Consider the following 53,790-nt stretch of genomic DNA (forward strand, 5'->3'; position numbering starts at 1 on the left):
TACTTCTAAAGCGGATATGGGGAAAGTAATGGGAGCACTCATGCCCAAAGTTAAAGGTAAAGCAGACGGAAGTCTTGTAAATAAGCTTGTGCTAAAGCAGCTATCATAAATAAATAAGACACCTTGCAGAATATGCAAGGTGTCTTTTTATATGATCTTGACACCTTATGAAATTTTCTTACTAAACATTTCTAAAGAATATTTACCTGTAGTATGTGAAAAAAAAAATAAAAAAAGAAAGATAATGCTATTGCTCGGAAGTTTTAAATACATGAAATACACAGGATCTATTTTTAATGTTATCTAATATTAGAGCTTTTTCTATGTTTATACAAAATAGGGAGGGAAGTAAACTATATAATTGACAATAATGAAATTCAGCTTTTGGAAAAAGATTATTTACATAGAAAGACTTGGATTTTAAAACAATATAAATAATAAGAATGTCCTTTAATATATATGAAAATTAATATTAATAAAAAGTATGAAACTAAATAGGGAACATATACGTATTAAGATTATGTAGATTGGGAAGGAGGGAAAAGATGAGAAAACATATATTTCAACTTATGCTAATTGTAGGGCTTATATTAAGTATATTTAGTGGATTTAATAATGAACTTAAAGCAGATTCAAATCAAAAAGTGTATATCATTCCTCTTGAAGACACAGTCGAAAAAGGGCTTTCGCAATATATTGAGCGAAACATCACTGAAGCTAAAGAACAAGATGTTGACCATATTATAATTGAAATTAATACACTTGGCGGTGCAGTAGATGGGGCAATGGAAATAGCTGATACATTGAGACAAAGTGATATACCAATTACAGCCTTTATAAACAGAAGAGCCATTTCTGCTGGGGCGTACATTGCTTTAAATGCCGATGAAATTTATATGGTACCAGGTAGCCAAATGGGTTCTGCAGCAGTTATTACCGGAGATGGAAACGCAGCAGATGATAAAGCACAATCTTTATGGTTATCTGAAATGAAGGAATCAGCAGAACGTAATGGTCGTGATCCTAAGTATGCATTGGCAATGGCTGATAAAGAAGTAGACATTCCAGAGTTTGGTGCTGGAAAAGGTGATTTATTAACTTTAGAAACTAAACAAGCGGTACAAGTAGGCTATGCAGAAGGAACAGCAGAAAACAGAGTAGATTTGTTAAATCAGCTTAAGTTACAAGATGCAGCAATTATAGAGGCAGAAGAAAGCTTTGCTGAGAAAGTAGCTAGATTTATTACAAACCCAGTTGTTGTACCAATTTTACTTTCCATTGGAAGTATAGGGCTGGTTGTAGAACTTTATTCTCCAGGGTTTGGAATTCCAGGTTTTATGGGCTTAACATCGTTATTATTGTTTTTCTATGGACATCTAGTAGCTGGCCTTGCAGGTCTAGAGTCGATTTTACTATTTATTTTAGGAATAATCTTAATTATTGCAGAATTGTTCGTTCCTGGTGGTATAATGGGCATATTAGGTTTCGCGAGCGTAATCGGAAGTCTATATATTGCATCAGGTAATTTCATTCAGATGACAATTTCACTGTTAATTGCGTTTGCTGTATCTATTGTTGTTTCTATCTTATTAGTAAAGGTGTTTGGAAAACGTATGAATATTTTTAAACGATTAATTTTGCGTGACTCCACAAATACTGAAAGTGGCTATGTCTCAAGTAAAACGAGAAATGAATTAATTAATCTCGAAGGTGTTGCTCTAACAACTCTTAGACCGGCAGGTACAGCAATAATTGGTGAAGAACGTTTGGATGTTGTGACTGAAGGTAGTTATATTAATAAAGGACAAAAAGTAAAAGTAGTGAAGGTTGAAGGCTCACGAATTGTTGTGAGAGAATTATAGAGGTTTATCTAACTTTATGTAAGAGTTCACTTCTTCTTACAAATCAGGCTTATCATTTCTTATTAGGAGGAAAACGATGGATGCTTCAGCAATTTTAGTAATAGGTCTTGTCATATTAGGTTTAATCTTTTTAGGTGTTTTCTTTACATTTGTACCAATTGCACTCTGGATTTCTGCACTAGCTGCAGGAGTTAAGGTTAGTATCTTCACATTAATTGGTATGAGGTTACGACGAGTGATACCGAGTCGTGTGGTTAACCCATTAATTAAAGCTCATAAAGCAGGATTAGATGTAACAACTAATCAACTTGAAAGTCATTATCTAGCTGGTGGTAATGTTGACCGTGTAGTAAATGCATTGATTGCTGCTGAGAGAGCAAATATAGAATTAACATTTGAGCGCTGTGCGGCTATTGATTTAGCAGGACGTGATGTTTTAGAAGCAGTTCAAATGAGTGTTAACCCTAAAGTAATTGAAACACCATTCATTGCCGGTGTAGCAATGGACGGGATCGAAGTAAAAGCTAAAGCTAGAATCACAGTTAGAGCGAACATTGAACGTCTAGTTGGTGGTGCTGGTGAAGATACAATTATCGCACGTGTAGGCGAAGGGATTGTAAGTACAATTGGTTCGTCTGATAATCATAAAAAGGTATTAGAAAATCCTGATTTAATTTCTCAAACTGTTTTAGGAAAAGGTCTGGATTCTGGTACAGCATTTGAAATTCTGTCGATAGATATTGCGGATGTTGATATTGGTAAAAATATTGGAGCTGAACTACAAACAGAGCAAGCTGAAGCAGACAAGAAGATTGCTCAAGCGAAAGCGGAAGAAAGAAGAGCAATGGCAGTTGCACAAGAACAAGAGATGTTAGCACGTGTTCAAGAAATGAAAGCGAAAGTTGTTGAAGCGGAAGCGAAAGTTCCACTTGCAATGGCTGAAGCACTTCGTTCTGGTAACATTGGAGTAATGGATTATATGAACATAAAAAATATCTCAGCTGACACTGATATGAGAGATTCTATCGGTAAAACAAACCAAGATAGTAATGATCATGAGGAATATTAATGATTGAGCTGTTCAAAAAGTATGTAGGTTTGATGACAAACATCAAACCTATCTTTTCCTCACGATAAGGAGGGAGAATAAATGGATATATCGGATATATTTGGAAATCCAATTGTTTGGGCATTTCTTGCTTGGCTATTTTCAAGGATTTTTACTACTGGAAAAGAAGATGAAAGTAAGAAAAAGAAGCCTGAAAATCAAGCAGAACGCCCAACACATATAGAACCAAGGCAGAATGAACATTCAAGGCCAAGCCCAAGACGAAATCCAAGTCCAAGACCAAATCCGCGCCCAACAACAAGGTCAAATCCTAAGCCGATTATGACAACAGTCGAAACAAAGAAGAGTGAACAAAAACCTTCTCTTCAAACTGTTCAAGAGGCATACGAGAAATTGAAAGTAAAAACATTCGATCAGGTCGAGGATGTTGATATCATTAAAGAAGAACCAAAAAAGGTTCGAAGTGTTCTAAAAGAAAATATCCCTAAAACGAATCGAAATGTCAAACGAAATCCACTTCTTATTGATCAACAAAAAGCAGTACAAGGTGTTATTTGGAGTGAAATCTTAGGGCCTTCAAGAGCAAAAAACCCACATTACACAAGAAATAGAAGACATTTTTAACTTCTCGAATAATGATGTTATAAGACTCACTTTTCTCTCATACATATGAGATGAAAGGGGGTCTTTTTTTATGGCAAAAAAATGGCGCCAGCAGCTAACAAGATGGATTACCAATACAGTCGAACTACCGCCCGATGTCATGATGGATCTTCCTAGAATAACGATGGTTGGACAGCTTCACATATACATAGAAAATCATCGAGGACTTCTTACGTTTACTGATACTGAACTCCGTCTTCTGTTAAAACAAGGTCAACTATTAATTAAAGGTGAAGCCTTTGTCATAAAGACGATCCTACCGGAAGAAATTTTATTAGAAGGAAAAATAGATCAAGTTACTTATCTAGATGCAACGTAAGACTCCATTCATTTCTAGACGACTCTTTTCTAAAGGCTCTTTTCTGAACCATTGTTGCTATTTAACCCAAATTTGGAGTAAAAATAGTGTTTTTTCACTATAAAGGTACTATTTTATGAAGAAAAGTTGCCACTAGACTTAATACAGAGCTGATTGCTTCGGGTATTTAAAAGCAACAAAGTTTGCGAAAACAGCCTTTCTAAAAAATTGTTGTTCTTATTTATTGGTTCTATCCTTTTTGTTAAGAAATCTTAAAATGCTTATAAAAGTTCATTTTAGCATTGCTTGTGGATGAATATTGTAAAAAAACTTTTTATTAAGATGTAGAAATAAACAAATTAGATGAAAATCAAATGTCTGCTGTATTTTCACAGCAGACACATTAATTCCAGTATAACCATTTGTTTTTTTAGGGGGATGAATATGAAGAATCAGTGGACGAGTTACTTATTTGGTATTCTAAAAGTTAGTATTAAGGGACGAGGTACAGAGAGATTTCTAAATGATTGTATAAGATCTGACATTGCTGTTTGGAATGTCCAAAGAAGTGGATTAGATGGTTTAAGTTTTTTTATTCGCCTTCAAGATGTACATGCCTTAAGAGGTGTTGTAAGACGAAATGAGTGCAAATGTAAATTTGAAAAAAGACTAGGCTTCCCCTTTCTAATGAAACGATCTTGGCGTAATAATGGCTTTGTTATGGGATTGCTTACCTTTTTTATGTTAATTTTTGTATTATCAAACATGATCTGGGGAATTGAGGTGGATGGTGCATCACCTGAAACTGAGCATTTAATTAAAAAGGAACTTTCTAGAATTGGTGTAACTTCAGGTAAGTTTCAATTTTTCGTAGAAAATCCAGATGATATTCAAAAAACATTAACAGATAATATTCAGCAAATCACATGGGTTGGGGTTGAGCTTACAGGAACAACATATCACCTAAAAGTGGTTGAAAAAAATCAACCTGAAGAAGAAAAACTCGTGAGTCCTAGACATATTGTTGCAAAAAAGGAAGCAGTAATTAAAAAGATGTTTGTTGAGCAGGGTCAACCAGTAACTACTTTAAATGAACATGTGAATAAAGGGCAAGTTTTAGTTTCTGGATTAATTGGAAAAGAAGAAGATCAAAAGAAAGTAGCAGCTAAAGCTGAGATATTCGGAGAAACTTGGTACAAAAGTACAATAACAATTCCTATAAAGACGACTTTTCAGGTGTTAACTGGGAATGCTAAAGATAAGTTTTATCTTAAATTTGGTTCCTTTAAGCTACAGATATGGGGTTTTGGTGATACAGGCTTTACTGCCTTTGAGTTGGAAGATGATATTTATGATCTGAAGTTTTTAGGCTTCACATTACCTCTTGGTTTTGTAAAAGAAACATATCAAGAAAAAGAAGAGGTAGAAAGAGAATATACAGTGAAACAAGCGAAAGAAGCGGCGTTAGACCGAGGTCGCAAAGATATAGAAGATAAATTAGTCGAAGAAGAAAAAGTAATAGGAGAAAAAGTTTTGCACGAGACGAAGGAGAATGGTAAAGTTAAATTAACCGTTCTTTACCAAGTGTTAGAGAATATTGTTAAAACTACACCAATTGTTCAGGGAGACTAAAGAATGCCAGAAGAATTAGTGACAATGAATCAGCAAATAGAAAACCCAAATGAAGCCATTGCCCTTTTTGGGAATAACGATGTGCATCTAAAAAGAATTGAAGAAGAATTAAACGTATCAATCGTTACTAGAGGTGAAGGAGTTTTTGTTTCTGGTGATTCAGAACATGTAAAACTTGTTGACGACCTTCTAAAATCACTACTTGTTATTATCCGAAAAGGAATTAACATAAGTGAACGAGATGTTATCTATGCAATAAGCATGGCAAAGGAACATAGCTTGGATCAACTAGAACAGTTATATGTAAAAGAAATAGCTAAGACAGCTAAAGGTAAGTCAATCCGTGTTAAAACATTAGGACAACGTCATTATGTTTCTGCTATCCAAAACAAAGACTTGGTTTTTGGAATAGGACCAGCTGGAACAGGAAAGACGTATTTAGCAGTTGTTATGGCTGTTAATGCAATGAAGCTAGGATCAATAAAAAGAATTATTTTAACACGTCCAGCTGTAGAAGCTGGAGAGAGTCTAGGGTTTCTACCTGGAGATCTGAAGGAAAAAGTTGATCCATACTTAAGACCTCTATATGATGCACTTCATGATGTATTAGGTATGGAGCATACCCAAAGGCTTATTGAACGAGGAACAATTGAAATTGCCCCTTTAGCCTATATGAGGGGGAGAACATTAGACGATGCTTTTGTTATTTTGGACGAGGCTCAAAATACAACACCAGCTCAAATGAAAATGTTCTTAACTCGACTAGGTTTTGGCTCTAAAATGGTCATTACAGGTGATATAACTCAAGTGGATTTACCGAAGGGAGTTAAGTCAGGCTTATCAGTAGCGAAAAGTACACTTAACGAAGTAAATGGTTTGTCATTTATCACACTTGAACAATCAGACGTTGTAAGACATCCACTTGTAGCCAAAATTATTTCAGCTTATGAAAACTCAAATGAAGGATCGTGACCCGAGTATCCGAATTCGGGTCACTTTTCTGTTCTTCAATATTTGAAAGTATAGCTTTTAAGTCTGATGTTTTCTATGGTTAAAATAATAGGCTATGTTAAAGCTTATGGTTGATTTTTAGCGCTTTGTTGATTGGAGTGAAAGGCATGAGACTCCTGCGGGAGAAGCGTGTCGAAGGGAGACCCCACAGGCGCTTGCGCCGAGGAGGCTTCCGGACCTCCCGCGGAAAGCGAATGCCTGTAACGGAAATCAACCACAAAGTTTAACAGAGCCAAATAATAAAAAGTCACTACTTTGACATGCGTTTCTTGTTTAAAGTCGCAATTGTAGAAATGTCAGCACAATTTCGGATTGAACAAGAGTCTTGTCGCATACCGTCAATTAATAAGTTTTCGTTAGTGAGACAATTCTTTATAAAGTTTTTATTCTTCTATATTTGTACAAAATGGATAGCTTCTGCATCAATAATTGATGAAAAGCTCATTTTTTTCTACTTTTTTTGTCATAATTTGTCTTAAAGGTTGAACATTTATCGATAAAAGGAAATAATGAGAGGATAGTATTCAAATAGATACTGTTTGTCATTTGATGAGGATGTGTAAGGTGGTGTATTACTGTGAAGAAGAATCTTAAAAAGGAAAAAACAAAGAAGAATAAATTAAATTTGAAATTCAACGACTATAAGTTTCATCATCTATTTTTATATGGGATTTTAGCAGTTATCCTTTTTGTGGCTCTATATAGCAATGTTAAACCTGAAACCTTGGATATCGAGCTTTTTACAGTATCAGAACAAACAATATATGCCCCAACAACTGTTGAGGACAAAATTGAAACAGAGAGAAAGCAACAAGAAGCAAATGATGCTGTTGAAGATCAATATGTATTAAAAAAGGAAATTACAGATAAGCAGGTAGATCTTATCTCTTCTATTTTTGACACCGTTATTGAAGTGAAAAAAGAAAATAGTAACACGGAAGAAAGTGCTGACTCGGGAACTGTCAAACCTGAAGATCAAGTAAAGGCGATCGAAGGAAAATTAACGAAGTCTATCATTGAAAAAATCCCAAGTGAAACCTTCTTACCACTTTTAGAAGCAAGTGATGCTGACTTAGAGATGGCTAAAGATGCAGTAGTAACCGCAGTGAATAATATTATGAGTAAGGAAATCCCTATTGTTCAGTTATCAGAAGCAAAAAAGCAAGTTGATGAGGAATTACAATATACTCCTCTCCGTTCAGAGGTATTACAATCATCAACTGTTTTGGCTAAATTTGCGATTACTCCAAACTATGTGTTTGATTTAAAAGCTACTGAAGAAAAAAGACAACAAGCAGTTGATGCGGTTAAGATAGCTCAAATTAAACAAGGACAAATATTAGTTGAAGAAGATGAACTCATTAATAGGGAGATTTACCGTAAACTAGGATTAGTAGGACTGCTTGATGACCAGCAATCATATAAACCTTTTCTAGGTTTAGCATTATTAGTATTACTAATTTTAGCAGGGATTATCTATTATTTTGAGAAAAAGGATAGTCCTATATCTAAAAAGAATAATTCACTTTTGTTATATTGTTTAATTTTTGCAATTACCATTTTATTGATGAAAATCTTAAGTTTATTTCAGAAAATTGATTATACACATATCGGTTATATTGTACCTATTGCTATGGGTGTGATGCTGATTAAGTTATTAATAAATGAGCGATTAGCCATTTTAACAAGTATGATTTTTGCAGTGTGTGGGAGTGTAATCTTCAATGAGGGTATAACAGGTAGTTTTAATTTTGCTATAGGTGTATACTACTTGTTCGGATGTCTTGCTGGTGTATTATTTTTAGGAGAACATAATCTTCGTTCAAAAATATTACAAGCTGGATTATTTGTTGGTGGAATCAATGTCATTGTGCTAACAGCGATTATGCTTATTAGAAATGGCTCTTATTCAAATGTTGAAATTAGCTCCTATTTTGTTATGGCATGTGTTTCAGGTTTGGTCTCATCCGTTTTAACAATCGGTTTTATGCCTTTTTTTGAAACGGGTTTTGGAATCTTGTCCACTATGAAGTTGATTGAGCTTTCAAATCCAAATCATCCACTCCTGCGAAAAATTTTAACCGAGACACCAGGAACATATCATCATAGTGTTATGGTTGCGAATTTATCAGAATCAGCATGTGAAGCGATTGGGGCAAATGGCTTATTAGCAAGAGTTGGTGCTTATTATCATGATATTGGTAAAACAAAGCGCCCACAATATTTTATTGAAAATCAAATGAATATTGAGAATCCACATAATAAGCTTTCAGCACAATTAAGTAAAAATATTATTATATCTCATGTAACAGATGGTGTTGAAATGTTAAGAAAGCATAAAATGCCCAAAGAATTCGTTGATATTGCTGAACAACATCATGGATCTACTTTACTAAAGTATTTCTATCATCAAGCAAAACAATCCAATGATTCGATTTACGAAGATGAATTTCGTTATCCAGGACCTAAGCCACAAACAAAGGAAATCGCGATAATCTCAATTGCTGATAGTGTGGAAGCAGCAGTTCGTTCAATGTCAAACCCTACACTTGAAAAAATTGAGAAGCTAATTAAATCGATCATTGCCGACAGATTACAAGATAATCAATTAGACGAATGTGATTTGACTTTAAAAGAGTTAGATATTATAGCTAAATCATTTTGTGAATCACTAAAAGGTATCTTCCATTCCAGAATTGAGTATCCGGAACTAACAAAAAAACAGAAGGTGAAATAAAAGATGAAATTGATCATCGATAGCATAGATGAAACAAACGAGTTAACAGAAGAACAATTGAAAACAGTTGAAGAACTACTTCAGTTTGCAGCTGAATTGGAAAAAGTCCAACAAGATGCAGAGGTATCTGTCACATTCGTTACGAACGAACGTATACAAGAAGTAAACCGTGATTATCGAGATAAAGATCAACCGACTGATGTTATTTCTTTTGCTCTTGAAGAAATGGGTGAGGGAGAGATGGAGATCTTTGGGTTAGATCAACCGCCAATGCTAGGAGATATTATCATTTCCATTGAACGCGCAAAAGAGCAAGCAGAAGAGTATGGTCATTCATTTATGAGAGAGCTTGGTTTTTTAGCTTGCCATGGTTTTCTGCATTTATTAGGATATGACCATATGAATGAAGTAGATGAAAAAGAGATGTTTACTAAACAAAAGGATATCTTAGATAATTATGGACTTAAAAGATCCGAAGACCTCTGAATGGAAGCGTTTCTATAAGAGCTTTAAGTTTGCGTGGAATGGAATTTTTCAATCTTTCAAAACAGAGCGGAACTTTCAAATACATGTATACATTTCCATTTTTATGATTATTTTCGGTCTTTATCTTCAATTCACATTTTTTGAATGGATTGTTATCTTATTTTTAATCGGTGGAATGTTGGCATTAGAGCTAATGAACACGGCAATCGAACATGTTGTTGATTTAATTACTGAAGATTATAATCCAATTGCAAAAGCAGCTAAGGATGCAGCAGCAGGAGCTGTTTTGGTTTATGCAATTCTTTCGTTTATAATTGGTGTAATTCTTTTATTAAGACATATATGAACTTTTAAACGCTAGAGCTTTTCTAAATGAATGTTTTCTTGCTTTTAAATTTTGTTGATTAAGCGTAAGGTTCGTGACCTCCCTTTCACTCCCATCAAAAGAGTGCTAATACAGAGGTGAAAAAGCAGGGTAGAATTCAAAAAGAGTTTAATTTTATATTTCTGATCCACTAAAAGATACTATCTATTGTATTTTGGACTAATTCAGAAGATTCTTACAATTGAATGACAAATTCTAAAATTACGTGAAAATAATGATGATATTAGGTAAAATAATAAGTAAGATCGTCATTCGCGAAAGAGAAAGGAAGATTATTTAGTGAACATTGAACAACTCATCGAAGAAGCGAAAGCAGCAAGGGAAATGGCTTATACTCCATACTCCAAATTCAAAGTTGGAGCAGCTTTATTAACGAATGATGGAAAAATATATAAAGGCTGTAATATTGAAAATGCAGCTTACAGTATGTGTAATTGCGCAGAAAGAACAGCTATATTTAAAGCTTTTTCAGAGGGAGATAAGAAGTATACAGCTTTAGCTGTTGTTGCTGATACAAAAAGACCTGTTCCACCATGTGGAGCTTGTCGTCAAGTGATCTCAGAGCTCTGCCCAAAAGAAATGAGAGTTATATTAACGAACCTTCAAGGTGATATAGAAGAATTAACAGTTTTAGAATTACTACCAGGAGCTTTTTCAGCGGAGGATTTACATGAATAATAATGGGTATAAATCAGGATTTGTTTCAATTATTGGGAGACCAAATGTAGGAAAATCAACGTTTATCAATCGAGTCATAGGACAAAAAATTGCGATTATGAGTGATAAACCACAAACAACAAGAAACAAAATACAAGGTGTATATACAACAAACAATTCGCAAACTATTTTTATTGATACTCCGGGTATACACAAGCCAAAGCATAAGCTTGGTGACTTTATGATGAAGGTAGCACAAAATACGTTAAAAGAAGTTGATTTGATTCTTTTTATGATTAATGCTGAAGAAGGCTTTGGTCGTGGAGATGAATTTATTATTGAGAGACTTAAAGAAACAAAAACTCCAGTATTCTTGATAATAAATAAAATTGATCAAATTCATCCAGATCAATTATTACCCTTAATAAGCCAATATAAAGAAATGTACCCGTTTAGGGAAGTTGTACCAATTTCTGCCCTTGAAGGGAATAATGTTGATACTTTGTTAAAGCAAATTGACATGATCCTACCAGAAGGACCACAATATTATCCAGCAGATCAAGTGACAGATCATCCTGAACGATTTATTATTACAGAGCTAATTAGAGAAAAAGTTTTACATTTAACAAGAGAAGAAATACCTCATTCTGTTGCAGTAGTAATGGATACACTGGAACGCAGAGACAACAATCAAGCAATTTATGTAGGTGCCACAATTATTGTTGAGCGAGATTCTCAAAAAGGCATTGTAATAGGTAAACAAGGTAGTATGTTAAAAGAAGTTGGGAAAAGGGCGCGAGTTGATATAGAAGCATTGCTTGGATCAAAGGTGTTTTTAGAACTGTGGGTTAAGGTTCAAAAAGATTGGCGTAATAAAGCATCTCAACTTCGTGATTATGGCTTTAGAGATGATGAATATTAAAAGATAAGTTGCTCATTTTGAGATTGACATGTTTTCAGAACCTAATTGTAAAACTGATAAATACGTAAACCTTCTTAAAATAGCCAAGGTTTAAATATTCATTAAATTGATTAACAAATATTGTTTAACATGAAATGATGAAGAAAAGGTCAAGATATATATATGAAATTGGATATTGCTTGCTAGTCTTAACAACTGAAAGGTGGGGTTTTTATGTTGGATTTTACCTGGAAGGTTTTTTCGCAAACAGGTAGCATTGATACGTATCTTCTTTTTAAAGAGTTGGAAAAGGAGAATGATGACGGACCCGATTATCAAGATGATGAACTAGCTGAAATAGATTTTCCAGTTTCCTGATCTTGCCTGTAACCTTTGGAAGGTGAGGGAAATTTGCTTCAAAAATGTGAAGGAATCGTGATTCGTTCGACTGATTACGGTGAAACAAATAAAATTATCACAATATATACGAGAGAATTAGGAAAAGTTGGGGTTATGGCGAGAGGTGCAAAAAAACCAAATAGTCGCCTAACGTCAATCACCCAACTTTTTACTTATGGAATATTTATGTTCCAAAAATCCAATGGACTTGGTAGCCTTCAACAAGGTGAGATCATTCATTCACTTAGAGGGATAAGAGAAGATATCTTTCTCACTGCATATGCTTCTTACATATCAGAGTTATTAGATAAAAGCACTGAAAACATGGAAAGAAATCCGTTCCTATTTGAGTTATTAAAACAAACTCTTATTTATTTGGATGATGAAGTTGATCCTGATATTTTGATGAATATTTTTGAAATGAAAATGTTATCTGTACTTGGGCTAAATCCTCAATTGGATGGTTGTTGCATTTGTGGTAATAAAGATGGAAGCTTTCATTTTTCTATAAGAGAAGGTGGATTTATTTGTCATCTTTGTTATGATAAAGATCCTTATCGATTGCCAATTTCTCCAATGACAGTCAAATTACTACGCTTATTTTATTATTTTGATTTAAACCGCTTAGGAAATATTTCGGTTAAGCCAGAAACTAAAAAAGAATTAAAAGATGTCATCCAAGCATATTATAACGAATTTTCTGGACTAACAATAAAATCGAAGCGCTTTTTAGATCAACTAGACTTTTTAAAGGGTAAACTATAGGAATTGACAATTAAAATAATTTCGTTTAAGATGCAAATAGAATTAAACATCTAATCTGCGTTGAAGGAAAGAAGTATTTACGATTACCCAATGATAGCGACCTTAGGATAGTGTAAGCTAAGGATTGGCTCGTAAGGAAAGGCATTCCTGAGCAATTTTTTTAAAGTGGCTTATTTATTAAGCAATTAGGGTGGAACCGCGGGTATGCTCTCGTCCCTATGTCAACTAATTTGGCATAGGGACGAGAGCTTTTTGTTGTTTTAAGAAGTGTGAAATTTGCCGTTATTGCTTTCGGGATAAGAATCAGCAGCTAACAATCATAAGACTATCACGAATAACCAGCAAGATGCTTGCGCTTATCTTATCAAGGTAAATTGAGCACTTATGTTTTTAAAAATTATTGGAGGTGTTTTTGAATGAATATTCAAGAAATGATTTTAACATTGCAGAAGCATTGGTCAGATCAAGGTTGTGTACTAATGCAAGCATATGATACAGAAAAAGGTGCAGGAACGATGAGTCCATATACTTTTTTAAAAAGTATTGGACCAGAACCGTGGAAAGTAGCATATGTTGAACCGTCAAGAAGACCTGCAGATGGACGTTATGGAGAAAATCCCAATAGACTTTATCAACATCATCAATTTCAGGTGATTATGAAACCTTCTCCAGATAATATCCAAGAATTATATTTAGATTCATTACGTGCGTTAGGAATTGATCCACTAAAACATGATATCCGATTTGTAGAAGATAACTGGGAAAATCCTTCACTAGGATGTGCAGGATTAGGATGGGAAGTCTGGCTCGATGGAATGGAAATCACTCAATTCACCTATTTCCAACAAGTTGGTGGATTAGAATGTAAACCAGTTTCTGCTGAAATTACATATGGAATTGAAAGACTTGCCTCATATATTCAAGATAAAGAGAATGTCTTTGATTTAGAATGGACAAAAGGCTATACTGTGCGTGATATCTTCTTAATGCCTGAATATGAGCATTCTAAATATACATTTGAAACGTCAGACACTAATATGCTATTTCATTTGTTTTCTACATATGAAAAAGAAGCAATAAGACAAATGGATGAAGGACTTGTCCATCCAGCATATGATTATGTCTTAAAATGTTCACATACATTTAATCTTTTAGATGCAAAAGGGGCAATATCTGTTACCGAAAGAACAGGCTACATTGGACGTGTGAGAAATTTAGCTCGTAAAGTCGCTAAAACGTTTTATGATGAAAGAGAAAAATTAGGATTTCCGATGTTACAGCAGGAAGGAGGAAAAAATAATGAGTAAACAAGACTTATTAATTGAAATCGGATTAGAGGAACTACCTGCTCAATATGTAACACCCTCAATGAATCAATTAGAAGAAAAAATGACAAAATGGCTTGAGGAAAAAAAGCTATCCTACGGGGAAGTAAAATCATTTTCAACACCAAGAAGGTTAGCTATTCAAGTAAAAGGAGTTGCCGAGAAGCAACCTGACATTGAAGAAGAAGCAAAAGGCCCAGCTAAAAAGATTGCATTAGACTCAGAAGGAAATTGGTCTAAAGCAGCAATTGGTTTTACTAAGGGGCAAGGAGCGTCAGTTGAGGATATTTATTTTAAAGAAATAAATGGTGTTGAGTATGCCCATATTCAAAAATTTATTAAAGGTCAAGAATCTAAATTATTATTAACAGAAGTGAAACAGTTAATAATAGGATTAACTTTCCCAAAAAATATGAGATGGGGAAGCAATGATTTACGTTATATAAGACCAATCAAATGGATATTAGCGTTATTTGGAAATGAAGTTATTCCATTCGAAATTGCGGGAACAGAAACGGGAACTTATACATATGGACACCGTTTTCTTGGAAACAAAGTAGAAGTAGCATCATCATCCTTGTATGAAGCTACATTATTAGAACAATTTGTATTAGCAGATCCTGTTAAACGGAAGGAAGCTATTATTTCTCAGCTTTCAGAGCTTGAAACAGAACAAAACTGGATCATTCCTATTGATGAAGAATTACTTGAGGAAGTAAATAATTTAGTTGAATACCCAACTGCTTTATTTGGTAAGTTTGAATCTGATTATCTAACATTGCCAGATGAAGTACTAGTGACAACAATGAAGGAGCATCAACGTTATTTCCCAGTAAGGAAAAAATCTGGTGAATTGCAACCCTTCTTTGTTACAGTGAGAAATGGTGACCACAACCATTTAGAGAATGTAGCTAGAGGAAATGAAAAAGTTTTACGTGCTAGATTATCAGATGCGAACTTTTTTTATAAGGAAGACCAAAAACTCAAGATTGAGGATGCAGTTCAAAAATTAGATAAAATTGTTTTTCATGAAGAGCTAGGCACGTTAGGTGAAAAAGTAAATCGTGTTGTGCAGTTATCAAGAGTTCTTGCTGATCAATTAAACATAAATTCTGAGATTAAAGAAGACATTAAACGTACAGCATCCATTTGTAAATTTGATTTAGTCACACATATGGTTTATGAGTTTCCTGAATTACAAGGGAAAATTGGTGAGAAGTATGCAAAAATTTCAGGAGAAAAAGAATCCGTTGCAACAGCTATAAATGAACATTATATGCCAAGGCATGCTGAGGATTCCGTACCTTTTTCAGAGATTGGTGCAATCGTGGCATTAGCAGATAAGCTTGATACTATTTCAGGATTTTTTGCTATCGGTAAAATACCAACAGGTTCACAAGATCCTTATGCATTAAGAAGACAAGCAAGCGGAATTGTCCAAATTTTACGTTCGAAAAAATATAAACTTGAACTTCCACAATTATTTTCTATGTCACTAGAACTTTTTGGAAACAAAGTATCACTTGATGCTAAGCAAGAACTTCTAGCTTTCTTTAAGCTGAGATTAAAATACTTATTGGCTGAAGATTCAATTCGTCATGATTTGATTGATTCAGTTCTAGAGTCATCTCATCTTGAAGTAACATCATTAACTGAACGTGCGAATTTACTTAAAGATTTATCGAAAGAACAAGATTTTAAGGAAACAATTGAAGCTCTTGCACGCGTGATGAATATTGCTAAAAAAGGTAATAATCAAGAAATAAATGAGCAAATGTTAGAGTCAGGTTATGAGAAAGCATTATATAAAGCGTACAATGATGCATCAGTAAAAATTAAAGGCTACAAAGAAACGGGGCAAGAAAAGGAAATATACCAAGAGTTAGCTAACTTAAAGCCAGTGATCAATGATTATTTTGATCATACAATGGTCATGGCTGAAGATGAAAAGATAAAAGAAAATCGTCTAGCTCAAATGGTTGCCATTTCCAACTTGATTGAATTATTTGCAAAAATGAATGTAATTTTAGTCAAATAATTCAGCTCATTTCTAAATATTGTTGCTAATTGAGTCCTCTATCTGTGAATAGCAATGGTTTATCGCATTATGTCAATCAATTGAAGAAAAGTTTTTAAAAACTTAATTTTTACGAATAACAGACAGCAATTAAGTTGACCGTTTCTGTATATGTGACTGCTGCTAGACGGAGTAGGTTGGTAGAGGGATTGTTAAAAATTAAATCTTTTTATCATTAGCTAATGAATAATAATAACGGGAAAAATCAGACCAAATCGAACAGTGATTTGGTCTGATTTCATTGGTTGTTTTTATTTTAATAATTAATGAAATCATAGTTATAACCGGTCTTTTAAAGAATGTTGCTTTACAATATAGTTAGAAATACTTATTATGGTGAAAAAGATGATTGGTTCTGATTTCTATATTTATCATACTCTGTAAAAATTATTTTCTGTTACAGACAATCGCTTTTTGAAGGAAGATTATTGAATTCTTTCTTCATATTCGAACACAAACTGCTTTTCAAATTCATTGGAAAGTATATAATAATTTTATATAGTATAACCTATTTACCTAACTAGTTCTATTCTATGTCATTTTTAAACCACAACTAGCAAACTAAAATGTTTGGACTATAAAATTCTGAACATGCACTAAGAAAAGTTTATATTTTTCAGGGGATTTATATGTGAACTAAAACGAATGTATTTCATATAGAAGACTTCTTGAATAGAACGTTTCGGAAATAACTAAAAGGTAACTAAATTCTGTTATGCATTGTAAATTTTATTCCATTAACTGAAAATATAAGATTGAATTTTCCTAAAAAAGTAAGGTGGTGAGTAAAATCGAACTTAATAAACGACAAGAGAAAATTGTAGAAATAGTTAAAGGAAGTGGACCGATAACTGGAGAACAGATAGCTGATCAGTTGAATTTAACAAGAGCAACTTTACGTCCAGACTTAGCTATTTTAACTATGACAGGCTACTTAGAAGCAAGACCTCGTGTAGGATATTATTTTACAGGTAAAAAAAATAATCAGCTTCTTACGGACGAATTAAAGAAGTTAAAGGTAAAGGACTACCAATCGATTCCTATCGTTGTAAGTGTAAATGTTTCTGTTTATGATGCGATTTGTACAATGTTTTTAGAGGATGTCGGGACATTATTTGTTGTTGATGATCAATCTATTTTAGTTGGAGTTCTATCACGTAAGGATTTATTGCGTACAAGTATAGGTAAACAAGAATTAACTTCAATTCCTGTTAATATTATTATGACCAGAATGCCTAACATTACAGTTTGTAGACATGATGATTTAATTCTTGATGTTGCTCATGTATTAATTGATAAACAAATTGATGCCTTACCGGTTGTTAAAGATACTGAAAAAGGTTTAGAGGTTATCGGTAGGGTTACAAAAACCAATATGACAAAAATACTTGTTAGCCTTGCAGGTAATTAAAAGCAGCTAGCGTAAGGGAATGGAGAAATTAGAATGAGCTATCGATTGATTTATGTTGTATCTGATTCAGTTGGTGAAACTGCTGAACTAGTTGTAAAAGCAGCTGCAAGCCAATTCAATGGTGCTTCAGCAAATACGAAAATCAAAAGAATTCCATATGTTGAAGATAAAGGAACGATAATAGAAGTGATCTCATTAGCGAAACAAGATCAAGCTATTGTCTGTTTTACCCTTGTTGTTCCGGAACTAAGAGATTGTTTAATGGAAGAAGCAACTAGACAAGGTGTCGTGTTTTATGACATTATTGGTCCTTTAATTGATAAAATGGAAACGTCATATGGCATTTCTGCTAAATATGAGCCAGGACGTGTTAGAAAGCTTGATGATGACTATTTTAAAAAGGTCGAAGCAATTGAGTTTGCTGTTAAGTATGACGATGGACGTGACCCAAGAGGAATTTTAAAGGCTGATATTGTGTTAATTGGAGTATCTAGAACATCAAAAACACCATTGTCTCAATATTTAGCACATAAACGATTTAAAGTTGCAAATGTACCGATCGTCCCAGAAGTAGAACCACCAGAAGAATTATATAAAGTGTCTGCACAAAAATGTATAGGGCTCCGTATTATGCCTGACAAACTCAATCATATTCGTAAAGAGAGATTAAAATCTTTAGGTTTAAATGATGAAGCTTTTTATGCAAATATTGATCGTATAAAAGAAGAACTTAATTATTTTGATAAAGTGGTAAATCGAATTGGCTGCCAAGTGGTAGATGTTTCGAATAAAGCTGTGGAGGAAACAGCGAATATAATAGCTAATTTCATGAATAAGCAAAATGGGAATTAATGTTTAGTTTGTGGGTGACTTATAGGTGGTAACACCTAAATAAGTTACCTTTTTCGTTTTAGACGATTTTTTAGTACTTAAATGTTGTAGAGTTGCTTATACTTAGATTTAGGAGAAAAAAACAATAGAAATTTGCCGAACTTTGTATTATAATAAAAAATTGTGATAAAAAGTTATTTTTTAGGTTTAGAACTTGACATCTAGGAATAAACTATTAATTGTAAACTGTCAAGAAGCTAAAGGAAATATTTTTCGACAAAAAAGGATTTTAGTTCTTTTTCTAGAATATTAACTTACATGAGTATTGTTAAGAAGGATAATCTCGGAGTGATGTAGAATAGTGAACTATGCCGAAAAAAATGTAGGTATATATGTAGATGCTGATGCTTGTCCAGTTAAACAAGAAGTAATGGAACTTGCAAGTAAGTACAATATTGATGTTACTTTTGTTGCATCTTATAATCATACTTCTGATAGAACGTATGGTGGTAAATGGGTGTATGTAGATACTGGTAAAGAAGAAGCTGACTTATACATAGTCAATCATGTGAAGAAAAATGATATCGTAATATCTCAAGATATTGGTTTAGCAGGTTTATTGCTAAGAAAAGGCGTTATTGTTATTACTCCAAGGGGTAAACAATATACAGAGGCAAATATTGAAACAGCCCTGCAATTTCGATACCTATCAGCTATGGAGAGGCGAAGTGGCAAGCACACTAAAGGTCCAAAGAAATTCACAGCTGAGGATAATGTAAATTTTATCACAACAATCGAAAAAATTTTGTCGAAAGATGCAGGAGATCTTAAATAAATCTCGAATATCTTTATTACGGAGTTGTTAGTATGGGAAATAGAATTCCCGAAGAATTAGTTGAAAAAATACAAAGAACTTCTGACATTGTTGATGTGATAAGTGAATATGTTCAACTGAAGAAACAGGGACGTAACTATTTTGGTTTATGTCCATTTCATGGTGAAAAGTCCCCGTCGTTCTCAGTATCAGCTGATAAACAGATATTCCATTGCTTTGGATGTGGGGCAGGTGGAAATGTCTTTTCCTTTTTGATGCAGCATGAAAATTATTCTTTTATTGAAGCTGCTCAACATCTTGCTGATAAGGTGGGTGTTGAATTACCTTCCACAATAACAACGAATGAACAGGAGCGATCTCTTCCTAAAGATTCTGAGAAGATGATAGAAGCTCATGAGCTCTTAAAGAAATTTTACCATCATTTATTGGTAAATACAAAAGAGGGTCAAGAAGCCTTAGATTATTTATTGAATAGAGGTTTTACTCGAGAAACAATTGATACATTTGAAATTGGTTATTCACTTGATTCTTGGGATTATATTTCAAAATTCTTAGTTAAAAGAGGTTTCAGTCCTGCAATGATGGAGGAAGCTGGATTACTAGTGAAGAAAAGTAATTCAGATGACTACTTTGATCGCTTCCGCAATCGAATTATGTTTCCGATCACAGATCATCATGGTATGACAATTGCTTTCTCTGGAAGAGTGCTTGGAGATGAGAAACCAAAGTATCTGAACAGTCCAGAAACAAAAATATTTAATAAAAGCAAGATACTTTATAATTTTCACAGAGCAAGAGTACATATTCGTAAAAATCAACAAGTGGTTCTTTTTGAAGGGTTTGCTGATGTCATCTCTTCTTCTAAATCAGGTGTTGAGAATGCTATTGCTACGATGGGAACATCATTAACAGAAGATCAAGCAAAGGTATTGAGGAGAAACGTATCAGATATTATCATCTGTTATGATTCTGATTCTGCTGGAGTTGAGGCAACCAATCGAGCGGCAAAGATTTTACAAGCCGTTGGATGTCAAATAAAGGTTGCTATGATTCAAGATGGCTTAGACCCTGATGACTACATCAAAAAGTACGGCTCTGAAAAGTTTAAAAATGATGTAATAGGGGCAAGTGTACCTCTAATGACGTTTAAGATGAGTTATTACAGAAGAGGGAAAAACCTTCAAAATGAAGGAGAACGATTCCAATACATTGAGAATGTACTAAATGAGGTTAGCCAATTAAAAAGTGCGGTAGAAAAGGAAATTTATTTGAATCAGCTTTCTAAAGAATTTGAATTATCGATGGAGGTTCTAAAAGAACAGCTCAATCAAAAAAGGACTAATTCAGATTCAGATGTTTCTTCAAATATGAAAAAGGTTCCACAACAGGTGAGACGTAATCCTATCTCAAGAAAAACCCTTTTACCTGCCTTTCACACTGCCGAACGAATATTGATTGGTCATATGCTTCGGAGTAAGGATTTGTCTCAAAAAGTATTAGAGCGGCTTGGACTTCAATTTAATATCGAAGAGCATAAAGCTATTGTTACTTACTTATATGGATTTTATGAAGAAGGTAATGAGGAAAATGTTAGCTCATTTCTATCAAGACTTCCAAATGTAGAGTTACAAGATATCGTATCCAACATTGCGATGATTACGTTAAACACTGAAGTGAGTGAACAAGAACTATCCGATTGCATAAAACAGGTGTTGAATCATCAAAAAATGTTAATGATAAAAGAAAAAGAAGCTGTTAAAAATGAAGCTGAAAGAAATAAACAGTTCAAAGAAGCAGCTCAAATAGCAATGGAAATTATTCAATTAAAACAAGCTTTAAAGTCATAACAGTTAAGCTGAAGATGAAGAGGTAAATATTAATAAGTGTGTTGTTATTGTGTTGTAACACATTCCTAAATATATGCAAATACCGCTAAACAGTAATCCGATGGCTTATCTTATAACTTGGTAAGTTTGGAAGGAGGGGTTCCTATGGCTGATAAACAGACCCATGAAACGGAAGTAACCTTTGAACAGGTGAAAGACCAATTAACAGAAATAGGGAAAAAACGTGGAGTACTAACATACGAAGAAATTGCAGAGCGTATGGCAAACTTCGAAATAGAATCAGACCAAATGGATGAGTATTATGAATTTCTAGGAGAGCAAGGTGTAGAACTTCTAGGTGAAGCTGGTGCTGAGGCAGATCCAAATGTTCAAGAACTAGCGAAAGAAGAAGAATTCGATTTAAATGATTTAAGTGTACCACCAGGAGTTAAAATTAATGACCCTGTTCGTATGTATTTAAAAGAGATAGGTCGAGTAGATCTTTTATCTGCAAACGAAGAAATTAATCTTGCTAAGCGTATTGAAGAAGGCGACGATGAGGCAAAACGCAGACTCGCTGAAGCCAACCTACGACTTGTGGTAAGTATTGCTAAACGATATGTTGGTCGTGGAATGCTTTTCCTTGATTTAATTCAAGAAGGAAATATGGGCTTGATGAAAGCAGTCGAAAAGTTTGATTATCGTAAAGGATATAAATTTAGTACGTATGCAACTTGGTGGATTCGCCAAGCGATTACACGTGCTATTGCTGACCAAGCTCGGACAATTCGTATCCCGGTTCATATGGTTGAGACGATTAATAAATTAATAAGAGTGCAACGTCAATTACTTCAAGATCTTGGGAGAGAACCAACTCCAGAAGAAATTGGAGAGGACATGGAACTAACTCCTGACAAGGTTAGAGAAATCTTAAAAATTGCTCAAGAGCCTGTTTCACTTGAAACACCAATTGGTGAAGAAGATGATTCTCATTTAGGTGATTTCATTGAAGATCAAGACGCAACTTCACCTTCAGAACATGCTGCGTATGAATTGTTAAAAGAGCAGCTTGAAGATGTATTAGATACGTTAACAGATCGAGAAGAAAACGTATTACGTCTTCGTTTTGGTCTAGATGATGGAAGAACTAGAACCTTAGAAGAAGTAGGTAAAGTTTTCGGTGTAACACGTGAACGTATCCGTCAAATTGAGGCAAAGGCACTTAGAAAGTTACGTCACCCTAGCCGTAGTAAACGCCTTAAAGACTTTTTAGAATAGGAAGGCGGACTTTTGTCCGTCTTTCATTTTGTTAACCGATGTATGCCTAACTTAGCAGCTTGTCATAAGTTGTTGAAGCTATCTGAAGATAGAATTGTTGGATCGGAAAATTTTCATTTACAACCCATATATTTTATCTTTAAAATAAGAGTAACAACGGTTAAGGATGACTGCGATGGATAAAGATAAAAAAAATATAATTATCAATGAAATATATCATTGGAAAGATAACAAACTTTTACCTGAAACATATTGTGATTTTTTATTAGCTCTTTATACTGAAGGAAATCAAGAAAATCATGAACAAATTGAAGAAAAGAAAAAAAGAAAAAGTTTATCGCTAATTGATGGAATTTTATATTCCTTTACCATTATTTTAGTGGTAGCAACCCTTCTTTTTACTAATTTTACTGAAATTACCTACTTAATGCAAATCGTTATCTTAACTTCTTTGCTTTTTGGTTCAATACTTGTTACCGCTTACTTTATAAGAAAAAGCAAATCTTTTCAAGTGCCTTTAAGCTTAACTTTTATCCAACTGTTAATTTCTTCAATTTCCTTGTCGGATTATTTTGTAAGTGGAAATGATTTTGTTGTAGGAGTTATCATTATTATTAACTGTCTAATATGGGTGACAGCAGGTTTAATCTTAAGAATGATCTATCTTTCGATTAGTGGTATATTAGGTATCGCTATTTTCATTTTAGCTATTATATTGTAATAATATTAATAAGTAACAGATGTCAATATCAGTTAAAGAAGTTTTCTTATAAATGTCTTATTTTTGTCTAAAGTGTGAAAAACATGGAGATGTTATAAGTTAGGTCTTTTACTTATCGTAAAATTACAGTAAAATAGAGGTTGTTTATAAAAACAAAATGTACTTATGACAATTATCTACTAGTACTATGCAGTAAACCTATTAATCACACAAAGAAAACGCTCTATTAGTATTATCAACTGATATACATTCAGAAAATGGATGATCTAATAGCGACATTAGTTGGCATGAATGTTATCTAATGGAAGATTCACATTTACATAAGGGAGGTTACACGATGAATCGCAATCCACTTATTCCATTTTTATTAATCGCAGTACTAGGAATCGGCCTTATGTTCCTTTTATCATTTAAAGGTCTTGGCGATCATGAAGAATTAGCTAATGGAGAAGAAGAACCAGAAACAGCAGATGTTGCAAATGCATCTCCTGAAGAAATCTATCAACAAAACTGTATCACATGTCATGGTGAAAACTATGAAGGTGGAGCAGGTCCTTCACTTGTTGGTGTTGGTGACCGTTTAAGTGTAGACGAAATAAAAGAAACACTTAAACAAGGTAAAGGAATTATGCCAGCTAATCTAGTTCCAGATGAAAAACTCGATGAGATGGCTGAATGGGTATCACAAATCAAATAAGATAAATTACTTAAAAGTAATATATGCTTAAACATGCTAGACACTAAAACTAATGAATAATATTTAATTTCTCTAAAAAAAGAAGTCCTTTGCATCTGTGAAGGACTTTTTTTATACTTTATTTAGGTACGATCATATATTTTGTAAATTATTTAGAAATCCTATTTAGTTCTATTAAGAATTATAAACATTCACTATTTTGGTGGAATATTGAAAAACTCAAAATCAAAGAGGCTATTTGGAGTATATTGAACGTGCAAATGATAGAAGTTATAATTGATACGCTTCTCTAAAACAGGAATCATACATAGTGGAAAAATCAATAGAGTGCTTTATCATAGCTATCAGATACTCAACAATCTATAGAAAATTGGTGACATATGAATGAAATGAACTTATCTAAAAGACTAGAAGTTGTTGCTTCTTTTATACCTGAAAAATCCGTAATGGCAGATATTGGATCAGATCATGCGTATCTTCCTTGTTTTTCGATTTTACAGGGTAAGGCTAAAGCAGCAATTGCCGGTGAAATTACGGCTGGACCTTATGAATCTGCAAGAAATCAAGTGATAAAAAATGAACTCACAAATGTCATTTCTGTTCGCCTAGGTGATGGTCTTTCAGTTATTGAAGAAGGAGAACAGGTTGACTGTATAACGATTGCTGGTATGGGTGGAGGTTTGATAAAAAAAATATTAGAGGATGGAATGTTAAAACTTACTACTGTTGATCGTTTAATCTTACAGCCTAATATCCATGCTATTCATATTAGAGAATGGCTAGTAAATAACAATTGGGAACTGATTGATGAAGAAATCATTGAGGAAGATAATAAGATTTATGAAGTACTTGTTGCTGAAAAGGGTGATTCAAATAAAAGCTATAAAGATGTATCATTTCAAACTGGTCTTTTGTTAGGTCCAATTTTAATGAAGAAAAAATCGGATGTTTTTAAGAAAAAATGGCTTCAAGAGTGTACCCATTGGAAAGAGATTATTAACCAACTTGAGAATTCAGGCTATACATATAATAATAATGAAAAATACAGAGAGTTATTTGAGAAAATTAAATTGGTGGAGGAGGTTTTGGAATCTTGAAGAAAACGCCAAATGGATTTGAGGTTATACAATTATTTGAACAATTTTCTCCAAAAGCTTATGCAGTTGAGGGAGATAAGATTGGACTTCAGATAGGAACACTTAATAAAAAGATACACCAGGTAATGGTTACATTAGATGTAACAGAATCTGTAATTGATGAAGCGATAGAAAAAAATGTGGACTTAATTATAGCCCATCATCCGCCAATATTTAGAGCAATAAAAAAACTAACCACAGATTCTACATACGGAAAAATAATCGAAAAATGTTTGAAGCATGACATTGCTATTTACGCAGCACATACTAATCTAGATGTAGCAAATGGTGGTGTAAATGATTTATTAGCTAATGCACTTGAGTTATCTCAATTAGATGTTCTTGTACCAACTTATGAAGACAAGCTTAAGAAATTAGTTGTCTTTGTTCCTGTAACACATGAAAAACAGGTGAGAGACGCTTTAGGGCATGCTGGTGCAGGACATATAGGCAACTATAGTCATTGTACTTTTGCCACAGAAGGAGAGGGAAGCTTTTTACCTCTTGAGGGTACTGAGCCATTCATAGGTGAAAAAGGCAAACTAGAATATGTTTCTGAAACTCGAATTGAGACAGTGTTTCCATCATCAATACAAAAGAAGGTAATCCAAGCGATGGAAAAAGCACATCCATACGAAGAAGTGGCTTATGATATCTATGCCATTGAAAATGAGGGGCTAACCTTAGGTCTAGGTAGAATAGGTGTTTTACAAAAGGAATTAACACTCATAGAATTTGCGGAGCATGTAAAGAAATCTCTTGATGTTGAGAAAGTAAGAATGGTTGGAGATCCTAGCTCTAAAGTGAAAAAAGTAGCTGTATTAGGTGGAGATGGTAACAAATATATCCAACAGGCGAAATTTAAGGGAGCAGATGTTTATGTGACAGGGGATTTATATTTCCATGTTGCTCATGATGCAATGATGATAGATTTAAACGTCATTGATCCTGGTCACCATGTGGAAAAGGTAATGATTAAAGGAGTATCAGCTAAATTAACTAAGATGTGTAATGAAAAGAACTTTGATCTAAATATATTTGGTTCTGAAATTGATACAAATCCATTTAAATTTGTTTGATATTTAAGAATATGGTTGATAGTAAGTACATACCAAGCACAATCTAATTAGTTCATTACCATCTATTTTTTTCCAAGATAGAGCGTAAAAAAGGAGGTTGGTACATAATTAAAGATGTCATACAAAAAGACGAATAAATCTAAATTCAGTTATGTTGAAAGAAACAAGTTCGTTCCATTGCGCTGCAGACATTTGCTTTCCGCGGGGAGGAAGCTAAGCCTCCTCGGCGCAAGCGCCTGTGGGGTCTCAGCCTTTCCTCTGCACCCGCAGGAGTCAAATGTCTTCCGCTCCATTCCACTAGTTCTTAAAAATAGTATACAAAACCAAAATATCTATTAATGACGGCAAATAAAAACCCGAACTATTAGGCGAATGTTTAATTGACATATCGCATAATAATTCGGGTTTATCATTAGCTTAAATACTTATGTCCCAGCCTCTTTTAGTTTAATTCTTGATTTTAACTTTAGGTAATATTTTCGATAAAGGAATTTCATGATTTAAGATCCAAGTCGTTTCATCTTCATGGTTATATTGCTCAAGAAACTGGATGACTTTTTTGGTAATTGGTGTAGGAGTAGATGCACCTGCTGTTACAGCAACAGTTTTTACATCTTTTAACCATTCTAGTTTTAATTCACTTAAGTCAGAAATACGATAAGCTGTTGTACCAGCAATTTGTTCTGATACTTGTGCTAAACGATTAGAATTGTTACTCTTCGGATCTCCAACAACGATTGTTAAATCAGCTTCTCCTGCTTGCTCAGCAACAGCTTCTTGACGAACCTGGGTTGCTAAACAAATTTCTCGATGAATTTCAACATGAGGAAACTTTTCCTTTACAAGCTCCATAATGTCAGCTACATCCCATTGGCTCATCGTTGTTTGATTTGTCACAATAATTTTATCATTATTTATGTCTAGTTGTTTTACATCCTCAACCGTTTCAACAAGATGAACGATATGTGGTGCGACTCCAACAGCACCTTCAGGCTCTGGATGATTTTTCTTGCCAATATAAATCACGTGATATCCTTGAGCTTCCTTTTCACGAATAAGATCATGTGTTTTCGTTACATCAGGACATGTTGCATCAAGTGTTACAAGACCTTTAGCTTTTGCGATTTCTCGAACCTCAGGAGAAACCCCATGTGCAGTAAAGACAATTGTCCCTTTATCAACTTGCTCTAATATTTCTAGGCGGTTATTACCATCAAGTGTAATGATGCCATCTTCTTCAAAAGCATCTGTTACATGTTTATTATGAACAATCATTCCTAAAATGTAGATCGGTCTTGGTAAAGTTTTATCTAAAGCGGCGTTTTTGGCAATTACCATTGCATCAACAACACCATAACAATATCCGCGAGGTGCGATTTTAATAACGTTCATTATAATGCCTCCTTAAGAGATCAAATAGAGAGTTTTCTCTATGTTGAATGACTACATGGAAAAAAGCCGTTAAAACGGCTCTTTACTCTCATAATCTCTTAATATTATATCGAACATTGGGGTAGATTACAAAGAGGAATAATTAGATATACATTTTAGGCATGGAGTTTTTAGCTGTAGTAGAACGTTTTTTTGTTAAATTGTCAATTTCTTGTTGATCAGAATCTTCTTTGAGTACTGTATCACTAGTAGTATTTTGTTTTTTCTTGGTCTTTCCTTTTTGTGTTGATGTAGTGTTAGCTACTGATTCTGATTGATCTTGTGATGAAGAATTAACTGCTACCTCATCTTCGGTTGTTGTTTGATCTTCATCATTTGAACTACTATTTAATTCACGGTAAATTTTCATCATAGCCGGCAAATTTTTAACAAGTGGACCATATTGTTGAACCATAGGTGTTACCTGTTGTGCCATTCCTAACATTTTTTGTACATTTCCAAGCATACCGGAAATGTTGGATGGATTCATAAGTCCTTGAAGCGAGCCTGTAGCTCTTGTAGCACTTGATGCTGCATTTGCAGCTCCAGTAAATGCTTGGGGATTAACAGCACCTGTAACACCTTGTGAGCTCCCAGGCATGATACGAGAGAGTATTCCTTTTAATCCTCCACCACCTCTTGTAGCAGCTGCAGCTTGTTGACCAAATTGCTGGCCGCCACCCATAAATGAACCTTGAAATGGTTGTCGACCTAAAGGAAATTGCCCTTGTTGCGGAAGAAATCCTCTAGGATTCATAGGAGGCATTGGTCTTTGTTGAAACATGTAAACCCTCCTTTCAAAGTACATATACCTACCATAGACTATGCATCATAACAAATAATGGTTCTTTCCTTTTTGGTATTTTCTATATCACTGATGATTGAAAATGAAGTGTTTTAATATGTCAAATCACTAATATATTTACTCGTGATGATAGAGTAATTTATTTTCCATGGGGAATCGCATAGTAAAGAACGTTCGATTATATAGAAAAAACATGATGATCTTTTCATTCGCCTAGAAAATTCTGGTTTGAGTTTTTCTTCGTATCAGTTATAATGTAATGATGGATTGATAAGGTACACTTGGAATATGTGTGATTCTTATCTAAAAGGAGATGAAACGGATGGAACAAACAAAATTTGAACGGTTTTCATTAAAACCGTTTATAATAGAGTCATTAAAAAAAGAATTAAAATTCTCAGAACCAACTGAAATTCAGGAAAGAGTTATACCATCAATACTAAATGGTGAAAGTGTGATCGGACAGTCTCAAACAGGTACAGGAAAGACACATGCATATTTGCTACCATTACTTAATAAAATTGATGCAGCAAAAAAAGAAGTACAAGTTGTTATAACAGCTCCGACTAGAGAATTAGCAATACAAATATATAATGAAGTAAATAAAATTATCCCATTCTCAGATGAAGAAGTAACATCTAAATGCTATATCGGTGGTACTGACAAGCAACGTACAATTGATAAATTAAAAACACAACCACAAATTGTTGTTGGAACTCCTGGAAGAATTAAAGATTTAGTTCAAGAAAATGCTCTCATTATTAATAAAGTACGAGCTTTGGTTGTTGATGAAGCTGACTTGATGCTTGATATGGGCTTTATTAAAGAAGTTGATATGGTTGCTGGTCAAATGCCAGAAAACTTACAAATTCTTGTATTTTCTGCGACGATACCTGAAAAATTAAAGCCTTTCTTAAAAAAATATCTGGCGAATCCTAAGTTTACACATGTGGCTCCAAAACAAGCGACAGCTACTAAGATAGAGCATGTTCTAGTACCTACCAGACATCGCGATAAACTCAAATTAGTTCATGATATGCTAGTATCGTTTAATCCGTTTTTAGCGATTGTTTTTACAAACACGAAGAAAAAAGCCGATGAAGTTGCCGATTATTTGATTCAAAAAGGATTAAAGGTAGGGCGTATTCATGGTGATTTATCACCTCGTGACCGAAAAAAAATGATGAAACAGATTAATGACCTAGAATTCCAGTATGTTGTTGCTACAGACTTAGCAGCTCGTGGAATTGACATTAAAGGTGTAAGCCATGTTATAAACTATGAAATCCCAACAACAGAACTAGACTTTTATATCCATCGTGTAGGCAGAACAGCACGAGCTGGAAGTTCTGGTATCGCAGCTACCCTTTTTGAAACCTCTGATGAAGATGCATTAAATAAATTGGAGAAATTAGGAGTTCAATTTATCAATAGAGACCTTGTGGGTGGAGAGTGGAAAAACCTTGAAGACCGCAAACGCCGTCAAAATAGAAAAAGAGTAACTGATGATGCAGACGCTTTAGCAAAAAGTATTGTACAAAAGCCGAAAAAAGTAAAGCCTGGTTATAAAAAGAAAATGGGACGCGAAATGGAACAAATCAAAAAGAGAAAAAGAAGATTAGATAGAAAAGGCAAGTAAAAAAAGGGGGAAGAGTTATGCTTAAAATAGGTTCACATGTTTCTATGAGTGGGAAAAATATGCTATTAGCCTCCAGTGAGGAAGCTGTCTCTTATGGATCTAATACATTTATGATCTACACTGGTGCTCCTCAAAATACGAGAAGAAAAAAAATTGAAGATCTTAACATTGAAGCTGGACAAGCTCATATGAAGGAAAATGGAATTGAGGAAATTGTTGTACATGCGCCATATATAATTAATATTGGTAATTCAACAAATCCTGCTACATTTCAATTAGGTGTTGATTTCCTTCGTTCAGAAATTGAGCGTACACATGCGTTGGGTGCAAGACAGATTGTCTTACATCCTGGAGCACATGTTGGTGCAGGAGCTGACGTAGGGATTAAAAAAATTATTGAAGGCCTAAATGAAGTGCTTGAACAAAATCAAGAGGTACAAATTGCTTTAGAAACAATGGCTGGCAAAGGATCTGAATGTGGTCGCTCTTTTGATGAATTGGCAAAAATTATTGATGGTGTTACACATAACCAGCATCTATCAATATGCTTTGATACATGTCATACACATGATGCAGGTTATGATATTGTTAATCATTTTGATGATGTATTAAAAGAATTTGATTCGATCATTGGGATAGATCGACTGAAAGTACTTCATATTAATGATAGTAAAAATCCAATGGGTTCAAGTAAAGATCGTCATGAAAACATTGGTTTTGGTCATATTGGTTTTGATGCATTAAATACGATCATCCATCACCCATCGTTAATGGATGTTCCAAAAATCCTCGAAACTCCATTTGTTGGCGAAGATAAAAAATCTAAAAAGCCACCATATAAATTTGAAATTAATATGTTTAGAGAGAAAACATTTGATGAAGCTTTGTTAGATAAGATCCTTACACAATCGTAATGAAGATAAACATACAAATATAATTAAAGAATTCATAGAAAAAAACGAATAAATAATCTAAATTCAGTTAAACTGAAAGAAATAAGTTCGTTCCATTGCGCTGCAGACACTCCATTCGCCGGGGAGGAAGCTGAGCCTCTCGGCAAGCCTGCGGGGTCTCAGCCTTTCCTCAATTCCCGTAGGTGCCCGAGTATCTTCCGCTCCATTCCACTAGTTCTTAGAAATAGTATGTAAAATTAAAAAATCTATTGATGAAAGCAAATAAAAACCCGAAATATTAGGCGAATGTTTAATTGACAAATCACCTAATAATTCGGGTTTATCTTTAGCTTTAATACTTATTTCCAAGCCTCTGTTTTAAACAAAAAGCTATTTTCGTAAATTTTGTTGCTTTATCAACTCAAAATAACACCTAAATATCGTAGTTCTAGCGCCTTGTTCTGGGAAAATAACCACTTTCCTAAAGACGATATGGAATGAAGGCCAAAGAACACCTACTATTTTATATTGTCTTAAATTTGTTGGAGATGAACAAGCCGCTTTGAATTTTCTGAAGAAACAGTAAGTAGTTTTGTATTTTTAAGACGAAAGTTAGTTTGTAAACTTTTGAAAAATTTGATTAACTTGTTGAGCTGTTTGTTGAGATGTAATTCGAGCAATTTTTGTCAACAATTGCTTTCTTTCATTTACATTAAAAATATTTATATTTTTCCCATTCATTGCTTTAACGACCTCTGCTGCTTGAGTTCTTTCTATAGAAACATTAAATTGTTTTGCATATTGCATGAGTTCCTCTACAGAAATATTGTTGAGTTTCTGATTTATAATTTTTTGAAATAACACCATTATCAAACCTCCTCTCACACAATGTATGGGCGAACTATTGATAACGTGCCAATTTCATGGTAGATTTTTTTGCTTTACATTATCGAGAGAAGCTAGTATAATTTTCATGTTCTAAAGGAATGTTTTTTTATTTTTATTAAATCGGAACGATTCTTAATTTGTAGGGGATGAAGTTCAATGAACCAACCTGTAATAGAAATCAATAATCTTAATTTCACATATGAACGGACAAAAGTTTTAGAGAACATTAATTTAACTGTAGAACCAGGGAGTTTTTTAGGACTTGTTGGACCAAATGGATCTGGAAAAACAACATTGTTAAAATGTTTACTAGGTCTTTTAAAACCACAACAGGGTGAAATAAAATTATTTGGCCAACAAATTCACAAGTTCAAAAATTGGCATGAAATCGGCTTTGTATCACAAAAAGCAAATAGCTTTAATACAGGATTTCCCGCTTCTGTTTTTGAGGTTGTTTCAAGTGGTTTAACATCCAAACTTGGCTTATTCAAATTAATGAGTAAGAACGATCGTCAAAAAGTACTGGAAGCAATTGAAGCAGTTGGGTTAAAGGAATTTACTAGACGTAATATAGGGGAGCTTTCAGGCGGGCAACAACAAAGAACCTTTATTGCAAGAGCTATTGTGAGTGAGCCGAAGTTGTTAATCTTAGATGAACCAACAGTAGGTGTAGATGCGAAAACAGTGCAAAACTTTTATGAAATGTTAATGAAGCTAAACAGACAATTGGGAATAACTTTAATTTTAGTTACACATGATGTTGGGACAATTACAGATAAAGTGACTCATGTTGCTTGTATCAATAAGCATCTTCATTTTCATGGTAATTCACAAGAATTTGAATCACTTAAAGAAGATGAAATGTCGGAGTTTTATGGACATTCATTACATGTGTTAACACACTCCCACTAATGGAGGATATGAGAATGTTGAGCAGTCTTTTTGAATATGAGTTTTTACAAAATGCGTTTATGTCAGGGCTTTTAATTGGTCTTATTGCACCTCTTTTAGGTGTTTATGTTGTTGTTAGAAGAATGTCATTAATTGCAGATGCCTTAAGTCATGTAACCTTAGCTGGAATTGCAGCAAGTTTACTTTTAGAGAAAAAATTCACAGCATTTGCTGGTTTAAATCCTATTTATCTTGGGATGGGATTTTCAGTAGCGGGTTCTTTACTCGTAGAAAAGTTACGTGCTGTTTATAAGCATTACCAAGAGCTTGCGATTCCGATTATTCTTTCTAGTGGAGTAGGAATAAGTGTTATTTTCATTTCACTTGCGGATGGATTTAATACAGATTTATTTAGTTATTTGTTTGGAAGTATTAGTGCAGTAAGTCGCACAGATTTATATGTAATTATTGGAGTATCTGTTGTTGTTATTGCAATCATTTTCCTTTTATATAAAGAGTTGTTTCTTTTATCTTTTGATGAAGAACATGCCACAGCATCTGGTATTAATGCTAAGTGGATTCATTTTATCTTTATATTACTAGTAGCATTAGTTATTGCAAGCTCAATGCGAATTGTTGGTATCTTGCTTGTTTCATCTTTAATGACTTTACCAGTTGCTGCTAGCATAAGAATTGCAAAGGGCTTTAAACAAACGATCTTCTTTTCTGTACTATTTGGTGAAATATCTGTTATTATTGGTTTATTCCTATCCTATTATTTAGATTTAGCACCAGGTGGTACCATTGTCATATTATCTGTCTTAATCTTAGTATTAGCAATTTTATGGACTAAAATTACAAAGGGGAAAGTTTCATGAATGTTCAAGAAGCTCTCGACTTACTAAAAGAAAAAGGCTATAAATATACAAATAAAAGAGAAGAAATGCTTCAGTTATTTGCTGATTATGATAAATATTTAACAGCAAAAGATGTATTGGAATCATTAAAAGATGATTATCCTGGCTTAAGCTTTGATACGATTTATCGTAATTTATCATTATTTGCTGATTTAGGTATTTTTGAAATGACAGAGTTATCTGGCGAAAAACATTTCAGATTTACTTGTGATTCAAAACATCATCATCATCATTTTATTTGCTTGAAATGTGGGAAAACTAAGGAAATTCCTGGGTGCCCTATGTCGCAATTACAAGCGAATTTATCAGGATACGATATTAGTGGTCATAAGTTTGAGGTATATGGTAAATGCCCTCAATGCCATTGAAACAAAGATTGAGTTTTAGTTATAGTTAATTTATCAGGCCAGTTTAGTGAATGGTAGGTAAAAGGCTCTGACAATTTTGTCAGAGCCTTTGTTGAATGTCATAAAATTAAAAAATCTAAGAAATGTGTATTCCTCATAAGTGCTATCTGTTAAAAACACCCCTATTATTTTTAAAAATAGGAGGTGCCTCCTTGAACGTCTTCACATCGCCTTATAAAATTTTAACATCATACCATTGGTTTACCCAGTTTTTCGCTTCTAACCAGTTATCAACTCGAACTACACCTTTAGGAATTGAATCTTGGTTGTAAGGAGTATTAAATAAGATAACAGGAATATTATGTTCCTCACTGATCATACATGCATTGTCATGCTTGTCTTCAAAGAAAATAGAAATATTGTTCTTTTTAACTGCTTCAAGCTTATTATGAGTACCGATTAATTCAATATGATGATAATAAAGATCGTTTTCTTTAAACCAATTATAGGTTATATCCTCTAAATGTTTTCTTCTTGCACTGATAAATAATAATTGATGTTGATTTTTCCATTCATCTAATACTTTTTTAGCATGATTGGCAATAGGGGCTTCTTTATAGATGATAGGTTCAAATTCATCCATCCAATTCCAAAAATCCGCTTCAGTAATATTTAATACCTTTGTTAAATCATATTGGTTTAAATCATTATATGTTAAAGATTTATTAAATGATTTATTTAAATACGGTACAAAGGTCTGTGGATCTGTTATCGTTCCATCAATGTCTATTCCAAGTCGCAACATAAAAAAGTCTCTCCTTTAACTAAATCCTAGTACATAGTGTACCATAATGGCTTTTCAAAGAAACAGAAAAGTTTTACAGTTATAGTTCCTTCTAAAATGCTCATAATAATAATGCTCCTTTACACAAGAAAGGAAGGGATCTTAATGGCAAACGAAAACAAGTTCAATGAACAAGAACGAGATCGTTTTGATAATCCTAATTATAAGGGAATTACGCCACTAGATCGTGAAATTGAAAGTAATTATGAAACAGAATCAGCAGCTGAAATCGCAGCTCCAATTAATATGAGAAACGAATACGCGAGAGCTGATGCAGATGTAGATGGTGGAGAAATGGCTGGAGAAGGAAGAGGGATGGGCTTTTTTGCACTAGCTTTATCCATTATTTCCTTATTTATTTTACCTGTTATCATGGGAGCAGCAGGTATTATTGTCGGGTTCATTGCAAGGAGAAGAGGAGCAACTGGTACTGGTGCTTGGGCAATAGGTATTGGTGCAGTTTCCATAATCCTTGGAATCTTTATCACTCCATTTTTTTAAAGGTAGTGATTAATTATCGGGGGATTGACCATATAGTGGTCAATTCCTCGTTTTAGGTATGAATAAGGGAGGCTTACCTTTATGGATTTAGACACTAAAAACCAAAAAAATAAACAGTTATTCGATTCAAAAGCGACAGAAGCTAATATGGCGATTCAGGAACAGTTTTATGGAGAAACTCATCTTGAAGATGATATTGATACATCTCTGTCAATGAATAGTAATATCGGGGCAGTACTTCTTCCAGAGGAGCTTGAAGAGGAAAAGTAAATAAAAAAGACTGTGTTTTAGTAAACTTTGTTGTTTTTAGAATCATAATAGAAACAACTCTGAATAAGTTTATTAGCAACAATCTTTCAGAAAAGAGCCATAAAAAAGAAGGAATCAGTGTGGTAACCGATTCCTTCTTTTTTAAGAATTAAGCTTAGCTTTTTCAGCTTCTTGTTTCGCGTAATGTTCTTCAGCAATTTTATCGATTTCTTTTTTAAGTTCTTCTACCATTGTTTCCTCAGGTACTTTACGTACAATTTGTCCTTTGCGGAAAAGTAAACCTTCACCACGTGCTCCTGCGATTCCAATATCTGCTTCACGAGCTTCACCAGGACCATTAACCGCACAGCCTAATACAGCAACTTTTATAGGAGCTTTTATTTTTGAAATATATTCTTCAACTTCATTAGCAATACTGATTAAATCAATTTCGATACGTCCACATGTAGGACAAGAAATTAACGTAGCAGCATTTGCTGCTAAACCAAAGGATTTTAGTAATTCTCGTGCTACTTTTACTTCTTCAACAGGGTCAGCACTTAGAGAAATACGCAACGTGTTTCCAATTCCCTTGTTTAAGATCACACCTAATCCTGCAGCACTTTTAACAGTTCCAGCAAATAATGTACCAGATTCTGTAATTCCGAGGTGTAGTGGATAATCAAAAGCTTTAGCTGCCTTTTCATAAGCTTCAACAGCTAAATTAACATCAGATGCTTTCATTGAAACAATAATATCATGAAAGTCTAGGTCTTCTAAGATTTTAATATGGTGCAAAGCACTTTCAACCATACCATCTGCTGTTGGATAGCCATACTTTTCTAGAATTCTTTTTTCAAGAGATCCAGCGTTAACACCGATTCTTATTGGAATATTACGTTCCTTTGCAGCCTTAACTACAGCTTCGACCTTTTCTTTTCTCCCAATATTTCCCGGATTAATTCTAATCTTATCTGCTCCACCTTCAATAGCTTTAAGTGCAAGTTTATAATCAAAGTGTATATCTACAACTAAAGGTATATTAATTCTCTTTTTTATTTCTGCAATGGCATTTGCTGCTCGTTCATCAGGACATGCAACACGAACAATTTGACAGCCTGCTTCTTCTAATCTGTTAATTTCAGCAACAGTTGCTTCGACATCATGTGTTTTTGTTGTTGTCATACTTTGTATAACGACTTCATTGTTGCCACCAATTGTTAAGCTTCCCACTTTAACAGGACGAGTTTTTGTACGATGTATGATTTCACTCACGTGTAAATCGCTCCTTAAAAATAAGTTTAATACGTTTATGAACTATTTAAATTAAAAACATAACCTTAATAAATTTTGTACTCCAAAACTCATTTTACAGGGAGGTTAACTAAAAGACAAGGAACAACTATTGTTTATAACTTGGAAATCTGTATATTTGCCCAGTTACAATAGAGTGAGCTTTGACGTCTGAATTGAGTTCTTCGAAATCTTTGCTTATCTGTTCAATGGAAGCTGGCAGCATGCTGTGGTATTTCTCAATAATTGAAAGAACTGTATCTCCTTGTTTCACTTTATGCTCAAAATAATTGATACTCTTTTTTTGAGAAATAGATGTAGTTACAACAGGAACCGTTGTGTTATCTGAAGCAGCTTGACTAACTGCTGGAAGTGTACCAACTCGAAAATCATAATAGGCGATATAACAAATGAATAAACACAGTAATAATAGTGAAAATCGTTTCATGGAAAGTCCTCCGATTTTTTTGTAAACTACTATATTCTATGCTTGTCCAAATAAAATATAACTGGTTAAACATACATTCTAATAAAGATTTCTATTCAATTATGTTTATTTTTCGACTGTTTTCTACTAAAATTCACAAGAAATTTACACTTCCTTAATAAATTCCTGTCATACTTTTAAAAGAAAAAGGAAATAGAGGTAGGGGTGTTCATATGAAAAATTTAATAGATACAAACCATGAAAACATGGTGATTTATCAACAGAGGCAAATAGGAGTCATACATAATAAAAGCTTTAATCAGATAATGAAGCAAATGAGAGTCATGATATCAAAAATTAACGGAACTACTCCTAAATTAACGGGCACTGGATAGCTGTTATAGCTACCTCAGGCGATGTGCTTCTTCAGAATAAATTAGTTGAGATAAGGAATTTGCAAAAATGACAGAAACGATTAAAGGTGTAAAGGATAATTCTGTTACGATTACTATTGTTGTACATATTATCCAATCGATCGCTGAGCAAACAAAATTGCTAGCCCTAATGCTACGATAGAAGCTGCTCGTGCTGGTGAAGCAGGTAAGGTGTTTTGCTGTTGTTCCAAATGAAGTACGTAAACTTGCTGATCAATCATCACAGGCTACTGAGGAGATGACACATTCAATTAAAATGATGGAAAGCATATCTGACCAGGCATCAACTGAATTTAATGCTATGCTAACGAACACACAAACACATTTAAGTGTTGCAAAAGAGTCTAGAGGATCATTTGATTTGTTAATGAATGAAATAACTAATGTAAATAATAAATTATCAGGTATAAATACTTATCTTCAAGAGCTTAGTAAATCAATCCCAGGAAATTTTAGCAAGTGCTGAACAAATGCTTGTTTCTTCAGAGGAACAGATAAATCAAATAAATCGCACACAGAAATTGGTCTTACTCTAACAGAACTATCCAAATCATTATCTGAAAGTACTGAACAATTTAAAGTGAAATGAAAAGGCTCTTTTCTGAACGATTGTTGCTATGTAACCAAAATTTGGAGTGAAAAACGAGTTTTTCCTCTATAAGGGTACTATTTTATGAAGAAAAGATGCCACTAGACTTAATACAGTTCTGTTTGTCTAGGTTATTTAATAGCAACAAAGTTTGCGAAAACAGCCAATGACAAAAACCTTTAGATATTTTTATTAAATGGTTCGTCTTTCAGATACAATACATCACAACTTAAATTACACCAGAAAAAACAATGAATGAGCAAAAGAAAAAGCAACTGATTTCGTATATCAGTTGCTTTGATTTATTTAGTTTATATTTTTTCGAATCATGTATTTAAAAAATTACCTGGTATTTAACTTTTCCTTTATTTCATCGTAAGTTTCTATGGTTTTGTATTTGTTTATAGAAAAACCATTAGCGACTGTTATAAGATTATCTCTAATCTCTATCACCAACAAAGTGTTAATTAGTATTTTTTCTTTTGATTTTTTATCAGTTACTTCAATGAATGAATTCAAATAATTCCTACTCCTTTTTTGTACCTCCGAACCCGTTAATGTTTTATTCCAAGGTTTTTATTTTTTGCTTATCAGCGTTTATTGGTTTTTTTGATTGTGGTATTTCTTTAAACACTAGATATAAAACTATCACATGAACAAACCAATTAATGATAAAGCCATTCGGTACAGAAATTAGTAGGCTATCCATTATAGCAAAGAAGATAGTTGCTAATGTGGTTGAATAAGCAGCAAGCACCCATACTTGTTTAAAATTCAATTTACGTTGCAAGCTATTTTTAAAAACTAATCCAAATAAAGCTAAAAAAGTAACTTCTATGAATTTAACAAAAGCACCAAAAAGATACATAATAAAGATCAAGATGGAAATTATTAAAGGCAACAGATCATTAAATTGTTTAGACACATCAATGAGATCTTCGCTTGTTAAAGACATACTCATTAAATCATACTCATATGTCTGTGCTTGCCCATTTGCAGCAAAAACAAATTGATTTTCTAATATGCCTATTGCGTTTTGTTTAGCTTCAATTTCTTCAATTCCAAAAGCGCCTGTATCATCGAGAATGATAATGAAATTATTTTTACGTATCTCCACAGGTTTATCAGAATCAGCATTTAATTTACCATCTTCAATTGAAAATGATGGTAAGTCATTACGTAAAGTTTCATCAAATCCTTTTAAGCCCTCCGTCAAACCGCTTGTAAAGTGAAAGGCGGTAGGAATTGTACTAAGTAAAGTCAACAGAAAAACAAATAGAATCGTTTTACCTATTCCTTGAAAACGGAATGTAGAAATCGTTTTAGGTGAATAAATGCTAGAATAAAGCTGTTTAAATACATTCATATACTTAATACACATCCTTCTTTTTTATACGACTTTATTTTATATGTGATGTATGGATAATACAAGGATAGTTATAATAAACAATTATCAATTCATTTGAAAGCGCTTTTAACAAAGAAACATAAATTTTTTGTAAATAATTTATCGAAATACCTTTACAAAAAATCAATAATTCGTTAATAATTGAAAGGGTTGTAGATGTTTGTCGAATAAAAGAAGAAGAATGAGGGGTTGAAAATTTTGGAACTTGATATCCAAAAGATGATATTTGAATTCATCGGTGGTCTTGGGATATTTCTTTTTGGGATTAAATACATGGGCGATGGTCTCCAACGCTCAGCGGGTGATAAACTTAGAGATATATTAGATAAGTTTACAACGAATCCTATTATGGGTGTTTTAGCAGGTATTATTGTAACGATATTAATTCAATCAAGTAGCGGAACAACAGTAATAACTGTAGGTCTAGTGAGTGCTGGATTTATGTCACTTAGACAAGCTATTGGTGTAATCATGGGAGCCAATATTGGTACAACCGTTACTGCCTTCATTATAGGGATAAAAATATCAGATTATGCCCTACCAATAATTGCTGTTGGTGCAGTACTATTATTTTTCTTTAAAAATAAACGAATACATAATTTCGGGCAAATTGTGTTTGGTTTTGGTGCCTTATTCTTTGGACTTGAATTAATGGGTGGTGGAATGAAACCACTACGTAGCTTACAAGAGTTTCATGATTTAACTCTTAGCATGAGTGATAATCCTTTACTTGGAGTTTTAGTTGGAACGATTTTTACTGTCATCGTGCAGAGTTCTAGTGCTACTATAGGAATACTACAAGAATTATTTGGACAAGGATTAATGGATATCCGTGCTGCATTACCTGTATTATTTGGTGATAACATCGGGACAACAATTACAGCCGTTTTAGCATCTATTGGAGCATCAGTTGCTGCAAGACGTGCTGCGTTAACACATGTCATTTTCAACCTTATTGGAACAACGATTTTCTTGATCTTCTTACCGTTGTTTACTAAGTTTGTTCAGTTTTTGCAAGACGCTATGAATTTAAATCCAGAAATGACCATTGCGTTTGCTCATGGTACATTTAATTTAACAAATACAATTATACAATTGCCATTAATTGGATTGCTCGCTTGGATGGTTACAAAATTAATACCAGGTGATGATTCGATGATTGAATACAAACCAAAACATCTAGATCCGATCTTTATTGAACAATCATCTTCGATTGCATTAGGACAAGCAAAAGAAGAAGTTCTCAGAATGGGTAAATTTGCTGTTATCGGTTTAGAAGCTTCTAGTGAATATCAGAAAACATTTTCTCAAAAAAATGCTGACACTGCTATGCAACTTGAAGATGCAATTAATAACTTAGACCGAAAAATAACAGATTATTTAATACTAATATCGAGAAGTGAGATGTCCACAACAGAATCTGAAGAACATAGTATGTTGATGGATACAGTAAGAGATATCGAACGTATAGGTGACCATTTTGAAAATGTTGTTGAATTAGTCGGTTTTCAAATAACAAACAAAGTGAAGTTAACAGATTCAGCTAAGAAAGATTTAGAAGAAATGTTTGAATTAACAATTCAAACGTTAAAAGACGCACTAACTGCTTTAGATGATAAAGATACCTCTTTGGCAATGAAGGTATTAAAATCAGAAGAGCAAATTGATAAGATGGAGCGCACTTTGAGAAAGAAACATATCATGCGAATTAATGAAGGTGCATGCACAGGCTCAGCTGGAATTATTTTCGTCGATATTATTAGCAATTTAGAAAGAATTGGCGATCATTCAGTGAATCTTGCTGAAGCTGTTTTAGGACATAGAGACTAAAAACTAAATCAAATATAATGAAAAGCAAGGGAATCCCTTGCTTTTTTTATTTTGTAAGAGTTTGTAGCGACCTAGGAAGAAAACCAATTTCTTGATAGATTTACTTGAAAAAGCGACTTAAGAAGTAGAACAATAGCTTCGTGTACTTTAACTAAAGGTGAAGCTGAAATCCTGTAAATAGTAATATCACAAATAAGTAGAATGTCTTATTGACGACCATCCTATTCTTAACATTGGCTTAACATTTCAATGGTATAATTAGTCGAATTTACACGAGATATGGAGGGTTAGGCTTGGAACAGAAAAGGGCAAAATACATAAAAAAATTAGCAATACATAAAAAAAACTCTAATATGGAAAAGTATGAAAAGATAAAGAGCACAGAAAAGGAGGATCATTCAGCACTAATTCGTGGTTTAAATAAATGGTATGTTAGATTTAGTTTGAAAAATCGTTTATTGCTATTATTTATATTTTTATTATTTGTCTCTATTATTACAGTAGGAATTAGTTCCTACTTGAAGGCGAAAGATACTACAATTGAGACGATTGAAAATCGTATAAGTCGTGAATCAGAAGTTATGGCTTATGTTGCAAAAAATTTAAAATTCTTATATGTGAGTGATGATTTATATTTTATGCAGCAATTAGAGATTAGTGTTCGTGATCAACAAAAACAGTTAACATCGGACAAGATACAATCACAAATGTTTTATTTTGTAGACGATGAATTTAAACCATTTCAAGTAAGTAATAAATCGAATATCACATTCAATGAATCGTTTAAAGAGAAAATTACTAATGGGGAAAAAGAGGTTTTCCATCATACAATTAAAGGTGAAGATTATACAATATCAGTTATAAACATGCCCGAGGTTAATGGTAAATACATACTAGTCGTTCCAACCAATTCTTATCTAGGACCAGTAAATGATATGGCGCAATTTATGATCCTTGTAGTAATTGTGAGTTTGCTTATATCAACGATTCTTTTAATCCTATTCGTTCGTAGTCTAACGAACCCATTAAATGAACTTAGACATGTTATGACGGAGGTCCGTGAAGGTAATCTAAATAAGAAAGCCTTAATTAATACCTCAATTCCTGAACTGCAATCTTTAAAGGTAAGCTTTAATATGATGATTGAACAAATGAGAGTCGTTATTGATGAAATCAATGAAACAACAACAGAGCTTGAGTGCACAGGAGAAAAATTGAGTTATTCTTCAGAAAATGCGCTTTCGTATAGTCGTCATTTAATTGAAGCTATTAATGTAGTAAAGCTCGGAGCGGAGCAGACAGTGAGTAGTTCAGATAGAAGTGTAACCGGTTTTCAATCAATAAAAGAAAAAATCGAACTGTTGATTTCTGGAATGAATACTGTTTTCCAGAGTTCTGAAGATATGAATTCATCCGCTAAACGTGGTGAAAAGAACAACATGCACTTAATTAGTACCATACATAGCTTTGAGCAGGATTTCGAACATATGAACACAACAATACAACAGGTAAGGAATCACTCTTCTTCAATAACTAACCTTGTAGGGTTAATAAAAGGTGTAGCAGATCAAACAAAGTTATTGGCTCTTAATGCAACAATTGAAGCTGCCAGAGCAGGAGAAGCAGGCAAAGGATTTGCTGTTGTAGCAGACGAGGTAAAGAAACTAGCAGACCAATCTTCATCTGCTACTGTAGATATCTCAAAATCAATTTCTGAAATGGAAGAAGTAACAATTCGTGCTACTAAAGAATTTGGAGATATGTTAATGAAAATTAGACATAACTTAGAAACGGCAAATGATTCAAAAGCATCCTTTGATGAACTAATGATGGAAATCGATACGGTAAGTGAGAAGCTTCATGGCATGCAAGGAGAGCTCCAGGGCTTAAAATTGGTACTTCCAGACTTAGAGGAAGGAACTTTAAGCTTTGCATCGATCTCACAAGAAACACTAGCTAGTACAGAACAAATGCTTTCAACAAGTGATAATCAAATACATCAAATGGAAAGCACGCATGAAATTGGCTTACAATTAAAAGGACTATCCAATTCATTATCTAACATATCGAAGCAATTTATATTAGATTAAAAATCTTTGATTGATAATAATGAACTTAGTGAAGGATGGTTTCTTACTTACTATTCTTTAGCAAATATTTTAATTTGCATATAAATCTTTTTTTTGAGAAAACTGTTATTCGTGATGTAGTTCATATTAATTGAAAGTATAGGACTATTTTGGTAACCTTAGAATTGAGAAGCTTTAGATAGGCTTTTTAACAATAGGTACATATTTTAAGGAGGAATAAACAATGGCTTACGAATTACCACAATTACCTTATGCGTATGATGCACTAGAACCACATATTGACAAAGAAACAATGAATATTCATCACACAAAACACCACAACACTTACATCTCAAATGTAAATGCTGCTCTAGAAGGAAATGCTGATTTAGCAGCGAAAAGTGTAGAAGAATTAGTTTCTAACTTAGATGCTGTTCCAGAATCTATCCGTACAGCAGTGCGCAATAACGGTGGTGGACATGCAAACCATAGCTTATTCTGGTCAATCTTGTCTCCTAATGGTGGCGGTAATCCAACAGGTGAACTTGGTGAAGCAATTAATGCAAAGTTTGGTAGCTATGATAGCTTCAAAGAAGAGTTTGCTAAAGCTGCAACAACTCGTTTTGGTTCTGGTTGGGCTTGGTTAGTTGTAAACAATGGTGAGCTAGAAGTAACTAGCACTCCAAACCAAGATTCTCCATTAATGGAAGGTAAAACACCAATCCTAGGCTTAGATGTTTGGGAGCATGCTTATTACCTAAATTACCAAAATCGTCGTCCTGATTACATTGCTTCTTTCTGGAATGTAGTAAACTGGGATGAAGTTTCTAAACGTTTTAGCGCTGGTAAATAAAAAATAGACATAGAGAAAAGGACTAACATTCATTTGTTAGTCCTTTTCTTTATGTCCATTATACTGACGAATTACAAGATAAATACATAACTACACATCGATAAGACAAACTATGTAATAGAAGTTGAAGGGGAGTATTTTTAATGTCAAAAATGAAAAAAATTATTGGTGATGTAGATGTAAGTAAGGATTTAATCTTATTATTAGTGATTGGGGGATTGTATGCCTTAAGTATTGCTCTTTCCAATACATTTGTTAACGTTTACTTATGGAAACAATCCGGAAAATTTATTGACTTAGCTATATACAATTTATCAATCGTGGTCATGCAGCCACTAACCTTTATTTTTGCGGGAAGACTTGCCAAGAAAGTTGATCGAGTTATTGTATTAAGACTTGGTGTTATTTTTTTAGCTATATTTTTCTTAATTGTCCTTATGATAGGAGGATCTGCTTCTAAATTCCTTATATTATTAGGTGGAACATTAGGTATAGGATACGGTTTTTACTGGTTAGCATTTAATGTATTAACATTTGAAATTACTGAACCTGAAACGAGAGATTTCTTCAATGGGTTTTTAGGAGTTATGAACTCCACAGCTGGAATGGTAGGACCTATAGTTGCAGGCTTTGCAATTTCAAAATTAAAGAATTTTACTGGGTATACGACTATCTTTACTATTTCTCTCTTGTTATTCTCAGGAGCTGTGGTATTGAGCTTTTTTATAAAGAGAAGAAAAGCAGAAGGAGATTATTTAATTAAACGAATTTTTCACGAACGTAAGAATAATAAAAATTGGAAGCTTATTACAAGAGCACATTTCTTTCAGGGGTTACGTGAAGGAACCTTTGTATTTGTAATTGGTGTTTTCGTATTTATTACAACCGGAAGTGAATTAGCTTTGGGGACATTCGGTCTTGTGAATTCTGCTGTAGCTTTTCTAGGATACTATCTTGCATCTAGAGTGATAAAGAAAACAAGGCGTAAACGTTTCATTTTCATTGGCGGAACGTTACTGTATATTTCAATCTTCTTAATCCTTTTTGATTTAACTTATCAAAAGCTACTTATATATGCCGCACTTATTGCAATAGGATATCCGATGCTACTTGTTCCATATATGTCAATAACGTACGATGTTATTGGTAAGGCCTGGAGTGCTACAAGGGCTAGGATTGAGTACATTGTAGTAAAAGAAATCTTTCTGAATATGGGACGAATTCTTTCAGTCGTAGGGTTTATCATCGCTATCTCTTTCTTTGATGAAAAGCAAAGTATTCCTGTTTTACTGACCATAATTGGTGCTGGTCACTTCGTTATATACTTCTTTGTACGAAATGTTCAATTAGATGAAAGTGAAAAAAGCATTGAGCAGAGCGGACGTAAACCAGAATTAAAGGAAAATATTGTTGATGGTGATAATAGTGGGTAATTATTTTTCTCGAGTTAACATGCCTACTCATTGTAGATTGTTTATGAAGGAGAATCTAATACTTTCATGGTTTTAGACAATAAGTATTAATTTTTAAGCAATTCTAGTGATTAATAGGATCTATACCCCATTTTAGTACAAAATATGACAAACTCTATCATGAATTTACAAAACCTTTACATTACATTAAAACGTTATTAATATTAGGGCGGTATTCTATTACATGTAGGACAAACAAAACAAAAACACTCTTTAGGGGGAAATTGGCAAATGAAAAGCATGAAAAACCTTGCATTACTTTTAGTTATGGGAATTCTAGTTATATTCGCAGCTGCATGTGGTGGCGGAGAAACTAAAGAAACAAACGCTGGTGACGGAAACGAGAAAGCTACTGAAGAAGAAACAGCATTAGAAGGTAGCGTAGTAATCGATGGATCTGGTACAGTTTATCCTTTCATGGCGAAAATGGCAGAAAATTATATGACTGAAAATGAAGAAGTTTCTGTTGAAGTAAGTCGTGCAGGTACTTCTGCTGGTTTCAAAAAGTTCTTAGCTGAAAATGGAACAGATTTTAACGATGCTTCTCGTCAAATTAAAGAAGAAGAAACAGCTTTAGCTGATGAATTAGGTATTGAAGTTAAAGAATTCCAAGTTGCTCTTGATGGTTTAACTTTCGTAATCAACAAAGATAATGATTGGGCAACTGAAATGACTCAAGAAGATGTTGTAAAGATTTTCCTTGCTGAAGGTGGAGTTACTAAATGGTCTGATATTAACCCAGATTGGCCTGCTGAAGAAATCAAGCCAATGGGTCCTAATGAAAACCATGGTACAAATGAATTCATGTTTGAAACTATTATGGAAGAAAAAGATTTCGTTGATTCTGTAAACTTACAACAAGAATATTCTACTCTTGTAGATCTTGTTTCTAAAGATAAAAATGCAATTGCATTCTTTGGATATGGTTACTATGATAGCAATAAAGATAAATTGAACGCAGTAAATGTTGACTTTGGTAATGGTCCAGTTGCTCCAAGCTTAGAAACAATCGGATTAGACGAAGAAGCTGCTTACAACCCATTTACTCGTCCAGTATTCACATACTTAAATGTTGGAATGGCAAAAGAGAAGCCACAAGTTCTTGATTATGCAATCTACGCTATGGAAAATGCTCAAACTGTAGCTGCTGAAACTGGTTTTGCTCCATTAAAAGATGAAGTAGTTCAAGAATCAATTAGCTATTTAGAAGGATTAAAATAATCAATCATTCTTTCTTAACAGTTAGAAGATGAGAAGTTTAACTTCTCATCTTCTTATATATGTATTCCTCTATTAATACAATCTACTATAAAATTTCACCTCACATATCGCATGGAGGATGAAAGGGGTTTTCGTTCTTGGATAATAAAGTGAGCGTCCGTGACATGATAGAAAAAAAGAGAAACTCAACAAATTTAAATTCAGTCACAGAAAAGTTTATACCGAAATTTTTATTCGCAATAGCTACAATTTCAATTCTCACAACTATTGGCATAGTTATTACTCTTTTAACAGAAACAATAAACTTTTTTAGAGATGTTCCATTTTTGGATTTCTATACAGGAATAGAATTAAATCCACTAGGTGATAATGCAGTATTTGGTGTTTTGCCTTTACTTACAGGTACCATTATTTCTACAATTATCGCAATGTTTGTAGCTATTCCAATTGGATTGATGGCTGCAATTTTTCTAAGTGAATATGCTTCCGAAAAAGTGCGTAGAATTTTAAAGCCAATTCTTGAAATTCTTGCAGGTATTCCTACGATTGTTTATGGATTCTTTGCTTTTACTTTTGTAACACCATTATTAAGATCATTTATTCCAGCTTTAGATCCAACAAATATTTTAAGTCCAGGACTTGTTATGGGGATTATGATCATTCCTATGGTAGCATCACTTTCTGAAGATGCAATGAGTTCAGTACCGAACGCAATGCGTGAAGGTGCCCTTGCTCTTGGTTCAACTAAACTTGAAGTAACTTTTAAAATTGTTATACCAGCTGCTATATCTGGTATTATTGCTTCATTTGTATTGGGTATTTCACGAGCTATTGGGGAGACAATGATTGTTGCCATTGCAAGTGGTAGTAACAAAAACTTTACTTTTGATATTACACAATCCATGCAAACAATGACTGCTTATATTGTTGAAGTAACTGGCGGAGAAGCTCCTGCCGGATCAACTATTTATTACAGTTTATACGCTGTCGCAATGACATTATTTGTATTTACACTCATAATGAACCTTATTGCCCAGTATATTTCTCGCAAATATAGGGAGGAGTATTAATTATGAAATATGTTGATGCAGAACAAGTACAAAAGAAGATGGGGTCGCGTTTGTTTGCAAATAAACTTGCAAAAGGATTATTCTTTCTAGCAACTCTATTTGGATTGGTCGTACTATTAACATTAATCTATCGCGTTTACTCAGATAGTATCGGTTGGATTGATTTTCAATTTATCACTAGTAAACTTTCTACAACTGCAGAAAGAGCAGGAATCATGGGTGCAATTAGTGGGACCTTATGGTTAATGGTCGTTGTTGCTCCTGTAACAATGTTTCTAGGAGTAGGTACAGCAATCTATTTAGAGGAATATGCTAAAAATGGAAAATTAAAATCTTTTATACAAACAAATATTTCTAACTTAGCTGGTGTTCCATCAGTCGTATTTGGAATATTAGGTCTGACTGTGTTTGTACGCAACTTTGGTTTAGGGAATATTGTTTTAGCTGGTGGTCTGACAATGTCATTATTGGTTCTTCCAATTGTTGTAGTTGCAAGTCAAGAGGCTATTCGGGCAGTCCCTAAATTCTTAAGAGAAGCATCCTACGGCATGGGAGCTACTAAATGGCAAACAATAAAAAATATTGTTTTACCAGCAGCCATACCAGGTATCTCAACAGGTCTTATTTTATCTCTTTCAAGGGCAATTGGTGAAACAGCTCCATTAGTTGTAATTGGAATTCCTGCATTGTTAATTCCGCTGCCTGATGGCATCTTTGATAAATTTACAGTGTTACCAATGCAAATATACTATTGGACAGTCGATTCTGCTCTTGTTGCTGAATACGCAAACCTTGCTGCTGCAACAATTGTTGTTCTCTTAATAGTATTATTTTTAATGAATTCAATTGCAATTATAATTAGAAATAAGTTTCAAAATAGATTTTAATTTTTTGGGGGTTTTTAAATATGGCAGTTTTATCCGATAGTGAAAAAAAGATAATAACAACTACTGAAAGAGATGAAAAGCCAATGAATAGTAAGAGTGTTGTTTATGATACAAAAGATTTAAACTTATGGTATGGTGGAGACCATGCGTTAAAAAATATTAACCTTTCTATTTATGAAAATGAAGTTACTGCAATTATTGGGCCTTCTGGTTGTGGAAAATCAACATTTATTAAGACGTTAAACAGGATGGTTGAATTAATACCGGTAGTTCGTATATCAGGAGATATTAAATATAGAGAAAAAAATATATTAGATAAAACCTATCAGGTAGAAGATCTAAGAACAAAAGTAGGTATGGTTTTCCAGAAACCTAATCCATTTCCTAAATCAATTTACGATAATATAGCTTATGGACCGAGAATTCATGGCATAAAAAATAAAGCTATTCTTGATGAAATTGTTGAGAGAAGTTTACGTGGAGCAGCAATTTGGAGTGAAGTTAAGGACAGACTAAAAGAAAATGCATATGGTCTTTCTGGGGGGCAGCAACAGCGACTATGTATTGCTCGTTGCTTAGCTATTGAGCCAGACGTAATTTTAATGGATGAACCTACATCTGCTCTTGATCCTATTTCAACACTTAAGATTGAAGAATTAATACAAGATCTAAAACAAACCTACAGTATAATTATCGTAACGCATAATATGCAACAAGCAGCTCGAATTTCTGATCGTACAGCATTTTTCTTAAATGGAGAGGTAGTAGAATATACGGATACAGATCGTTTATTCTCTAACCCAACAGATAAACGAACGGAAGACTATATCACAGGACGTTTCGGTTAAGTAGTAGTAGGCCGTGCGATTTCATAGAAATTGCACGGCTTTTTAATTGCTATTCCTTTACAGGTTATTGTATTAGAGAATTAGGGAATATATATAGTATACGAATTGGGAGGTAAAGAAAGATGAGTGTGAGGGAACAATTTGATTTTGATTTAAAAAACTTAAGAGATAAATTAATTGAATTAGGAAGTGTAACAGAGATTGCTTTAAGTAAATCGATTGATGCATTAGAAAATCAAGATATCGAGCAAGCTTTACAGATTATTGAAGATGACTACCTAGCAAATGATCTAGAAGAAGAAATAAATAATATGGCTATGTTATTAATCGCAAAACAACAGCCTGTTGCAACTGATCTTAGAAGGATCATTGTCGCACTTAAAATAGCTAGTGATATTGAAAGAATGGCTGATTTCGCAGTAAATATAGCTAAATCAACGATTAGGATAGGAAAAGAGCCATTGGTAAAACCTATTTCTACAATAAAAAGCATGCACAAAATAGCAACTGAGATGCTTTCACTATCAATCAAAGCATTCAATGAAGAAGATATTGTTCTTGCAAAAAAAGTAGCAGATATGGACGATCAAGTGGATGAAATGTACGGTGAAGTCATGCGTGATGTTCTTGAACTAATGAAAACAAAGTCTGAATATCTACAACAGTTAACTCAATTAGCATTTGTAGGTCGCTATATAGAAAGAACAGCTGATCATGCTACAAATATATCTGAAAGTATAATGTACCTTGTTAAAGGTAAGCGATATGATTTAAATACTTAACGAGATGGATCAATAATTAAATAGTAATACAAACAAAAAACAACCACTATTTTAAGTGGTTGTTTTTTATAACTTATCTTGTAATGGCATCTGCAAGCTGATCAAATGTCATACCTTTTTTCACTTCAAAGGTTCCTAGTTGTACTTTAGTGTGATATTCATTTTTTATTAGAAATTGATCGAATTCCATAGATGATTCAATAATTCCGTTCAGCTCTAACGCATCAGATACTTCACTTGTCGTCATGCCGTCTTTAATAGTGACTTTATAGCTAATGACTTCTTCTTTCTTTTCTTCTGGTTTCTTTGCTTCTTCTGTTTTAGGTTTTTCAACAGTCTCTTCTTTTGGTTGCTCTTCTGCTTTTGCTTTTGCTTCTTCTTGATTTGCTGCATTTTTAGCAGCTAAAAATTGTTCGTATTCATCTGTATCAACTGTCATTTGATTGTTGTTTGTTAGATATGCTTCAATATCAGCTTTTGTTACTTCTTTTTTCTCGACTTTTGCTGTTACTTGTTCTTGATCAGATAAAAGGTATGTTCCTCCAAGTACAGAGGTAGAGAAAATCATACCAGCTGCAAATGTTCGAAATCCTGTTTTACTCATGTTAAAACCCTCTCATTTTGTTCAACAATTAGGCGTATTTCTTCAACCGAAGATGCCTCTGATAACGCAATTGCCTCTAACGACATTCCTTGACGATATTTTGCTAATACACGTGATGTATTTGATTTTTCTTCCTCATAAGAAGAGTCAATTTGTTCTTTTAATGGAGCATCATTTTGTAATAGCTCTTCTTCGACAATTCTCATTTTCTTTTTTAATTTGTAGATTTCTTGCATTGCTGATAATTGTAAATGATCAAGCTCTTGTTCGAGTTCTTTCACATTATCTCGTTGAAAGTAAGATATACCGATAAGCGCAATGCTTATAATAAATAAAATTATGATCATTATAGTCATTTTTTTTCACCTTCTAAAGTATATTTCCCTTTACATTTATAACATAAATTCTCTCTGTAAAGAAGTCATAATTTAAGGAAATGTAGTTTTTTGACGATTTTCCTTTAATAAATTCTTGAGTACTTCAATTTCACACGTGTTAAGATTAAAAAAGCAAGTAAAAAGGAAGAGGTTGAGTAATGAAGAATAAACAAACTGATAAACAAAGCATATATAGAATTCGAGAGAAGAATTCAGTTTATGTGGATAGGTTATGTCTTATTGGTTATCTAGATTCTTTAGTTCTATCTTGGAATATTGTAGACACTACTAAAAATCTAGTGATGAGTATTCTTAAAGAGGAATATAAAGACTTGCTTGTTAGAATCCTCCTTTATTGCAAAAATGGTGAGCACCTGAAGATGACAGATTTTCCGATAAGTAAAGATGCAGGTGTGATTACATTAAAAAATTTACCAACAGGTTTGTACTATTGTGAACTTGTTGTTACTAACTCTCAAAATGATAGCATTACAATAAAACATTCTAATGAGGTAAATTATTTGTTTAATAATACAGATCAACATCATACATATAGATGGTTAGAAGTGATAGATATGGATAAAACATGGAAACCTTCCTTTTCAGGGTACACAAACTATGAATAAAAAGCAAAAAGATGCATCAACAACGACAGTTTTAATTCTTTCGACAGAGTATAAAGAAAATTTGATCGGTGGCTTAGGACGGCATGTAACTGATTTAGTAGAAACGGGCAAAAATCATAATATATCTTTTATCGTTATTACACTTTCTCCTACAGTTCATGAGTCATATAGCTGTGAAAATGGTATTCATATTTTTCGTTTGTTGCCATGGAAAAAGCATTCAAGTAATTTTTTGGATTATATAATGAATGTCAATTTTCGTTTTTCACAATTTGTTTTTCAAGAACTGAAATTATCTTTTGATTTGATTCATGCTCACGATTGGCTAACAGGGATAGCAGCTTGTTCTTTGAAAAAGCAATTACATAAGCCATTGATTTCAACCATTCATTCTACTGAAGAAGAACGTAAATTCGTGACACAAAATAAGACAATTCAAGAAATTACGATATATGAAAGCGAACTTATTCATACTTCTGATCGCGTCATTGTTTGTAGTAAGTATATGTACCGGTTAGTGGTAGACAAATTTAATGTTGCACAAGAAAAAATCAATATGATTCCCAATGGAATTATATCTAATAATTATGAACTCGAGGGAAATCACCCATCACCTTATTTAAAATCAATAATTTCCACTCCATATGTATTGGCTTTGGGGAGATTAGTGACAGAAAAAGGCTTCCACCTTTTGTTAGATGCATTTTCAAAAATAGAGAAAGACTTTCCAACTCTTAATCTGATTATAGCTGGGGAAGGCCCTGCTGGAATGAAATTAAAACAACAAGTAGACATATTGGGAATGGAAAAAAGAGTGCACTTTCCGGGGTACGTAAATGAAGCTGAAAGAAATATGCTTCTTTCGTCTTGTAGCATATTAGTCATACCAAGTCTATATGAGCCATTTGGGATTATTGCATTGGAAGGGATGATTTATACAAAACCGATTGTTTCATTCAATATAGGTGGCTTAGCGGACGTTCTAGCGGACAATAGAGGGATATTAATTACCAAAACAAATAGTAAAGAACTTGCTAAGCACTTACGCTATTGTTTCATTCATAGTAAAGAAACACAGGATATGGCTAAGAAAGGGTTTCAAACAGTAAACTTAAGTTATCAATGGAAAAACCTTATTTATGACATAATAAATGTCTATAAAGAAGCAAGAAATTCTTAATAAAATACCAAAAATAAAAATATAATGAAATAGATGTGGAATTTGTCGGATTAAAATGATATTATATTAAAGTCTGATTTATTTATAGTTTTTTTATGTTTGGAGGGAAAGAAACATGCGTGTGAATATTACATTAGCTTGCACAGATTGTGGCGAACGTAACTATATTTCTAAAAAGAATAAACGTAACAACCCTGATCGTCTTGAGCTTAAAAAATATTGTTCAAGAGATAAAAAAATGACTGTACACCGTGAAACAAAGTAAACAGTAGGATATTTATTCCTACTGTTTTTTTTTTTTTTTTTTTTTTTTTTCGTCCACTTATCTTTTAAA

General features: G+C 33.5%; 55 protein-coding genes (1 of these 55 cut by a window edge). 45 read left to right on the forward strand and 10 right to left on the reverse strand.

What is annotated here, in order from left to right:
* The 25 genes from LC076_RS07550 to LC076_RS07670 form a co-directional block, all read left to right on the forward strand.
* Window positions 1-109, forward strand: partial view of a GatB/YqeY domain-containing protein gene (locus LC076_RS07550; protein WP_226667352.1) — the final stretch only. 338 nt of this gene lie to the left of the window's left edge; only the last 109 of its 447 coding nucleotides appear in the window; its start codon lies off the left edge, out of view; it ends in the stop codon at window positions 107-109.
* A 436-nt stretch (window positions 110-545) separates the two neighbouring features.
* Window positions 546-1,862: an NfeD family protein gene (locus LC076_RS07555; RefSeq protein ID WP_413465958.1), complete on the forward strand. Its 1,317-nt coding sequence runs from the start codon at window positions 546-548 to the stop codon at window positions 1,860-1,862.
* Between the two features lie 76 nt (window positions 1,863-1,938).
* The gene (gene floA / locus LC076_RS07560; protein WP_226667353.1) at window positions 1,939-2,931 is read left to right on the forward strand and encodes a flotillin-like protein FloA; all 993 of its coding nucleotides are present in this window, start codon (window positions 1,939-1,941) and stop codon (window positions 2,929-2,931) included.
* An 81-nt stretch (window positions 2,932-3,012) separates the two neighbouring features.
* Complete coding sequence (locus LC076_RS07565; protein WP_226667355.1) at window positions 3,013-3,555, forward strand: hypothetical protein; 543 nt, start codon at window positions 3,013-3,015, stop codon at window positions 3,553-3,555.
* 70 nt (window positions 3,556-3,625) lie between these two features.
* Entirely contained in the window at window positions 3,626-3,913 is a 288-nt protein-coding gene (gene yqfC / locus LC076_RS07570; protein WP_226667356.1) for a sporulation protein YqfC, read from the forward strand.
* Between the two features lie 423 nt (window positions 3,914-4,336).
* Window positions 4,337-5,524 carry a sporulation protein YqfD gene (gene yqfD / locus LC076_RS07575; RefSeq protein ID WP_226667357.1) on the forward strand — a complete coding sequence of 396 codons (1,188 nt, stop codon included), beginning with the start codon at window positions 4,337-4,339 and terminating at the stop codon, window positions 5,522-5,524.
* A gap of 3 nt (window positions 5,525-5,527) precedes the next feature.
* On the forward strand, window positions 5,528-6,496 hold the full coding sequence (locus tag LC076_RS07580) for a PhoH family protein (protein ID WP_226667358.1): 969 nt from the start codon (window positions 5,528-5,530) through the stop codon (window positions 6,494-6,496).
* Between the two features lie 616 nt (window positions 6,497-7,112).
* Window positions 7,113-9,272, forward strand: coding sequence for an HD family phosphohydrolase (locus tag LC076_RS07585; protein WP_413465959.1), 2,160 nt, complete (start codon window positions 7,113-7,115; stop codon window positions 9,270-9,272).
* Between the two features lie 3 nt (window positions 9,273-9,275).
* On the forward strand, window positions 9,276-9,758 hold the full coding sequence (ybeY, locus tag LC076_RS07590; RefSeq protein ID WP_226667361.1) for an rRNA maturation RNase YbeY: 483 nt from the start codon (window positions 9,276-9,278) through the stop codon (window positions 9,756-9,758).
* Entirely contained in the window at window positions 9,730-10,104 is a 375-nt protein-coding gene (locus tag LC076_RS07595) for a diacylglycerol kinase family protein (protein ID WP_226667362.1), read from the forward strand. The genes ybeY and LC076_RS07595 overlap by 29 nt, the downstream gene beginning before the upstream one ends.
* A gap of 318 nt (window positions 10,105-10,422) precedes the next feature.
* The gene (locus LC076_RS07600; protein WP_226667363.1) at window positions 10,423-10,821 is read left to right on the forward strand and encodes a cytidine deaminase; all 399 of its coding nucleotides are present in this window, start codon (window positions 10,423-10,425) and stop codon (window positions 10,819-10,821) included.
* Entirely contained in the window at window positions 10,814-11,722 is a 909-nt protein-coding gene (era, locus tag LC076_RS07605) for a GTPase Era (protein ID WP_226667365.1), read from the forward strand. The genes LC076_RS07600 and era overlap by 8 nt, the downstream gene beginning before the upstream one ends.
* A gap of 213 nt (window positions 11,723-11,935) precedes the next feature.
* The gene (locus LC076_RS07610) at window positions 11,936-12,079 is read left to right on the forward strand and encodes a YqzL family protein (protein WP_226667366.1); all 144 of its coding nucleotides are present in this window, start codon (window positions 11,936-11,938) and stop codon (window positions 12,077-12,079) included.
* 33 nt (window positions 12,080-12,112) lie between these two features.
* Window positions 12,113-12,865, forward strand: a complete 753-nt coding sequence (gene recO / locus LC076_RS07615) for a DNA repair protein RecO (protein ID WP_226667367.1) — start codon at window positions 12,113-12,115, stop codon at window positions 12,863-12,865.
* A 416-nt stretch (window positions 12,866-13,281) separates the two neighbouring features.
* Window positions 13,282-14,172, forward strand: a complete 891-nt coding sequence (gene glyQ / locus LC076_RS07620) for a glycine--tRNA ligase subunit alpha (RefSeq protein WP_226667368.1) — start codon at window positions 13,282-13,284, stop codon at window positions 14,170-14,172.
* Window positions 14,165-16,228, forward strand: a complete 2,064-nt coding sequence (glyS, locus tag LC076_RS07625) for a glycine--tRNA ligase subunit beta (protein WP_226667369.1) — start codon at window positions 14,165-14,167, stop codon at window positions 16,226-16,228. Before glyQ ends, glyS begins: the two co-directional genes overlap by 8 nt.
* Before the next feature lie 820 nt (window positions 16,229-17,048).
* A complete protein-coding gene (locus LC076_RS07630) occupies window positions 17,049-17,678 on the forward strand; it encodes a helix-turn-helix transcriptional regulator (RefSeq protein WP_226667371.1) in 630 nt (209 codons plus the stop codon).
* Between the two features lie 33 nt (window positions 17,679-17,711).
* Window positions 17,712-18,530, forward strand: a complete 819-nt coding sequence (locus tag LC076_RS07635; protein ID WP_226667372.1) for a pyruvate, water dikinase regulatory protein — start codon at window positions 17,712-17,714, stop codon at window positions 18,528-18,530.
* Between the two features lie 340 nt (window positions 18,531-18,870).
* Window positions 18,871-19,344 carry a YaiI/YqxD family protein gene (locus tag LC076_RS07640; RefSeq protein WP_226667373.1) on the forward strand — a complete coding sequence of 158 codons (474 nt, stop codon included), beginning with the start codon at window positions 18,871-18,873 and terminating at the stop codon, window positions 19,342-19,344.
* A 32-nt stretch (window positions 19,345-19,376) separates the two neighbouring features.
* Window positions 19,377-21,191, forward strand: coding sequence for a DNA primase (gene dnaG, locus LC076_RS07645; RefSeq protein ID WP_226667375.1), 1,815 nt, complete (start codon window positions 19,377-19,379; stop codon window positions 21,189-21,191).
* A 144-nt stretch (window positions 21,192-21,335) separates the two neighbouring features.
* A complete protein-coding gene (gene rpoD, locus LC076_RS07650; RefSeq protein WP_226667376.1) occupies window positions 21,336-22,448 on the forward strand; it encodes an RNA polymerase sigma factor RpoD in 1,113 nt (370 codons plus the stop codon).
* Between the two features lie 175 nt (window positions 22,449-22,623).
* Window positions 22,624-23,169 (forward strand): hypothetical protein, encoded by a 546-nt coding sequence (locus LC076_RS07655; RefSeq protein WP_226667378.1) that lies wholly within the window; start codon window positions 22,624-22,626, stop codon window positions 23,167-23,169.
* Window positions 23,170-23,506: 337 nt separating this feature from the next.
* Complete coding sequence (cccA, locus tag LC076_RS07660) at window positions 23,507-23,866, forward strand: cytochrome c550 (protein WP_226667379.1); 360 nt, start codon at window positions 23,507-23,509, stop codon at window positions 23,864-23,866.
* A gap of 380 nt (window positions 23,867-24,246) precedes the next feature.
* Window positions 24,247-24,963 (forward strand): tRNA (adenine(22)-N(1))-methyltransferase, encoded by a 717-nt coding sequence (locus LC076_RS07665; protein WP_226667380.1) that lies wholly within the window; start codon window positions 24,247-24,249, stop codon window positions 24,961-24,963.
* Window positions 24,960-26,081, forward strand: coding sequence for a Nif3-like dinuclear metal center hexameric protein (locus tag LC076_RS07670; RefSeq protein ID WP_226667383.1), 1,122 nt, complete (start codon window positions 24,960-24,962; stop codon window positions 26,079-26,081). Before LC076_RS07665 ends, LC076_RS07670 begins: the two co-directional genes overlap by 4 nt.
* 447 nt (window positions 26,082-26,528) lie before the next feature.
* Here LC076_RS07670 and LC076_RS07675 read toward each other — a convergent pair whose 3' ends face one another.
* Window positions 26,529-27,473 (reverse strand): 4-hydroxy-3-methylbut-2-enyl diphosphate reductase, encoded by a 945-nt coding sequence (locus LC076_RS07675; protein ID WP_226667384.1) that lies wholly within the window; start codon window positions 27,471-27,473, stop codon window positions 26,529-26,531.
* 142 nt (window positions 27,474-27,615) lie between these two features.
* Window positions 27,616-28,296, reverse strand: a complete 681-nt coding sequence (locus LC076_RS07680; protein ID WP_226667385.1) for a YqfQ family protein — start codon at window positions 28,294-28,296, stop codon at window positions 27,616-27,618.
* Between the two features lie 343 nt (window positions 28,297-28,639).
* Here LC076_RS07680 and LC076_RS07685 point away from each other — a divergent pair, with 343 nt between their 5' ends.
* Both LC076_RS07685 and LC076_RS07690 read left to right on the forward strand, forming a co-directional pair.
* Window positions 28,640-29,956: a DEAD/DEAH box helicase gene (locus tag LC076_RS07685; protein WP_226667386.1), complete on the forward strand. Its 1,317-nt coding sequence runs from the start codon at window positions 28,640-28,642 to the stop codon at window positions 29,954-29,956.
* 17 nt (window positions 29,957-29,973) lie between these two features.
* Window positions 29,974-30,870, forward strand: a complete 897-nt coding sequence (locus LC076_RS07690; protein ID WP_226667388.1) for a deoxyribonuclease IV — start codon at window positions 29,974-29,976, stop codon at window positions 30,868-30,870.
* Between the two features lie 591 nt (window positions 30,871-31,461).
* Here the strand turns inward: LC076_RS07690 and LC076_RS07695 are convergent.
* Window positions 31,462-31,716: a DUF2624 domain-containing protein gene (locus tag LC076_RS07695; RefSeq protein WP_226667389.1), complete on the reverse strand. Its 255-nt coding sequence runs from the start codon at window positions 31,714-31,716 to the stop codon at window positions 31,462-31,464.
* A gap of 177 nt (window positions 31,717-31,893) precedes the next feature.
* Between LC076_RS07695 and LC076_RS07700 the strand changes: the two genes are divergently transcribed.
* Genes LC076_RS07700 through LC076_RS07710 form a run of 3 tightly spaced genes read left to right on the forward strand, consistent with a single transcriptional unit; the run spans window position 31,894 to window position 33,913 of the window.
* On the forward strand, window positions 31,894-32,649 hold the full coding sequence (locus tag LC076_RS07700) for a metal ABC transporter ATP-binding protein (RefSeq protein WP_319005492.1): 756 nt from the start codon (window positions 31,894-31,896) through the stop codon (window positions 32,647-32,649).
* Window positions 32,650-32,663: 14 nt separating this feature from the next.
* On the forward strand, window positions 32,664-33,506 hold the full coding sequence (locus LC076_RS07705) for a metal ABC transporter permease (protein ID WP_226667390.1): 843 nt from the start codon (window positions 32,664-32,666) through the stop codon (window positions 33,504-33,506).
* On the forward strand, window positions 33,503-33,913 hold the full coding sequence (locus LC076_RS07710; RefSeq protein WP_226667391.1) for a Fur family transcriptional regulator: 411 nt from the start codon (window positions 33,503-33,505) through the stop codon (window positions 33,911-33,913). Before LC076_RS07705 ends, LC076_RS07710 begins: the two co-directional genes overlap by 4 nt.
* A gap of 211 nt (window positions 33,914-34,124) precedes the next feature.
* Here the strand turns inward: LC076_RS07710 and LC076_RS07715 are convergent, their stop codons facing one another.
* Window positions 34,125-34,697: a hypothetical protein gene (locus LC076_RS07715; RefSeq protein WP_226667393.1), complete on the reverse strand. Its 573-nt coding sequence runs from the start codon at window positions 34,695-34,697 to the stop codon at window positions 34,125-34,127.
* Between the two features lie 144 nt (window positions 34,698-34,841).
* On the opposite strand from LC076_RS07715, the gene LC076_RS07720 reads away from it, so the two are divergent.
* Both LC076_RS07720 and LC076_RS07725 read left to right on the forward strand, forming a co-directional pair.
* The gene (locus LC076_RS07720; RefSeq protein WP_226667394.1) at window positions 34,842-35,237 is read left to right on the forward strand and encodes a DUF4190 domain-containing protein; all 396 of its coding nucleotides are present in this window, start codon (window positions 34,842-34,844) and stop codon (window positions 35,235-35,237) included.
* 81 nt (window positions 35,238-35,318) lie between these two features.
* On the forward strand, window positions 35,319-35,507 hold the full coding sequence (locus tag LC076_RS07725) for a hypothetical protein (RefSeq protein WP_226667395.1): 189 nt from the start codon (window positions 35,319-35,321) through the stop codon (window positions 35,505-35,507).
* A 141-nt stretch (window positions 35,508-35,648) separates the two neighbouring features.
* Here the strand turns inward: LC076_RS07725 and ispG are convergent, their stop codons facing one another.
* Together ispG and LC076_RS07735 are read right to left on the reverse strand one after the other, a co-directional pair.
* Window positions 35,649-36,761 carry a flavodoxin-dependent (E)-4-hydroxy-3-methylbut-2-enyl-diphosphate synthase gene (gene ispG, locus LC076_RS07730; RefSeq protein WP_413465960.1) on the reverse strand — a complete coding sequence of 371 codons (1,113 nt, stop codon included), beginning with the start codon at window positions 36,759-36,761 and terminating at the stop codon, window positions 35,649-35,651.
* 127 nt (window positions 36,762-36,888) lie between these two features.
* The gene (locus LC076_RS07735; RefSeq protein WP_226667396.1) at window positions 36,889-37,227 is read right to left on the reverse strand and encodes a LysM peptidoglycan-binding domain-containing protein; all 339 of its coding nucleotides are present in this window, start codon (window positions 37,225-37,227) and stop codon (window positions 36,889-36,891) included.
* A 564-nt stretch (window positions 37,228-37,791) separates the two neighbouring features.
* Here LC076_RS07735 and LC076_RS07740 point away from each other — a divergent pair.
* Complete coding sequence (locus tag LC076_RS07740) at window positions 37,792-38,106, forward strand: methyl-accepting chemotaxis protein (protein WP_226667398.1); 315 nt, start codon at window positions 37,792-37,794, stop codon at window positions 38,104-38,106.
* Between the two features lie 465 nt (window positions 38,107-38,571).
* Here LC076_RS07740 and LC076_RS07745 read toward each other — a convergent pair whose 3' ends face one another.
* Window positions 38,572-38,748 (reverse strand): hypothetical protein, encoded by a 177-nt coding sequence (locus LC076_RS07745; protein ID WP_226667399.1) that lies wholly within the window; start codon window positions 38,746-38,748, stop codon window positions 38,572-38,574.
* Window positions 38,749-38,791: 43 nt separating this feature from the next.
* Window positions 38,792-39,595, reverse strand: a complete 804-nt coding sequence (locus LC076_RS07750) for a DUF1189 domain-containing protein (RefSeq protein WP_226667400.1) — start codon at window positions 39,593-39,595, stop codon at window positions 38,792-38,794.
* Between the two features lie 240 nt (window positions 39,596-39,835).
* Between LC076_RS07750 and LC076_RS07755 the strand changes: the two genes are divergently transcribed.
* The 9 genes from LC076_RS07755 to phoU all read left to right on the forward strand — a co-directional run bounded on the left by LC076_RS07755 (window position 39,836) and on the right by phoU (window position 50,669).
* Window positions 39,836-41,467 carry a Na/Pi cotransporter family protein gene (locus tag LC076_RS07755; protein WP_226667401.1) on the forward strand — a complete coding sequence of 544 codons (1,632 nt, stop codon included), beginning with the start codon at window positions 39,836-39,838 and terminating at the stop codon, window positions 41,465-41,467.
* A gap of 293 nt (window positions 41,468-41,760) precedes the next feature.
* Window positions 41,761-43,557, forward strand: coding sequence for a methyl-accepting chemotaxis protein (locus LC076_RS07760; RefSeq protein WP_226667402.1), 1,797 nt, complete (start codon window positions 41,761-41,763; stop codon window positions 43,555-43,557).
* Between the two features lie 223 nt (window positions 43,558-43,780).
* Window positions 43,781-44,389 carry a superoxide dismutase gene (gene sodA / locus LC076_RS07765; RefSeq protein WP_226667403.1) on the forward strand — a complete coding sequence of 203 codons (609 nt, stop codon included), beginning with the start codon at window positions 43,781-43,783 and terminating at the stop codon, window positions 44,387-44,389.
* Between the two features lie 143 nt (window positions 44,390-44,532).
* Window positions 44,533-45,822, forward strand: a complete 1,290-nt coding sequence (locus LC076_RS07770; protein ID WP_226667405.1) for an MFS transporter — start codon at window positions 44,533-44,535, stop codon at window positions 45,820-45,822.
* Window positions 45,823-46,092: 270 nt separating this feature from the next.
* Entirely contained in the window at window positions 46,093-47,082 is a 990-nt protein-coding gene (locus tag LC076_RS07775) for a PstS family phosphate ABC transporter substrate-binding protein (RefSeq protein WP_226667406.1), read from the forward strand.
* A 164-nt stretch (window positions 47,083-47,246) separates the two neighbouring features.
* Complete coding sequence (gene pstC / locus LC076_RS07780) at window positions 47,247-48,152, forward strand: phosphate ABC transporter permease subunit PstC (protein ID WP_226667432.1); 906 nt, start codon at window positions 47,247-47,249, stop codon at window positions 48,150-48,152.
* Between the two features lie 2 nt (window positions 48,153-48,154).
* A complete protein-coding gene (gene pstA / locus LC076_RS07785; RefSeq protein WP_226667407.1) occupies window positions 48,155-49,039 on the forward strand; it encodes a phosphate ABC transporter permease PstA in 885 nt (294 codons plus the stop codon).
* Between the two features lie 83 nt (window positions 49,040-49,122).
* Window positions 49,123-49,887 (forward strand): phosphate ABC transporter ATP-binding protein PstB, encoded by a 765-nt coding sequence (pstB, locus tag LC076_RS07790; RefSeq protein ID WP_413465961.1) that lies wholly within the window; start codon window positions 49,123-49,125, stop codon window positions 49,885-49,887.
* Window positions 49,888-50,009: 122 nt separating this feature from the next.
* On the forward strand, window positions 50,010-50,669 hold the full coding sequence (phoU, locus tag LC076_RS07795) for a phosphate signaling complex protein PhoU (RefSeq protein WP_226667410.1): 660 nt from the start codon (window positions 50,010-50,012) through the stop codon (window positions 50,667-50,669).
* A 73-nt stretch (window positions 50,670-50,742) separates the two neighbouring features.
* Here phoU and LC076_RS07800 read toward each other — a convergent pair whose 3' ends face one another.
* A complete protein-coding gene (locus LC076_RS07800) occupies window positions 50,743-51,273 on the reverse strand; it encodes an endolytic transglycosylase MltG (protein WP_226667411.1) in 531 nt (176 codons plus the stop codon).
* On the reverse strand, window positions 51,270-51,629 hold the full coding sequence (locus LC076_RS07805) for a hypothetical protein (protein WP_226667412.1): 360 nt from the start codon (window positions 51,627-51,629) through the stop codon (window positions 51,270-51,272). The genes LC076_RS07800 and LC076_RS07805 overlap by 4 nt, the downstream gene beginning before the upstream one ends.
* A gap of 179 nt (window positions 51,630-51,808) precedes the next feature.
* On the opposite strand from LC076_RS07805, the gene LC076_RS07810 reads away from it, so the two are divergent.
* The 3 genes from LC076_RS07810 (at window position 51,809) to rpmG (ending at window position 53,721) form a co-directional block, all read left to right on the forward strand.
* A complete protein-coding gene (locus tag LC076_RS07810; protein ID WP_226667413.1) occupies window positions 51,809-52,276 on the forward strand; it encodes a hypothetical protein in 468 nt (155 codons plus the stop codon).
* Entirely contained in the window at window positions 52,269-53,456 is a 1,188-nt protein-coding gene (locus tag LC076_RS07815; RefSeq protein ID WP_226667415.1) for a glycosyltransferase family 4 protein, read from the forward strand. Before LC076_RS07810 ends, LC076_RS07815 begins: the two co-directional genes overlap by 8 nt.
* A gap of 115 nt (window positions 53,457-53,571) precedes the next feature.
* Complete coding sequence (rpmG, locus tag LC076_RS07820) at window positions 53,572-53,721, forward strand: 50S ribosomal protein L33 (protein ID WP_146946449.1); 150 nt, start codon at window positions 53,572-53,574, stop codon at window positions 53,719-53,721.
* Window positions 53,722-53,790 lie beyond the last annotated feature (69 nt).

The sequence above is a fragment of the Metabacillus litoralis genome (assembly GCF_020524045.1).
GTDB classification, from domain to species: Bacteria; Bacillota; Bacilli; order Bacillales; family Bacillaceae; genus Metabacillus; species Metabacillus litoralis_C.

Coding starts and splice junctions, on each gene's coding strand:
- phoU (WP_226667410.1), top strand. CDS start 50,010: ATGAGTGTGAGGGAACAATTTGATTTTGATTTAAAAAACTTAAGAGAT.
- LC076_RS07595 (WP_226667362.1), top strand. CDS start 9,730: ATGGACTTAAAAGATCCGAAGACCTCTGAATGGAAGCGTTTCTATAAG.
- LC076_RS07710 (WP_226667391.1), top strand. CDS start 33,503: ATGAATGTTCAAGAAGCTCTCGACTTACTAAAAGAAAAAGGCTATAAA.
- LC076_RS07770 (WP_226667405.1), top strand. CDS start 44,533: ATGTCAAAAATGAAAAAAATTATTGGTGATGTAGATGTAAGTAAGGAT.
- LC076_RS07690 (WP_226667388.1), top strand. CDS start 29,974: ATGCTTAAAATAGGTTCACATGTTTCTATGAGTGGGAAAAATATGCTA.
- glyS (WP_226667369.1), top strand. CDS start 14,165: ATGAGTAAACAAGACTTATTAATTGAAATCGGATTAGAGGAACTACCT.
- LC076_RS07695 (WP_226667389.1), bottom strand. CDS start 31,716: ATGGTGTTATTTCAAAAAATTATAAATCAGAAACTCAACAATATTTCT.
- LC076_RS07815 (WP_226667415.1), top strand. CDS start 52,269: ATGAATAAAAAGCAAAAAGATGCATCAACAACGACAGTTTTAATTCTT.
- pstB (WP_413465961.1), top strand. CDS start 49,123: ATGAATAGTAAGAGTGTTGTTTATGATACAAAAGATTTAAACTTATGG.
- LC076_RS07810 (WP_226667413.1), top strand. CDS start 51,809: ATGAAGAATAAACAAACTGATAAACAAAGCATATATAGAATTCGAGAG.
- yqfD (WP_226667357.1), top strand. CDS start 4,337: ATGAAGAATCAGTGGACGAGTTACTTATTTGGTATTCTAAAAGTTAGT.
- dnaG (WP_226667375.1), top strand. CDS start 19,377: ATGGGAAATAGAATTCCCGAAGAATTAGTTGAAAAAATACAAAGAACT.
- floA (WP_226667353.1), top strand. CDS start 1,939: ATGGATGCTTCAGCAATTTTAGTAATAGGTCTTGTCATATTAGGTTTA.
- pstC (WP_226667432.1), top strand. CDS start 47,247: ATGATAGAAAAAAAGAGAAACTCAACAAATTTAAATTCAGTCACAGAA.
- era (WP_226667365.1), top strand. CDS start 10,814: ATGAATAATAATGGGTATAAATCAGGATTTGTTTCAATTATTGGGAGA.
- sodA (WP_226667403.1), top strand. CDS start 43,781: ATGGCTTACGAATTACCACAATTACCTTATGCGTATGATGCACTAGAA.
- glyQ (WP_226667368.1), top strand. CDS start 13,282: ATGAATATTCAAGAAATGATTTTAACATTGCAGAAGCATTGGTCAGAT.
- LC076_RS07750 (WP_226667400.1), bottom strand. CDS start 39,595: ATGAATGTATTTAAACAGCTTTATTCTAGCATTTATTCACCTAAAACG.
- LC076_RS07735 (WP_226667396.1), bottom strand. CDS start 37,227: ATGAAACGATTTTCACTATTATTACTGTGTTTATTCATTTGTTATATC.
- LC076_RS07675 (WP_226667384.1), bottom strand. CDS start 27,473: ATGAACGTTATTAAAATCGCACCTCGCGGATATTGTTATGGTGTTGTT.
- pstA (WP_226667407.1), top strand. CDS start 48,155: ATGAAATATGTTGATGCAGAACAAGTACAAAAGAAGATGGGGTCGCGT.
- LC076_RS07565 (WP_226667355.1), top strand. CDS start 3,013: ATGGATATATCGGATATATTTGGAAATCCAATTGTTTGGGCATTTCTT.
- LC076_RS07580 (WP_226667358.1), top strand. CDS start 5,528: ATGCCAGAAGAATTAGTGACAATGAATCAGCAAATAGAAAACCCAAAT.
- LC076_RS07720 (WP_226667394.1), top strand. CDS start 34,842: ATGGCAAACGAAAACAAGTTCAATGAACAAGAACGAGATCGTTTTGAT.
- LC076_RS07725 (WP_226667395.1), top strand. CDS start 35,319: ATGGATTTAGACACTAAAAACCAAAAAAATAAACAGTTATTCGATTCA.
- rpmG (WP_146946449.1), top strand. CDS start 53,572: ATGCGTGTGAATATTACATTAGCTTGCACAGATTGTGGCGAACGTAAC.
- LC076_RS07555 (WP_413465958.1), top strand. CDS start 546: ATGAGAAAACATATATTTCAACTTATGCTAATTGTAGGGCTTATATTA.
- rpoD (WP_226667376.1), top strand. CDS start 21,336: ATGGCTGATAAACAGACCCATGAAACGGAAGTAACCTTTGAACAGGTG.
- LC076_RS07705 (WP_226667390.1), top strand. CDS start 32,664: ATGTTGAGCAGTCTTTTTGAATATGAGTTTTTACAAAATGCGTTTATG.
- LC076_RS07685 (WP_226667386.1), top strand. CDS start 28,640: ATGGAACAAACAAAATTTGAACGGTTTTCATTAAAACCGTTTATAATA.
- LC076_RS07665 (WP_226667380.1), top strand. CDS start 24,247: ATGAATGAAATGAACTTATCTAAAAGACTAGAAGTTGTTGCTTCTTTT.
- LC076_RS07805 (WP_226667412.1), bottom strand. CDS start 51,629: ATGACTATAATGATCATAATTTTATTTATTATAAGCATTGCGCTTATC.
- LC076_RS07655 (WP_226667378.1), top strand. CDS start 22,624: ATGGATAAAGATAAAAAAAATATAATTATCAATGAAATATATCATTGG.
- LC076_RS07800 (WP_226667411.1), bottom strand. CDS start 51,273: ATGAGTAAAACAGGATTTCGAACATTTGCAGCTGGTATGATTTTCTCT.
- yqfC (WP_226667356.1), top strand. CDS start 3,626: ATGGCAAAAAAATGGCGCCAGCAGCTAACAAGATGGATTACCAATACA.
- cccA (WP_226667379.1), top strand. CDS start 23,507: ATGAATCGCAATCCACTTATTCCATTTTTATTAATCGCAGTACTAGGA.
- ybeY (WP_226667361.1), top strand. CDS start 9,276: ATGAAATTGATCATCGATAGCATAGATGAAACAAACGAGTTAACAGAA.
- LC076_RS07680 (WP_226667385.1), bottom strand. CDS start 28,296: ATGTTTCAACAAAGACCAATGCCTCCTATGAATCCTAGAGGATTTCTT.
- LC076_RS07610 (WP_226667366.1), top strand. CDS start 11,936: ATGTTGGATTTTACCTGGAAGGTTTTTTCGCAAACAGGTAGCATTGAT.
- LC076_RS07700 (WP_319005492.1), top strand. CDS start 31,894: ATGAACCAACCTGTAATAGAAATCAATAATCTTAATTTCACATATGAA.
- LC076_RS07715 (WP_226667393.1), bottom strand. CDS start 34,697: ATGTTGCGACTTGGAATAGACATTGATGGAACGATAACAGATCCACAG.
- LC076_RS07775 (WP_226667406.1), top strand. CDS start 46,093: ATGAAAAGCATGAAAAACCTTGCATTACTTTTAGTTATGGGAATTCTA.
- LC076_RS07635 (WP_226667372.1), top strand. CDS start 17,712: ATGAGCTATCGATTGATTTATGTTGTATCTGATTCAGTTGGTGAAACT.